The sequence below is a fragment of the Paenibacillus terrigena DSM 21567 genome (genome assembly GCF_000374845.1).
GTDB lineage: Bacteria > Bacillota > Bacilli > Paenibacillales > Paenibacillaceae > Paenibacillus_K > Paenibacillus_K terrigena.
The window spans coordinates 57,672-107,077 of the sequence record NZ_KB895423.1; the positions used below are offsets into that span (position 1 = coordinate 57,672).

Annotated in this window: 44 protein-coding genes and 1 pseudogene; 43 read left to right on the top strand and 2 right to left on the bottom strand. The window is 43.4% G+C overall.

Annotation, left to right across the window (positions count from 1 at the left end; genetic code table 11):
- Positions 1-82 precede the first annotated feature (82 nt).
- The 26 genes from C558_RS0124855 (at position 83) to C558_RS0124985 (ending at position 32,070) form a co-directional block, all read left to right on the top strand.
- A complete protein-coding gene (locus C558_RS0124855; protein ID WP_018759012.1) occupies positions 83-664 on the top strand; it encodes a YfjL-like protein in 582 nt (193 codons plus the stop codon).
- 297 nt (positions 665-961) lie between these two features.
- On the top strand, positions 962-1,498 hold the full coding sequence (locus C558_RS0124860; RefSeq protein WP_018759013.1) for a hypothetical protein: 537 nt from the start codon (positions 962-964) through the stop codon (positions 1,496-1,498).
- Positions 1,499-1,759: 261 nt separating this feature from the next.
- Positions 1,760-2,362 (top strand): hypothetical protein, encoded by a 603-nt coding sequence (locus C558_RS0124865; protein WP_018759014.1) that lies wholly within the window; start codon positions 1,760-1,762, stop codon positions 2,360-2,362.
- Positions 2,363-2,402: 40 nt separating this feature from the next.
- The gene (locus tag C558_RS0124870) at positions 2,403-2,981 is read left to right on the top strand and encodes a class I SAM-dependent methyltransferase (protein ID WP_018759015.1); all 579 of its coding nucleotides are present in this window, start codon (positions 2,403-2,405) and stop codon (positions 2,979-2,981) included.
- A gap of 114 nt (positions 2,982-3,095) precedes the next feature.
- Entirely contained in the window at positions 3,096-3,716 is a 621-nt protein-coding gene (locus tag C558_RS0124875; protein ID WP_018759016.1) for an alpha/beta hydrolase, read from the top strand.
- 130 nt (positions 3,717-3,846) lie between these two features.
- Positions 3,847-4,359 carry a GNAT family N-acetyltransferase gene (locus C558_RS0124880; protein ID WP_018759017.1) on the top strand — a complete coding sequence of 171 codons (513 nt, stop codon included), beginning with the start codon at positions 3,847-3,849 and terminating at the stop codon, positions 4,357-4,359.
- A 114-nt stretch (positions 4,360-4,473) separates the two neighbouring features.
- The gene (locus C558_RS0124885; protein WP_018759018.1) at positions 4,474-4,881 is read left to right on the top strand and encodes an ApeP family dehydratase; all 408 of its coding nucleotides are present in this window, start codon (positions 4,474-4,476) and stop codon (positions 4,879-4,881) included.
- Positions 4,882-5,611: 730 nt separating this feature from the next.
- Complete coding sequence (locus C558_RS32840) at positions 5,612-9,739, top strand: Ig-like domain-containing protein (protein WP_018759020.1); 4,128 nt, start codon at positions 5,612-5,614, stop codon at positions 9,737-9,739.
- A gap of 178 nt (positions 9,740-9,917) precedes the next feature.
- Positions 9,918-10,757 carry an amidohydrolase family protein gene (locus C558_RS0124900; protein WP_018759021.1) on the top strand — a complete coding sequence of 280 codons (840 nt, stop codon included), beginning with the start codon at positions 9,918-9,920 and terminating at the stop codon, positions 10,755-10,757.
- A gap of 9 nt (positions 10,758-10,766) precedes the next feature.
- A complete protein-coding gene (locus tag C558_RS0124905) occupies positions 10,767-13,079 on the top strand; it encodes a helix-turn-helix domain-containing protein (RefSeq protein ID WP_018759022.1) in 2,313 nt (770 codons plus the stop codon).
- Positions 13,080-13,299: 220 nt separating this feature from the next.
- Entirely contained in the window at positions 13,300-14,214 is a 915-nt protein-coding gene (locus C558_RS0124910; protein WP_018759023.1) for an ABC transporter permease, read from the top strand.
- A gap of 14 nt (positions 14,215-14,228) precedes the next feature.
- A complete protein-coding gene (locus tag C558_RS0124915) occupies positions 14,229-15,161 on the top strand; it encodes a carbohydrate ABC transporter permease (RefSeq protein ID WP_018759024.1) in 933 nt (310 codons plus the stop codon).
- A 102-nt stretch (positions 15,162-15,263) separates the two neighbouring features.
- Complete coding sequence (locus tag C558_RS0124920; protein WP_018759025.1) at positions 15,264-16,754, top strand: ABC transporter substrate-binding protein; 1,491 nt, start codon at positions 15,264-15,266, stop codon at positions 16,752-16,754.
- Positions 16,755-16,861: 107 nt separating this feature from the next.
- Entirely contained in the window at positions 16,862-18,718 is a 1,857-nt protein-coding gene (locus C558_RS0124925; RefSeq protein ID WP_018759026.1) for a heparinase II/III family protein, read from the top strand.
- A gap of 45 nt (positions 18,719-18,763) precedes the next feature.
- A complete protein-coding gene (locus C558_RS31825; protein ID WP_018759027.1) occupies positions 18,764-19,666 on the top strand; it encodes an aldo/keto reductase in 903 nt (300 codons plus the stop codon).
- Between the two features lie 28 nt (positions 19,667-19,694).
- The gene (locus tag C558_RS0124935; protein WP_018759028.1) at positions 19,695-19,955 is read left to right on the top strand and encodes a hypothetical protein; all 261 of its coding nucleotides are present in this window, start codon (positions 19,695-19,697) and stop codon (positions 19,953-19,955) included.
- Positions 19,956-20,001: 46 nt separating this feature from the next.
- Positions 20,002-22,041, top strand: a complete 2,040-nt coding sequence (locus C558_RS0124940) for a hypothetical protein (protein WP_156826255.1) — start codon at positions 20,002-20,004, stop codon at positions 22,039-22,041.
- A 28-nt stretch (positions 22,042-22,069) separates the two neighbouring features.
- Entirely contained in the window at positions 22,070-23,206 is a 1,137-nt protein-coding gene (locus C558_RS0124945) for a glycoside hydrolase family 88 protein (RefSeq protein ID WP_018759030.1), read from the top strand.
- Between the two features lie 15 nt (positions 23,207-23,221).
- Positions 23,222-23,896, top strand: a complete 675-nt coding sequence (locus C558_RS32845; RefSeq protein WP_018759031.1) for a hypothetical protein — start codon at positions 23,222-23,224, stop codon at positions 23,894-23,896.
- Positions 23,897-24,182: 286 nt separating this feature from the next.
- Entirely contained in the window at positions 24,183-25,778 is a 1,596-nt protein-coding gene (locus C558_RS0124955) for an FAD-dependent oxidoreductase (protein ID WP_018759032.1), read from the top strand.
- A 75-nt stretch (positions 25,779-25,853) separates the two neighbouring features.
- A complete protein-coding gene (locus C558_RS0124960) occupies positions 25,854-26,561 on the top strand; it encodes a hypothetical protein (RefSeq protein WP_018759033.1) in 708 nt (235 codons plus the stop codon).
- Between the two features lie 182 nt (positions 26,562-26,743).
- Positions 26,744-29,071: a xanthine dehydrogenase family protein molybdopterin-binding subunit gene (locus tag C558_RS0124965; RefSeq protein WP_018759034.1), complete on the top strand. Its 2,328-nt coding sequence runs from the start codon at positions 26,744-26,746 to the stop codon at positions 29,069-29,071.
- On the top strand, positions 29,058-29,891 hold the full coding sequence (locus C558_RS0124970) for an FAD binding domain-containing protein (protein ID WP_018759035.1): 834 nt from the start codon (positions 29,058-29,060) through the stop codon (positions 29,889-29,891). The genes C558_RS0124965 and C558_RS0124970 overlap by 14 nt, the downstream gene beginning before the upstream one ends.
- Positions 29,892-29,894: 3 nt before the next feature.
- Complete coding sequence (locus tag C558_RS0124975; RefSeq protein ID WP_018759036.1) at positions 29,895-30,395, top strand: (2Fe-2S)-binding protein; 501 nt, start codon at positions 29,895-29,897, stop codon at positions 30,393-30,395.
- A 15-nt stretch (positions 30,396-30,410) separates the two neighbouring features.
- The gene (locus tag C558_RS0124980) at positions 30,411-31,457 is read left to right on the top strand and encodes an XdhC family protein (protein ID WP_018759037.1); all 1,047 of its coding nucleotides are present in this window, start codon (positions 30,411-30,413) and stop codon (positions 31,455-31,457) included.
- The gene (locus tag C558_RS0124985) at positions 31,447-32,070 is read left to right on the top strand and encodes a nucleotidyltransferase family protein (RefSeq protein WP_018759038.1); all 624 of its coding nucleotides are present in this window, start codon (positions 31,447-31,449) and stop codon (positions 32,068-32,070) included. Before C558_RS0124980 ends, C558_RS0124985 begins: the two co-directional genes overlap by 11 nt.
- Here C558_RS0124985 and C558_RS0124990 read toward each other — a convergent pair.
- Positions 32,040-33,068: an FUSC family protein gene (locus C558_RS0124990; RefSeq protein ID WP_051106926.1), complete on the bottom strand. Its 1,029-nt coding sequence runs from the start codon at positions 33,066-33,068 to the stop codon at positions 32,040-32,042. The two genes, C558_RS0124985 and C558_RS0124990, sit on opposite strands and share 31 nt — an antisense overlap.
- A 286-nt stretch (positions 33,069-33,354) precedes the next feature.
- On the opposite strand from C558_RS0124990, the gene C558_RS0124995 reads away from it, so the two are divergent.
- The 6 genes and pseudogenes from C558_RS0124995 to C558_RS0125025 all read left to right on the top strand — a co-directional run.
- Positions 33,355-34,533: a NupC/NupG family nucleoside CNT transporter gene (locus C558_RS0124995; RefSeq protein WP_018759040.1), complete on the top strand. Its 1,179-nt coding sequence runs from the start codon at positions 33,355-33,357 to the stop codon at positions 34,531-34,533.
- Positions 34,534-34,884: 351 nt separating this feature from the next.
- Entirely contained in the window at positions 34,885-35,280 is a 396-nt protein-coding gene (locus C558_RS0125000; RefSeq protein WP_018759041.1) for a hypothetical protein, read from the top strand.
- Positions 35,281-35,420: 140 nt separating this feature from the next.
- Positions 35,421-36,782: a vWA domain-containing protein gene (locus tag C558_RS0125005; RefSeq protein WP_018759042.1), complete on the top strand. Its 1,362-nt coding sequence runs from the start codon at positions 35,421-35,423 to the stop codon at positions 36,780-36,782.
- 255 nt (positions 36,783-37,037) lie between these two features.
- Complete coding sequence (locus tag C558_RS33360) at positions 37,038-39,200, top strand: PrsW family glutamic-type intramembrane protease (RefSeq protein WP_018759044.1); 2,163 nt, start codon at positions 37,038-37,040, stop codon at positions 39,198-39,200.
- 17 nt (positions 39,201-39,217) lie between these two features.
- A complete protein-coding gene (locus C558_RS0125020) occupies positions 39,218-39,472 on the top strand; it encodes a CPCC family cysteine-rich protein (RefSeq protein ID WP_018759045.1) in 255 nt (84 codons plus the stop codon).
- Between the two features lie 53 nt (positions 39,473-39,525).
- Positions 39,526-39,828 (top strand): annotated as a pseudogene (locus C558_RS0125025) (SDR family oxidoreductase); the annotation flags it as partial.
- Between the two features lie 77 nt (positions 39,829-39,905).
- Here C558_RS0125025 and C558_RS0125030 read toward each other — a convergent pair.
- On the bottom strand, positions 39,906-40,418 hold the full coding sequence (locus C558_RS0125030; RefSeq protein ID WP_018759047.1) for a MepB family protein: 513 nt from the start codon (positions 40,416-40,418) through the stop codon (positions 39,906-39,908).
- Between the two features lie 137 nt (positions 40,419-40,555).
- Here C558_RS0125030 and C558_RS33990 point away from each other — a divergent pair, with 137 nt between their 5' ends.
- The 11 genes from C558_RS33990 (at position 40,556) to C558_RS0125085 (ending at position 49,149) form a co-directional block, all read left to right on the top strand.
- Positions 40,556-40,705, top strand: a complete 150-nt coding sequence (locus C558_RS33990) for a hypothetical protein (RefSeq protein WP_018759048.1) — start codon at positions 40,556-40,558, stop codon at positions 40,703-40,705.
- Between the two features lie 182 nt (positions 40,706-40,887).
- Positions 40,888-40,983, top strand: a complete 96-nt coding sequence (gene comI, locus C558_RS34825) for a competence inhibitor ComI (RefSeq protein WP_018759049.1) — start codon at positions 40,888-40,890, stop codon at positions 40,981-40,983.
- A gap of 430 nt (positions 40,984-41,413) precedes the next feature.
- Positions 41,414-42,208 (top strand): MerR family transcriptional regulator, encoded by a 795-nt coding sequence (locus tag C558_RS0125045; RefSeq protein WP_018759050.1) that lies wholly within the window; start codon positions 41,414-41,416, stop codon positions 42,206-42,208.
- 109 nt (positions 42,209-42,317) lie between these two features.
- Positions 42,318-43,115: a CPBP family intramembrane glutamic endopeptidase gene (locus C558_RS0125050; RefSeq protein ID WP_018759051.1), complete on the top strand. Its 798-nt coding sequence runs from the start codon at positions 42,318-42,320 to the stop codon at positions 43,113-43,115.
- 163 nt (positions 43,116-43,278) lie between these two features.
- Positions 43,279-43,818, top strand: coding sequence for a GNAT family N-acetyltransferase (locus tag C558_RS31845; RefSeq protein ID WP_018759052.1), 540 nt, complete (start codon positions 43,279-43,281; stop codon positions 43,816-43,818).
- A gap of 143 nt (positions 43,819-43,961) precedes the next feature.
- Positions 43,962-44,291: an ArsR/SmtB family transcription factor gene (locus tag C558_RS0125060; protein WP_018759053.1), complete on the top strand. Its 330-nt coding sequence runs from the start codon at positions 43,962-43,964 to the stop codon at positions 44,289-44,291.
- Positions 44,288-44,707, top strand: coding sequence for an SRPBCC family protein (locus C558_RS0125065; RefSeq protein WP_018759054.1), 420 nt, complete (start codon positions 44,288-44,290; stop codon positions 44,705-44,707). Before C558_RS0125060 ends, C558_RS0125065 begins: the two co-directional genes overlap by 4 nt.
- Positions 44,708-44,864: 157 nt before the next feature.
- Entirely contained in the window at positions 44,865-47,120 is a 2,256-nt protein-coding gene (locus C558_RS0125070; protein ID WP_018759055.1) for an ATP-binding cassette domain-containing protein, read from the top strand.
- A gap of 495 nt (positions 47,121-47,615) precedes the next feature.
- The gene (locus C558_RS31850; protein WP_018759056.1) at positions 47,616-47,822 is read left to right on the top strand and encodes a helix-turn-helix domain-containing protein; all 207 of its coding nucleotides are present in this window, start codon (positions 47,616-47,618) and stop codon (positions 47,820-47,822) included.
- Positions 47,823-47,855: 33 nt separating this feature from the next.
- Complete coding sequence (locus C558_RS0125080; protein ID WP_018759057.1) at positions 47,856-48,227, top strand: iron chaperone; 372 nt, start codon at positions 47,856-47,858, stop codon at positions 48,225-48,227.
- Positions 48,228-48,555: 328 nt separating this feature from the next.
- Positions 48,556-49,149, top strand: coding sequence for a YdeI/OmpD-associated family protein (locus tag C558_RS0125085; protein ID WP_018759058.1), 594 nt, complete (start codon positions 48,556-48,558; stop codon positions 49,147-49,149).
- Positions 49,150-49,406 lie beyond the last annotated feature (257 nt).

Here is a 49,406-nt window from a genome sequence, read left to right on the forward strand (position 1 = left end):
AGTCGCTTTGCTCCTTTAAGGTGGTGAGGGTTCGTAGATACAACAACGTTATACACAATGAACGAATGACAGGGGGCAAAACATGAGGAAAAGAAGTTGGTTTCTGATTTCTGTCCCAACTCTATTTATATTATCAATCGTATTCTTTGTTTATTCAGGATTAAACGGGAATCCAATAACGAAGTATTATTTTAAAAAAGAAGTAGAAAAATATTTGCACTTTGAGTACCCAAACAGTGAATTTACTATAAATTTAATTGGTTATGGATTTAAAGAAATGAATTACTATGGCGATGTTTCTCCTATGAAAAATAAAAATCTGCATTTTAAGGTAGAAGAAAATTATCAAGGCGAGCTATATGATACTTTACAGGAATCTACACAAGAGAATCAGGCAAATCAAAAGTGTAATAGTGAGTTAAATAAATACTTCAAAAATTCAACATGCAATGCAGATGTATTTGGTTCAAAAATGATAATACAAATTCATACAGAGGACAAAAAAGAAAATATTAAAGTATATGAAAACGAAATAATAAATTTTATACATTCTATATCTGATTTGGATCTTGATCTGTCCGTGCATTTTAATAATGAATGGATTTTTATTGATCAACATTCTTTTAACGATATTTATACAAATAAGAAACTCATATATGAATGACAAAGAGTATAAACTTGTAGGTTCGAAGAAGCGGTCACTGCGTATAAACCATATTCACGCATCGGGCATTCGCCCTAGGTCCGGCAGAAGTAAGATGAGGATTCGGGGTACAACTGGCAGCAGCAAGGAAACATATTCAGCCGGACACACCCGCACTACCTAACCGCATTGCGGCCGTCCCTCCGGGACTTAAGGTGGTGGGGCGTCGTGAATACATAACGTTATCTGAAATAACAAGCAAGAAATTAAATTAAATCGAAAACCCATATGAGGAAATCTATATGTGAGGTGGTCGTATTGAAGATAAAACTATGGATACCCATAGGAATTCTGCTGGTGGCAATAATTGCAGGGGCATTTATTTACACCTATCCGCATCATCTTACTTTCACCATGCAAGGAATCATGTATCAATTAGGTGAAGAAAATAAGGATTATGTAAAACCAGTTGCTGTATCTGTAAATGGTAAAATGAAAAAGAGCATACTGGGAGTAAGAACATTTACAGGGGTAATTGATATTGAAGGTGAAGATATACCTGTTCCCTCAGAAAATAGGAAATTAGAGCTTAGATTTAGCGAAAATGGTGAAGCACAACTATTGTATAGGTATATCATCAATGGTAATATTAAGCATTTTTCTTACGGTATTATATTTATTAATGACGATAGTAACAAGATTGCTATTATGAAATATCAAGCAACTCCTAATGGTAGGGGTTGGAACGGGGGTGATGGTTATATGATATCAACACCTGCACAAAATAGAGATGAGGCATTGGAAATATCAAATGAATTGTTAGATGATTTTTATACAAGGTTCACGCTAAAATGATTGGTGCATACTAACTAACGGAGAACATTTAATTAACTTTCGGTGAAGTGACCCCACAGAAATGTTTGATGGAGAATTGAAGGTAAGATCAAGGTATTAAGCAAATACATACAAGGAAACTATAAGGATTTTGTTGAAGGAGATAGAAAAGTACAAACCTTTGAAAGTGTCGCGGCCGATCGCTGTCGCTCTCTTAAGGCAGAGGGTTCGTAGATCCAACAACGTTATCAGAAATCAATTGCAGGACTATGAGGAGATTAAATGAAAAAAATTATTGCAATCATACTAATGGTTGGATTGATAATAAGTATGTACTTCAACTATCAAATGAAAGAGTACAAAGACTATCAAAAAGTTGATTATACTATTAAATTAAATCATGGAATTCAAATTGGTATAAAAGAATCAATTCAGAATTTAGATAATGTGATAAAAAGCTTAGAGGACAATTCTCCGAAGGAAACCGTCATAAACACATTAGGAAATTTGGCAGTATCATTGAAAGTTGGTGAAGAATCATTTGTCTTTCTTGATTCCGATTTCAAGGAAGATAAATTATCATCAACTTATTTAATCTATAGTGTATTTAGAGATATGTATTGGTATATAAAAGCAGATATCACAGACGGCATTTTATCGAATAAGGTGTCGCTAGAAAAAGAATCGAGAAAACAACTTATTAAGGATATAGGAGTTCTTAAACAAGATTTGGAGTATATTGATAGTCGATTTAACGAGGATATTTTGAAAGAACAAAGTCCTCAGTGGATTGAAAATAAATGGAAAGAGTTAATTGGAGAGATTGTAAGTAGAAATACGAATTTTAAGTTATATGAAAGAATTGGAATGAAGTACAATTTGTGAGTGGTTCGTGGAAGGCAATTGACATAAAGGAGCAAACTATATGGTCGATATTTCAAAGGTTGCAATAACTGAACCATTAAGGATCATTGTTGGAGCATCATCACAATCATATCCGGGGTGGATACAGACACAAGAAAATGAGCTAAATTTACTGAATAGAGATGATTGGTATAGGAGCTTTGGAGACAGGAAAATAGATATTATTTTGTGTGAGCACGTATGGGAACATTTAACTTATGAAGAAGGTATAGAAGCCGCTAGGATTTGTTATGACTTTTTAAATTCCGGAGGATATGTTCGTTGCGCTGTTCCTGATGCATTTTTTCGTAATGAATGGTATCAGAACATAGTTAAGGTTGGGGGACCGGGACCATTAGATCATCCTGCTGCTAGCCATAAGATTGTACATAATTATAAGACTTTACGCAGTGTGTTCGAAGAGGCGGGGTTTGAAGTTAAATTATTGGAGTATTGTGATGAGGAATGTAAGTTTCATTATAATGATTGGAATCCTGAAGGGGGATACATATACAGATCATTACGATATGATCATAGAAATAAAGAAGAAGAATTGGGTTTCGTTTCTCTAGTCATAGATGCAGTTAAAAACGTTTTGTAAGTAATCTGCGAGGCTAAGTCTAGCGACCTAGAGCTGAAGCTCCTTAAGCCTCTCGGATTCATGAATACTATAACGTTAGACGAAATCACCTGAAGAAAGAAAGGATGGGAGACAATGAAAAAATTAGAGATTCTAACCGTACCCTCGTTTTGGAAAACCGAAATGAAACAAAAATATTATCAACTTCATGAGGAAAACAGTAAGTTGGTTGTTCTGTTTCCAGGAAAAAACTATTCTTGTGAGAAGCCAAGTCTACATTTTGCTGGAACTTCCGCAATTCAAAGTGGTTTTGACTTATTGGTTCTTGAATATGGATATCAAGCTGCGAGAACGAATTTGGATATTAATGATCTGCCAAGAGTAATAGAAGATAGCCATGAATCTGTTCGACGAATAATTAACAAGTATAATGAAGTCATTTTTATTAGTAAGAGCATAGGCACAATAGTTGCGGGTGAAGTTCATGGAAAACTTGATATTCCAATAAGACATTTATTTTTGACACCAATTAAAGACACAGTACACTATATCAACAAGTATAATGGACTTGTGGTTTATGGGACAAAGGATGAAGTGTTTAATACTGAACTGGCAAACCAAATTAACATAGACAAAGTCAGAAGGGTAATAGAAATTCCTAATGCAAATCACTCTCTGGAAACCAACAATGTTGAGGAAAGTATCGAGATTCTAGGTAAACTTGTAAGGATATATATGGATTTTCTAAATAAGTAACGATTGTAGGTATAACAAGGTGACTTCGTATAACACATATTCACGCTTCGGCATTCGCCCCTCGCGAAATGACCGTAAGTCTGATAAAGATCTAAACTAATAAACCAAAAACAAAAGGTGGTAGCTTATAGTGATTTACCCGAATATTGAAACCGAAAGACTATTCATGAGAGAACTAACTCTGGATGATGTTGAAGCAGTATATAGACATTTTTCATACCCTGAGGTTACGAAGTTTATGGATATTGAGGTATGTAAAGATTTAAGAGAGGCAGAAGAAATTATTGCTTTTCATATAAACGATTCCGGTTGTAGATATGGATTATTTAATAAAGAGAATAATGAGCTTGTCGGGACATGTGGTTTTCATTGCTGGTCAACAGAGGATCAAGAGATAAAAGCTGAAATAGGTTTTGATTTGTCCCCGGATTACTGGGGGAGGGGTCTGATGCAGGAAGCTTTGATGAAGGTTTTACGAGTGGGATTTAACCTTATGAAGTTAGACTATATTGAAGCGTCAACAGAAGTAGATAATATCAAGTCGCAGAAGCTTTTAATAAAGATGGGATTCAATCAAGAGAATGAATTGAAGGACAACCTAGTGTATTTTACATTGAGAGATAAAGAAACAATTTGTGAGTAATTCAAGAAGACGGTAACTACGCAAAACAATATATTCACGCTACGGGGATTTCGACCCTTGGTTCGCCATATGAGGGTGGAGCTAAGGGAATAAATAATTTTGAGGAGCATATCAATGATTGATATTCCAAGCATAATTCCACATCGATATCCATTTTTAATGATTGATCGGATTATAGAGATAGATCAAGGAAAATGGGCTAAGGGATATAAGAATGTGACATGTAACGAATGGTTTATTACTGAAACAAGTCACAGTATGCCAAGTATGATGATTGTGGAGGCGTTAGCGCAATTAGGAGCATTCACAACATCAAGTAAAGAGAATAGTTTGGGCTTTCTTTCATCTTTAAATGGTCTTGAAATTATAGGCAATGCGTATCCAGGTGATCAAGTTGAATTATATTATGAAGTTATAAAGAATAGAAGAGGTTTTGTACTGGGCAAAGGAGTGGCCACTGTTGGAAACCGAGTAATTATTAGAGCAGAACAGATTATGATATATATACAAGGCTCCTCATGATTTGATTCACAAGTAATTATGTGTGAATATAAAAGAGGGCAATAACACGGTAACGCCGTGTCGCGTTCGCTCCTTGGTATGACGGAGAAATTAAAAGGAAGTCAGGTAAGGGCCTTTCGGCCCTTGGTTCGCCCGATGAGTGGAGAAAGTAAAAACCAACCCTAAGGTTGAGGCCAGAGATGGGTTTTGTTCCTATACGACTTAGAAGGGAATAAACCTCCCAAGCCAATTGTACTGACCAAGTGTTCGCAGCACTTGGTCTTTATTATCTATAAATTACACATGTAAAAACATGTATCAAAAACTACGCTCCTTTAAGCCATTCAAGTTGTGGATACAAAAAAGTTAAGTGAAACCTTTGCAAATGAAATGTTGCCAAAACTTTTGGGGGACTTCCTTTGTCGATACGGTAAGTTATTAGGAATAATTATGTTTTATTACACTAAATCTTTGATTGTACAGTATCAATGTACTGCTATTTTTGATTTTTACAGTTTCATATACGCATCCTTCTGTGCAATGGTAGGCATATAAGATGCGAAAGGAGGGATAGCGGTATCAGACATGGAAGCGCTTCAGATCTCCGTATTCGCATCAACTCAATAGGGAGGTGATAAGTCGCTTTTGAATGGGTTGATCGCAAGCGGTGAGAAAACGGACAAGAATCATGACGGGAAAGTTGACATGATAGACCTTGCAATTGTGGCCAAAGCGCGATAGGAGGATATGTATGAACTTATTAAGAAGAATTGCTAGTCCAATATTAGCATTTACTCTGGTATATAGCCCACTTTCAGATATGGGGTCCATATCCAAAGTACATGCTCTGGAAGCTACTTCCAAGGCATTCTATATAGCCAAAAACGGCAATGACGCAAATAGCGGTACAATGGATGCACCTTTTGCAACGTTGGAAAAAGCAAGAGATGCGATCCGCGAGTTAAAGAGTACTTCTGGATTACCAGATGGGGGAGTTACCGTTTATCTCAAAGAAGGTGTATATAACCGTACGGAATCATTTGCGTTAACAGACCAGGATTCGGGCACATCAAGTTCTCCAATAACCTATAGGGCATATGGAAATGATAAGGTTTCTATCATGGGCGGATACAGCATAGATACATCAGCTTTTTCACCTGTAACAGACCAAGCCATTTTGAACAGGCTTCCGCAAGAAGCTAAAGATAAAGTCAAACAGATTGATTTAAAAGCACAGGGCATTACGGAATTTGGTCAAATATCAAAGGCTGGATACGGTTGGCCTAAAGCTGCACCAGCGCCTGAACTCTTTGTAAATGGAAAGTCCATGACATTAGCGCGATATCCGAATACAGGCTTTTTAACGACAGGAACGGTAGTTCAGCAAGGATTTATTCCACGTGATCACATGGCGGATATGCCGGCAGGAAATCCGAGTCATCCTGACTATGTCCCAGCAGATCAATGGATTAACAAACCAGGGCCAATCTTTAAATACAGCGATTCTCATGTCGACAACTGGGCACAGGAAAGCGATCCATGGCTCTTTGGATACTGGAGATGGGACTGGGCAGATGATAATTTACATATTAAATCGATTGACACGGTCAATAAAACAATAGAGGCATCCCATCCAAGCATGTATGGTGCCATTAGCGGACAGCGATATTATGCCTATAATTTGTTAAGTGAAATAGACATGCCAGGTGAATGGTATCTGGATCGAACCAGCGGTATTCTCTATTTATATCCGGAAAAGGACGTAAACGATAGTGAAATGCAGCTTTCCGTTCTTGATAAGCCGTTAGTCGATATGAAAAAGACTGATTTTACAAACTTCATGGATATTACGTTTGAGGTTTCCCGCGGACACGGCATAAAGATGATTGATAGTTCCAACAATCGTATTGTGCATTGTACCTTTAGACGTCTTGGTCAAAAGGCGATCATGATTGGGGACGAGGAGGCTTTAGCTGATGACCCGGGCAATGTTAAATTTAACAGTGGCTATACAGGAGGAAGCAATAACGGGGTTATAAGCTGTGACATTTACGATACAGGGCAGGGCGGAATATACATGTTAGGAGGCAACAGAACAACACTTACGCCTGGAGGACACTATGCAGAAAATAACCATATTTATAGGTACGCTCGTATATTAAGAACATATACTCCGGCTATTTCCATAAATGGTGTAGGAAACAGGGCTACCAATAATCTGATCCATGACGCGCCCCATATGGCGATTCAATTTAAAGGAAATGACCATGTTATTGAATTCAATGAAATCTATGATGTATGTCAGGAAACCAGTGATGCCGGAGTAATCTACTCATTACGTGATTGGACCTACCGCGGCAATATGATTAAAAACAATTACATCCATGATATAACAAATCTTGGAGGGCTTGGTTCGTATGCTGTTTATCTAGACGATTTATTGAGCAGTGCAGAAATAACAGGAAATGTATTTTATAACGTTTCAAATAGCGCATTTTTGCTAGGCGGTGGCCGTGACAATACGGTTAAATACAATATTATGATTGACAGCGGCAAATTTATGAGCCTGGATAACCGTGGAGAAGGCTGGGCTGCTTACCATGCTGAAGCACCGAATGGAACAGCCTATAAAAATTTAATGAGTGTTCCCTATAAGCAGGAGCCGTGGGCGAGTAGATATCCGCAACTTGTAAATCTATGGGAAGATAGCCCTAAGATTCCTAAGGGGAATTTTGTAAAGGATAATGTGCTCTATAACACAGCAGAGGGGAGTATTGCAGACAGCGCAAAAACATATGGCACGATCGGAAATAATTTAAAACTGACAGCGAATGAAGATGCTGGGTTTGTAGATAAGGCAAATAGGAATTTTATGCTGAAAGATAGTTCCATCATTTATCAGCAAATTCCTGACTTCCCCAAGATTCCATTCGATAAGATGGGGCTCAAGCTGGATGAATACCGCACAAGTATCGATGCCAACATTGGGGACTTCCATTTAGTTGCCCCTGCAAACCGTTCAACGGATCTTGACCCCATGAATGTTGTCTTCGAGTGGCAGAAGGCTGATGGTGGAGAGAGTTATGAACTGATTGTCGCAGAAGACGAAGCATTTACCAAGATAATAAGTGATGTAAAATTGAATGGGACTCGTAAGGCAATTGATGGGTTAGAGGCAAATAAAACGTATTATTGGAAAGTAAAAGCATATGTACTTGCGAATTCTGTTACCGGAGGCAAGTGGAGTTCTGAGGTATATACATTTACGACAGGAACATCCAGTACTTTTACAGAAGACTTCGAGAATGGATTTGTAGGTTGGACGGTAGAGAAAGGAACAGCCAGTACAAGTAGTGCACAAGCACATAGCGGAACAAAGAGCTATGTAAAAGATGAAAATGTTGATGCTATTTCCAAAACATTTTCTAACTACTACAATGGTTACGTTACCGTCTGGTATTATGACAACATGTCTGGCGCTACGAAGCAACTGGTGAATGTTGAAGGTGGAAAGTGGATCGCTCTAGGTGTCGATACAACGAAAACGGCAAGCAGCGGCGGAGCAAAGTATCAGATCCGTATCGATGGTGATTTCACTTCTTCGGGTGTCGATCGAACAAAAGGTTGGCATAAGTTTACCTGGGATTATACATCTGGAGACCATGTTGATCTGTATATTGACGACCAGAAAGTCGCAACAGCAGATTCCAAATCATTTAATAAAATTGCCATGGGAGACTTCTGGGGAGCGGCTGGCATTGGATACTTTGACGATATTAAAATAGAGAATTTAAGAGTAGCCGTGAAGAGTGTAGCGTTAAGCAAGCCAAGTATGGAATTGGAAGCAGGAGGCACGGAATCGATAACAGCAACGGTAACGCCTAATGCTGCTGCGAACAAAAATGTGACCTGGAAGTCTAGCAACGATGCCATCGTATCCGTAGATCAGAATGGCGTTGTGACAGCCCATACGGAAGGAACAGCTACCATTACGGTAACGACGGCTGACGGGGGATACACGGCAGATTGCACGGTTACAGTGAAAAAATCGATGCCGAGAGCGGCATTAACCGGTCCTAAGACGGTGAACTCCGGCCAAACATTGGATGTCACGATGGGATTGAGCGGCGTTACCCAAAATGTATACCAGCAAATGTATGGCCAAGATTTGACGCTTACCTATGATCCGGTGAATTTGCATCTCGATTCCATAACCTCGGTTAAAGACGGTTTTCAAGTCATCGATCACAAGGAGTCGGTGCCGGGACAAATCCGAATTGTGGCTGCCAGCGTGGGTACGAACGTGTCGGCTCAAGGCGATTTGTTGCTAATGAGGTTTAAGACAAATTCTGTAACCCAGGCAACCTATACGACAATTTCAATAGACCGTGCAGTGATTGCTAATGGACAGGGGGATGAACTGCAGGTCGGTGGAGCATCCCATGAGGTACAAATACAGATATCTAATTTACCAGTAGATAAGTCGCTGTTGAATGCGCTGATCGCAAGCGCTCAGGCGAAACATGCTGCAGCAGTGGAAGGCAGCGAGGACGGTCAGTATATAACAGGATCCAAAGCGCAATTGCAGTCGGCGATCGATATAGCCCGTGGGACAGCAAACGATCCGAACGCCACGCAGCAGCAGGTGGATCGTGCGAAAGAAGCATTGGAAGCAGCCATTCACGTGTTTGACACCAAGCGGATAACCGCAGATATCAATGGTGATGGAATTATCTCGATTGGTGACTTGGCTATCGTTGCAGGGGCCTATGGCAAACAACAAGGCCAGGCGGGTTGGAATGAGAAAACGGATGTGAATCATGACGGGAAAGTTGACATTCTAGACCTTGCCATTGTGGCCAAGGCGATCTTGAAATAGAATAGCTTTGCAAAATGCTTGCGGGGAAGAAGAAAAGGGGAGAATCATTCTCCCCTTTTCCATTTTTACAGGCTTTTTGTCATGTCCATTACTTTTTGCTTGAAAAATAGTACGAGTCAGCATATTGTAATCAATAATGATTTATATATGCTAAAATTTAGAAATGAGGTTGTAGTTCATGATGATTGATGCACATCAGCACTACTGGAGACTAGATCGGGGAGATTATGGCTGGTTGACACCATCTTCTGGTTCCGTACTATTTCAGGACTATATGCCGGACTTGTTAAAAGATGAATTACACCATAACGGGTTTCAGGGGACCATTGTTGTACAAGCGGCGCCGACGATGGAAGAGACGACATTTCTTCTTCAATTGTGTGATAAAGAAGAAACCTTGATGGGTGTCGTGGGCTGGCTTGATATCAATGCTTCAGATTTTGAACAGCACTATCTTCGTTTTCGTAGCCATCCGCGTTTTGTAGGAATTCGTCCAACTTTCCCAGATATTTCGGATGGAGAGTGGGGGCATCACAAGCAGCTTATACATAATTTATCCATACTTGCTGAGGACGATTGTCCTGTTGATTTGTTGGTTCGTCCACCTGGTTTGGCAAAAATGGCAAAGCTACTCTCGTATGTGCCTAACCTGCCTGCCATTGTCGATCACCTAGGTAAGCCGGATTTGTCAGGGAAAAGTGATCAACTATGGGCGGACGGATTACGCGCCATTGCGAAATTCGAACGTACCTCCTGTAAGTTGTCTGGACTCGCGACAGAAGGGGAGTTTGGTAATCGCAGGTCAGCCCAAGTGATACAGCCTTATATTCAGCATGCCATTCAGGTGTTCGGTTCTTCAAGGCTAATGTTTGGCAGCGACTGGCCGATTTGTCTGCAAGCAGGCCGGTTTACGGAGATGAGGTCTATGATTGAGGAGGCGTTGTCCCATTATTTATCCACTGAAGAGATCGATCATGTATTTGGCCATAATGCCGTTAGGATATACGGTTTACAATAGGAGGGAACCATGAAGATTCTTCCGAAGTATAGATCAAGAAAATATCTTTTCCGATTGCTCCTCTCCATTTCGATCGTTACGGTAATTTTTCTGACGATCAGTTCGTCACTCCTGTACTACATATCCGAGAATAAGATGCTCCAAATGCAGCAGCAAGCAGATTTGAAAGTGCTTTCACAAATTAAATATAACATCGATAACTTGAATGAAACGGTCAAAAATATTACAGTTTCCACTTCTATGGATTCGGATGTTGTCTATTTATTGAATACGTCCGTGATGGATAAAGGTGAACTCGCACAAAAGCTGAACAGACTGGAAAAAATGGTCTCAGGGTCTATGTTCCTGCAAAGCGTTACGATTTATAACGCCAATACGGGATGCTACTATTCAACCCAGAGCAGCATAAATTGCGCGGACGATGGCATGAACGGTTCACTGTCCAAGTATATAAAGTCGCATAAAGATATCCCAAGGCTGAAGTTCATCCCTATTTCGGGCGTACAAGAAAAGTCACCGGTGTTCTCGATGTTTATCTATGACGAAGTAACTGACAGCAAGCTGATTGTAACATTAAAGCCGTCCTGGCTTTTTGATAATATCAGTAACTTGAATCATGTGGACAGTGAACAGCAGGGCACGATTTTTGTTACAGACAAGTCTGGTACGCCGCTTCTGGAAACTACGATGAATACTCAGGTTCCTTTGGATGAATACCGAGAGGTGATTCGAAATCGTGCCGAGGCCGGTGTCGATCAGGATTATCTCGTCTACGAGAGCGGCAGCAACAAGTTTATACTTAGCTTCATGTCATCGAGTCAGAGTGACTGGATCATCGCGAGCGTACAGCCTTATCAAGTTGTTCTCGGAAAGCTCCAAGAGATGCGCAAGATTTCTTTGATCATTATCAGCGTAGTTCTCGTGTTGTCCATAGCGGTTTCCTTTATTATTGCCTATCGACTCTATCGTCCGATTGAAAATATGCTGCAGCAGATGTTGGGGAAGCGGACCAGCAGTGGAACGGAAAAACGTTCGGATCTCGATGAGCTTAAACTTATTACCAACGAATATCAAGACGCAATGCACAAGTTAGTTAACCTGGAAAAGGAAGAATATTCCCAGAGGGATCAACTCAAAACCTTTGCACTACGTAGACTCATCTCCGACGCCAGCCTGTTAACGCCACAGGAGATCCAGCAAATTCAGTGGGATATCGATCTTCATCAAAAGCTGCGCCTTTGCGTGCTTCTCATTGATGATATAGAGGAATTCGAAGGGCAATCCAGCGATTCCGATAAACGTCTCTATAAATTTGCGATTGCCAATATTACGAAGGAAATATTAGCAAGAGATTTGCACTGTGAAATTGTACCGATGCAAAACGATCATTTCGTGCTGCTGCTTGGGGAAGCCCAGGAAGGTTCCAGCATGCGCTTGGAAAACCTGAAAGGAATCTTACAAGAGCTGCAGCAAACGATCATTGCCTACTATCGAATTTCGCTATCCATTGCAATCGGAGATGAAACGCAGGAATACAGCCAGCTTTCTCGCCAATATGGTCAGGTTCTGGAAAATGCATCCTACCGCATCGTCCATGGGAAGTCTTGTATCATTACATCTGAGATTGTCGAACGGAATAAAGAAAATAATGGTCCCTTTCAGTTCCCAACAGAAGTGGAGAAAAAAATATTGGAATCCATCAAGTCTGGTCAAAGCACGAAATTCCGTGAACAGCTCGAAGGTTTATTTCATCAATTGGAAAGCTTACATTTCAACAACATCATGTATTCCGTGTTTCATCTGCTCGCCATTCTGAATCAAGCAGTGGGGGAAATGAACAGTAACTCCGTTAGACAGGTGAATCTCGATTTCAAATATCAATACCAGCAGCTACTCAAACAAGAATCACTGCATGCCATGTTCAACATGTTCTTGACTATTTTTGAAGAAATTCATGGGCAGCGCTCACAGGACTTCAAAACGCAATCCAATCGGATATTGATTGACACGATCAAGGAAATCATAGAGGAGCAGTATGAAGATGCCAATCTAAGTCTGTCGAGTATAGCGAGCACCATGAAATTATCATCCGCCCATGTCAGCAAGCAATTCAGGCAGCAGGAATCGATGTCGGTCAGTGAATACATCAATGAAGTCCGTCTGCGAAATGCACTCGCTCTTCTTGAGAATAATGACTACAGTATCTCACGTATTATGGACTTGGTAGGCTACAGTAACGAGAGTTATTTTTTCAAGCTCTTCAAGAAGAAGTTTGGCACTACGCCCAAAGAATATCGTTTTAAAAAAGTTCTTGATGAATAATTTACATGGTCAGCCGCTCCGCAAGCCGTTTCAAAGTTAACACGCTGAAACGATGCTACCGGGGCGGTTTTTTGTGTTATGGACGTAAACTACAGTATTTTAGCGTTTTTACCTGCAAAAAGTAGAGTGTTTTTTATTAATTACAGTATTCCTTTTCCTTGTTTTCACGGGATAATAGGGGCACAGCAGTCGCTTGCGGCAATGAAAAGGAGGAGCAGAAATGATTAAAAAAGAGTGGAGGCACTTTAAGCGAAACCGGGAATTGTTCATCATGTCACTACCGGCGATCGTGTATAAGTTATTGCTTAGCTATCTGCCGATGCTCGGTTTGGTTATCGCATTCAAACAGTATCGATACGATCTTGGTGTATTTGGAAGCGAATGGGTGGGATTTAAGAACTTCAAGTTTTTCTTCAATTCGGATACAGCACTCATCGTTACTCGCAACACCATACTGTATAATCTTGCTTTTATTGTACTCACCATCTTGATAGCGCTTACATTAGCTATTTTATTGAATGAACTCTCAAGAAAGTGGATCAAGGTGCATCAAACGGTCCTATTTTTGCCTTATTTCCTATCTTGGGTTGTCGTCGGATATGTGGTACTGGCATTCCTTGATCATAAAAACGGCTTTTTAAATGTCATTTTAGGACTGTTCGGTCAAGATGCGATCAAATGGTATGAGCAGGCAAAGTATTGGCCGGTGATCATTGTCATTACTCAGCTCTGGAAGTCTGTAGGCTTTTCAACACTCATCTATTATGCAGGAATGCTGTCCATAGACTCCAGTTATTATGAAGCGGCAAAAATTGATGGCGCTAACCGATGGCAAATGATTCGTAAAATTACGATTCCGACTTTAATGCCATTGATCGTGATTCTGTTCATTATCGATGTAGGGAAAATATTCAGGGCGGACTTTGGATTGTTCTATTTTATTCCGAATGACTCGAGCTTTCTCTACAGTACGACAGATGTTATTGATACCTATGTATACCGGTCACTTCGGGTTGTCGGGGATATTGGAATGTCCACTGCGATTGGATTATACCAGTCCGTCGTAGGGTTTATTCTGGTACTTCTGGCCAACTGGGTTGTTAAAAAAATAAACTCGGATAACGCGCTCTGGTAAGGAGGGGATGCAGAATGTCTACGATACAAGTTACGATAAACAAGAAAGCTGCAAAAAGCTCTTTGGCAAGTAAAAAATCTAGCTGGAGTTCCCGGATTATTAATCTTTTCTTCTGTGCGCTATCCATCTTGTTAATCATTCCTTTGATTCTGGTCATATCCATCTCGTTCACTGATGAGAAAACACTTCTACAACACGGTTACCATTTACTCCCGGAGAAGTTTAGTCTTGAAGCATATTCCTTAATTTTTAAATCCCCAGGCGTATTATTGAATGCCTACGGTATTACCATTCTGGTGACCGTGATTGGGACGGTTATTGGATTATTTCTAACTAGTTTGACCGCATACACGATCTCACGCAAAGATTATCGGTATCGTAAACCGATGACCTTATATGTATTCTTTACCACCTTATTTAGTGGCGGGCTCGTTCCGTTCTATATTATGGTCACCCAGTATTTGCATCTAAAAGATACGATGTGGGCATTGATTGTCCCGTATTTGCTAAGTCCATTTTACATCCTGGTGATGAAAGGTTTTCTGGATAAAATTCCGTTAGAAGTCATTGAATCCGGCAAGATCGATGGGGCAAGCGAATGGCGTATTTTCTTTACCATCGTGCTGCCGCTCTCCTTGCCAGCGCTAGTTACCATCGGGCTGTTCATCTCGTTCCAGTATTGGAATGATTGGTGGCTGGGCTTACTGTTCATCGACGACCAGAAGTTGGTTCCACTTCAATTAATGTTGTATCGCGTAATGAGCACCATCGAATATTTGTCCAACAATATGTCAACCGTTAACGTGAGTATCGACATGACGCAATTTCCGAGCTTGTCAGCAAGAATGGCTATGGCGGTGCTTGCAGCGGGACCGATGATGATCGTTTTCCCGATGCTGCAACGATTTTTCATTAGCGGCCTAACCGTAGGTTCTGTCAAAGGCTAGTCGAATGAACGGGTATCAAATTGCTTGGTACGACGGGTTCGTCTTCCCGTTCGTACGAGCAGTTGATATAAATATCATAATATACTTAGGGGGAAAGATGGGATGAAGAAGCAATGGCTCAAATTGTTTGCAGGTGTGATCAGTTTCGTATTGGTATTGACGGCATGTGGAGGTGCCAAGGAAGAGCAGAAAGCCGCAGATGGTAAGCAGAATGAAGAATTGCCTCCCGTAGAGTTGGTATGGAATTTCCCATTAAGCGCAATTCCGCAAGACTTAGCAACCGTTCAGGAAGCGGTGAACAAGATTACCAAAGAGAAAATCAATGCAACGGTAAAGCTGCAAGCGCACACATTTGCCGATTACAATCAAAAAATGAACACGATCGTTGCATCCGGTGAAAAGTATGATGTTGCTTGGGTGGCCAACTGGAACTGGGACTATCTGCAAAACCAATCGAAAGGTGCTTTTCTGGAGCTGGATGATTTGATTCAACAGAACGCGCCGGATTTACTGAAATCTATGCCTGATTTCGTCTGGGATGCTGCCAAAATCCAAGGTAAAATCTATGCCATTCCCAACTATCAGACGGTAACGAAAAAAGAAGGTTTTGTCATTCAAAAGCGTTTTGCAGACATATACAACTTGGATGTCAGCTCCATTAAGAAGTTCGAAGATATCGAACCGTTTCTGAAGCAAATTAAAGAAGGCGAATCACCGGACGTGGTTCCATTTCTGAATGATAAGAGTGGAAGATTCAGTCTAATGTACCAAAGTCAAGGGTTAGAAGCGATTAACAATGTCGTGGGTGTGGAGCTTCAGAATCCTGACAAACCTATTAATTTGTTCGAGACACCACAATATAAGCATTACCTGGATGTGATGAGAGACTGGTATACCAAAGGCTATATTAACGAAAATGCGGCAACGCTCAAGAACAAAAACGATATTATCAAAACAGGCAACGCAGCTGTTCAATTCCATAATGTGCTGAAGCCGGGCGGTGAAGTGGAAGCCAAAGCAGCCAACGGCGGAAATGATGTCATTTACGTGCCAATTACGGATGCGTACGCTTCCACAGGCACGGTTATTACAACGATGCAATCCATCAGCAAAAACTCCAAAAATCCTGAACGCGCAATGATGTTTATCAATCTGTTGAACACAGATAAAGAACTTTATAATGCCATCAGTTACGGCGTAGAAGGTAAGCATTACAAGAAAGTGTCTGACAACGTCGTTCAAATCAATAAAGATGGCGGTTATGCACCTAACGCGAACTGGGTATTCGGAAACACATTTAACGCTTATTTGGTTGAAGGGATGGATCCTTCCGTCATGGAGCAGACCAAGAAAGAGAATGAAACGGCGCAAAAATCCCCATTAATGGGTTTCAAGTTCGATAACACGCCAGTTATGGCGGAAATAGCCAACTTGGCTACGGTGATCGATGAACATCTGCCGGGACTCGATACAGGTACGGTTGATCCAAATACGAATCTGAAAGTTTTCCAGGATAAGTTGAAGCAAGCTGGCATCGATAAGGTCATTGAAGAAATGGCAAAACAAATTGAGGCCTGGAAGCAGACGAAGTAATTGGTAGATACGTACCGTGACGCCTTGGAGTGGCTCACGGTACGTATCTTTCCTATGGCGTTAAACGGCTATCATTTCACTAAGTCTTCACGATGGAGGTAACCACATTGATCAATCAACTGACACTCAAGCAGTTTAAACAGGCTTTGGAGGAGACGGACTGTCCCTCACAGATTCTTTTCGCAGAAGCAGTCTCCCCCGAGCATTGGCATAGGATCAGAGAAGGGACAAAATACGCAGAAATTTGGGAGCAGCTTGAGGCAAAAGCGGAAGAACTGCTCGCGATGCCGCCGGCGCCCCCCTCATTCTCGGACTTTATTTTATTTGGCAGCACCGGTGACCGGATCATTTATCAGAGCAAGCGGGATCAGCTCTACTCAGGGTTGCATACATTCAGTCTACTTGCCATGGCAGACATCCGCCCGGAATGGATCACAGGGTTGGAAAATGCAATTTGGAACATTTGTAATGAGTTTACGTGGGTACTGCCTGCGCATGTGGGGCTCTACCATAACCAATATCCGAATCAAATTTGGGACCAGACGAAGATGCCTCGCGAAACGGTTGATTTAGCGGCTGCACACATCGGATTTACGCTGGCTGAAATCATTCATTTGGTGGGGGATCGCATGCATCCGTGGGTTGTCGAACGCGTCAAGGCAGAGATACATCGGCGAATTTTTGAGGTGTATTTCCATAATCCAGTCCCTCAGAACTGGGAGCTCAAAACGAACAATTGGCCCGCCGTCTGCGCTTCTTCCATTGGTGCGGCAGCGATCTATCTGGAACAGGACAGTGAAAAGCTGAGCGGCATGCTGTGGCGAGTCATCAATGTTCTCCGCGCTTACCTATCCGGCTTTGATGAGCAAGGGGCCACGCCGGAGGGACCGGCCTACTGGCAGTATGGATTTTCGCATTTTGTTTTTTTTGCGGAGTTGTTAAAGGAGCGAACGCAAGGGCGAATCTCCCTTCTGGAAGACAAGAAAATCGAGCAAATTTCCCTGTTTCCGCAATTTTGCATGCTGGGCGGTGGGAAAGTTGTCAATTTCTCCGATTCCGCCGAGCAGGTGAAATGGAATACGGGCGTGATTCATCGCTTGCAGAGCTATGCACCGGCCCTTCAAATGCCGGAATCAACGACCTGGCTGATGCCGACTTCGAACAGCTGGTTGGACAATTCTAGACTTATGCTGTGGTCTCCTGATCGGACTGAATCCCAGACAGAGGAGGCCTGGCGAGATTCGGGACGGGTTGAAGAGAGGATTTTCGAAGGGAATCAGTGGGCCATTTCGAAGGTCACCGATGTTAAGGGTCGCATGATCGCTTTTGCAGCCAAGGGCGGGTATAACGAAGAGCCGCACAATCACAATGATTTAGGGCATTTTATTCTCCATGTCGATGGTAGAAGTGTGCTGGCAGATATGGGACTCGGCGTATATTCCAGACAGTATTTTCAGCCGGAGTATCGTTATAAGCAAGTAAACGCCGGATCGCATGGCCACTCCGTGCCTATTGTTAACGGTTGTACACAGGGCTTCGGTAGACAGTTTTACACGGAAATGACCGGGCATCATCAAACGAATGAGGAAATGGCTGTATCCCTGGATCTGACTAATGCGTATGCATGTTCTGATTTGAGACATCTTACACGCCAATTTGTATGGAAACGCACTTTGAACGAAACGCCGTATCTCGTCATTCGTGATCGGGTTTCTTTTTCCAATCAACCGACTTCCTTTCAAGAGGTATTCATCAGCAGTGTTCAGCCAGTGAAGACGGTTCCAGGTCAATTAGAATTGAGCGATGTTACACTTTTCTACGAAGAGAGTGAGTGGTCTGCTGAAATAGAGCCCGTGACGCTAGATTCCGAAACGGAGAAGGGAAAGAGATTTTATCGGATCATCCTTCATCATCAACATCCGATATCCGACATGGAGATCGCGTTTCGGTTCGTGATTAGCTAAGGATAGCAGCATTGTGCTCGAAAAAGAATAAAGGAGCGGGCCACGATGGAATATGCCACATTAGGAAAAACAGGGTTTAAAGTATCCAAAATCGGTCTTGGCGGAGCACCGCTTGGCGGCGATTACGGCGGGACAACGGATGAAATTGTAACTCGAGTCATTGATCACGCACTGGATTTAGGCATGAACTTTATTGATACAGCCCCCTTGTACGGGCGAGGGGAAAGCGAACGGAGAATCGGGAAAGCACTGCGAGGTAAACGTAGCAATGTGATTATCGCCTCCAAAGCAGTTATGCGAGGAGATCCTTACACGTACGAGAATACGATAAAGTCAGTTGAAGACAGCTTGAGCAGACTGCAAACAGATTATATTGATTTGATTCAACTCCATGAATTGGAGCAGACCACCTATGAACAGGCGATAAACGAAACGCTGCCCGCTTTCCGTAAGCTGAAGGAGCAGGGAAAAGTAAGAGCGATTGGTGTGAATGCAGGTCGTCTTGATTTGTTGATGCCATTCCTTCAGGAGGAATTGGTCGATACGATTCAGACTTATGCGAAATATACCTTGATAGACTATTCGGCAAAAGATGAGCTCTTGCCCCTAGCAAAGGAGAAACAGATCGGCGTGATTCATGGCAGTCCGCTTGCGATGGGAATTTTGGCGGATCATCCGGCTCCTTTTTTGCAGAACAATGAGTTCTTGCTTGAAGAAGCCGCTCGAAGAATGACACAGCTTGATTTTCTAAGGAATACTGAACCGAAAGGTCTTGTTGAGCCGGCGCTTCGTTTCAGTCTGACTTGCCCGGATATCGCTATAACACTCGTGGGAACAACCTCGATTCAATCACTAACGTTAAATGCTAGCTTTTGTGATGGTAGAGGCTTATCTGATGATGAGATGACAAAAGTGTTTAGCTTATTCCAAGGGCAGCGATTGTTATAAATGGTTCTGACGAACAGGAGGTTTCAAGATGGCCATCACAGAAAACCCGATACCCATTCCGGTTATTCATGCAAAGCGTCAAGCGGTTTCGCCGCAGTGGGCTGTTATGCAGCGCCGACTATTTGATCAACTGAACAATGTCCATAATAAGTGGCTAAACGTAGCTTTAGCTGGAGGGACGACGGTGACTTTGCGGATCAGCATGGATCGATATGTGAACGCTCCTTCTTATGATATGCCATGGGCAGACCCAGAGAAACAAGATTTGCTAGTCGGTAGAACGCTATAGTCACAACAAAGGAGTGAAGCAGCGGATGGACGCTCATGCCTCATATTTGAATAAACTCGCAACAGCTGACCCTATTTCCGATCTGATAAATATTTTTACATCTCGTAAAACACAGGTTTCAATTCAGCAAACCAAGGTAGGAAGAGAGCATTATCTGGATTTTGCCGAAGGTCAGATACGTGCCTTTTTACCCTATATGAATGAGCAAGGGGCTATTCTCGATCCGACAGACGGTAAGGAACATGAATATGCAACGGCATCCTTTGTCAAGGCAGGCGCAGTACTTCTTCAATCAGGACGATGCTGGGATATGCAAGAAATCATTCTGAAGGCGATGGATTGGGCCAGTTATTGTCTGGGCGCAAATCAGGTGCCGGACGATCATGCTGACTTTACATCTCATATGCTGGTACTGGGGTATGAGCAGTTGTCCAGCTATGCTGACCCTGACAGAGTAGATTGCTGGCGTTCGAATTTGCAGCGAGTTGAACCGGAGCTTACCTATTCGCAAACCGAGCAGAATTTCCCGGATATTCGACAAATTCGCAATTGGGCTACGTATGCGATGCACGGAGAGATGATGAGGTTTCGCGCCGGGCTGACGGATTCCACTGCTTTTATCGATAAGTACCTGCCGTATCAGCTGACCCGATTTACGCCGGAGGGGCTCTATCGAGACCCGAATTTGCCGGCCGCCTACGATTTGGCCGCAAGAGACCAGTTAAGCGGTGTGCTAGAAGCACGCTACGAGGGAGCAGCCGCTGAACTGCTCAAGGTTCTTCTCCACCGGGGCGCTAAAACCATGCTGTTCACCCAATCGACAACCGGCGCCACAAGTTGCGGCGGTCGCAGTAATCAGCTGCTGTGGAATGAGCTCTCCTTCGTGCATATTTGTGAGAGAGAAGCTGCATATTACCTGCGGCACGGGGAATTGTTGTGGGCAGGAACGTTCAAACGTGCCGCGCATCTAGCCTATCAATCGATTCTTCGATGGGTGGAGGATTCCGCTGAATTTCGATTATTCAAAAACCGCTTTCCGATCGCGGATCGTGTGGGTTACGAGTTTTATGCCTATCATTCAACGTACAGCTTGTATGCCGCACAGATCGCCGTTTCATGTTATTTGGATGCAGATGATTCGATTGAAGAAACAGCTGCCCCCGCCGATGTTGGGGGATTTGTGCTGCATTTGCCTTCATTCCACCGCATTTATGCAACAACTGCTTTGATGCGGGGCGGATATCATATGACAATCGATACCGCTGCCCAGATGGGTCAGGATGCAACCGGATTTGTTCGATTGCACCGGGCAGGTATCCCAGAAGAAACGGCGCTGTCGACCGGAATCGCTGGGCTGGAGGGAGAGATTCCCTGGATATTTTATCGCCCGAAGCAGACAATTCCCGCACCGCTCTTTCCGGCAGCCATTGGTCCAATATGGCGGGATGAACATGGAACTTGGCATAGGCTGGCAAATTACGGTCGAAGACAGCATGAAGTTTTTCATGCATTGGATGCGGAGGGACAACCGCTGAATGCCGAACAGCTGTCGTGTTTATGTGAATTATTGGTATCGGAGCCTGAAGGTCAAGAGAACAATCTATGTTTTGCCTTAACCTATGATGCAAATCCGCAACCGAAGGCTTACCTTCTGGATCCGAAAACGCCCGGCGCCAACGTGAATGAAGTATACCGCAGGGCAGTAAGCGATGTTTTGCCGAGACCGGGGATTGGCAGTGCGGAGCGTATTAAGGAACATTACCGAATAGGCGTGGATGGAGTAACGGTTACCTGGAAGTTTGATGCGGCTGAAGCAGCTGAGTTGACTGCAGTTGGCGTGACGGTTCCGCTGCTGGTGACGAATGGGACGGATCAATCGTCGATCTCCTGTGAGGGGAATAAAGTTACGGTGAAATACGGTCATGCTACATATACCGTGTGGGCGGATGAAGCAGAGACAAATATTGAACTAGAATTGCTGCCGGGAAGAATGCCGAACCGGAATGGTCATTACCAGCTAGCACAATGGACGCGGAAGGATAAACAGGAAGTCAGACTGTACTTTTCACTGACGAATGAACAATAAGGCTTCGGACCAGAAGGGGGTAGAGATGATGAACATTGAGTCGCAGACTGAGTCGTCTAGTCTTCTTTGGTTAGATCAGACTTGGAGCAAGATTCAGAGAAAGGTCGAGAACATGTGTGAGTCGATCGGTGCTGACTTCCCATACGCCTCATATCATGGCAAATATAATCGGGAGGAGGCGGATTGGTGGACCAACGGTTTCTGGCCCGGACTTCTATGGCTGGTTTATCGTGAGACCAAGAATGATCGTTTAAGAGAAATTGCCGTGCTTACGGAATCGAAAATGGATCTGGTTCTACATGGCTTTTACCCGCTCCATCACGACGTAGGCTTTATGTGGAGCCCGTCTTCTGTTGCGCAATATAAACTGATTGGCAGCGATGATTCCAGGAGGAGGGCTTTGACTGCAGCGAGTCACTTGGCAGGACGGTTCAACCCAATGGGCCAGTTCATTCGGGCTTGGAATCAGCCGGAGCGCGTCGGTTGGGCGATTATCGATTGCATGATGAATTTGCCTTTATTGTACTGGGCCAGTGAGGAAACAAATGATCCGCGTTTTCGCCATATCGCCAAACTGCACGCAGATACCACGTTGCGCGAATTTCTTCGTGCTGACGGGTCGGCTCACCATATTGTCTGCTTTGATCCAGAGACGGGAGAACGACAGGAAGCACTTGGCGGACAGGGCTATTCACCAGATTCCGCCTGGTCACGGGGCACTGCGTGGACCATTTATGGTATGGCTTTGAGCGCTCGGTATACTGGTGATATACGATATATCGATGCGGCAAAGCGTTCAGTCCAGTTCTTCCTGGCAAATCTACCTGAGGATGGGCTGCCCCCTTGGGATTTCCGTGCGCCCTGGGAAGAAGGAATGGCCATGGATTCCACGGCCTCAGCTTGTGCGGCAAGCGGCATGCTGGAGCTTAGTTTGCTAGTGCCGCCAAGTGAAGCTCCCTTGTACCGAAATGCGGCTGAGAAGCTGCTTCAGAAGCTGGACGAAAAATGCTCAGCCTGGAATGACCCTCATGAAGAAGCGATTCTTCGGTTCGGTACAGCCAATAGTCCACGAAAAACGCATGTTAACGTGCCAATTATTTATGGAGATTATTTCTTTGCGGAAGCCATTGTCAAGCTGCGCGGGATGAAAGATACGTTCTGGTAAGAGGGGATGTTTCCAATGAGACGTTTAATGTATTACTCCCAGCTTCGGCGGGACTCCGAAAGCGAGTTCCGCCGCACGGTGAATGCAGAAATTGAATCACTTCGAAGCGATTGGGCTGATCAGGGACTATCAGATGTATCTATCTTTGTATCACAACTATATGTGTTTATTTATGCGGAATCCGCTCATTCTTCGGCACAAATAGAGTGGCGCTGGCCTATTCACTACAGCCGATTGTTGGAGTCATGGCCAGTGGATCCACTAAGCTCGTTTCAGCTTGAGAACATGTCCAGGTTGGCGGTACCATTAATTGATATCTTTCATGATGGAATTCCTGAGCGTTATGACTCGTGGAGAGAACATCGTCAAGTTGATGAGCGAATCGGCTCGATTGCTTGTTTACGACCGGAAATGACAGCAAGTTATATCTATTACCACTTTCAAAAGCAAGAAGAAGCAGCGTCAAGCTTCAACGAGACCTATATTATCGGATTGTTCGGTACGCTGATCTTCTCATATCATGAATTGCCAAGCTTTATTAGCGAACACAAACGTCAGGGATGTCTGAATTCGCGGCAAACACCAGCAAATTGGTATGAAGTGATGCAGCCGCATTTTAGGGCTTGGAAAGATGAAGCGGGCAGAGATTTACTATGGATGCGGATGGAGAGAATTAATGGAAGCATATGAAGGTATTTCTTACAATTGAGCACTGGGGTCTGACGACAAGAACATATAGACATTGAAAGCCGCATAATTGCGGTTTTTTGTTTTACTTGAACGATTAGATAAGACGCAAGTTTCAACTCTAATTTATTCTAAATTTTTCCTTAATTATTAACGATTCACTCAACTTTTCTCTTCTTTTATGAGTTTATAAAGTATAGAACGATCGAAAGGAGGGGTTGATTGGAAGATAGGATTTCTTAGCCGGGCGTGATCAAAATATACATTAATCATGAAAGGATGTTCACCAATGAAAAATAAAAACGTGCAAAAAGCAGATTTTGTTGTTCTCGGTGGAGGTTTAGGGGGTTGTATGGCAGCCCTGGCAGCAGCGAAATCAGGATTAAGTGTCATCATGACGGAGGAAACTGATTGGATTGGCGGTCAGCTAACCAGTCAAGCGATTCCGCCGGATGAGCATCGTTGGATTGAGAAATTTGGCTGTACACGGACCTATCAAGAATTCCGCAACCGGGTAAGGGCTTATTATAGAATGAATTATCCCCTGACGGACGAAGCGTTCCAGAACGAAGTGTTAAATCCGGGCAATGGATGGGTTAGCCGACTCTGCCATGAGCCTAAGGTAGCACTGCGTGTCATTGAGGATATGCTTGCTCCTTATACGAGCAGCGGCCGCATTACGATTTTATATCAATATCGCGTCGTCGATGTTGTAATAGATGGCGATCTCGTAACATGTGTAAAGGTTCGGCAAGAACATAGCTGTGAGGAAGCTACGCTCCAAGGCATATTTTTTGCGGATGCTACCGAATGCGGAGATTTGCTGCCTTTGGCTGGTATTGAGCATGTGATGGGAGCCGAATCGAAAGAACAGACAGGAGAGCCGCATGCTGCAGAGGTGGCGGATCCATTAGATATGCAGTCGATTACACACGTATTTGCCGTGGATTACGTGGAAGGCGGCAACTTTACGATAGACAAGCCCAAACAATATGATTATTGGCGTCAATATGTACCGCATAACTATGAGCATTTGCCGCTGCTCGGCTGGCTCGTCCCTGAGATCAGCAAGAACGGTACTATCAAAGAGTACGCACTTTTTAAAGGCAAACTAGGTCAGTGGTGGGAGTCCTTATTCAATTATCGCCGTATTATCGATAAATCCCTATTTAAGAATCAATTATTTCCAAGTGACGTTTCCTTGATTAATTGGCCGCAGAACGATTATCATCTGGGCGCCATTTACGGTGTGTCCGAGCATGAACGCAGCAAACATTTGGAAGGGGCGCGTCAATTAAGCTTATCTTTACTGTACTGGCTGCAGACCGAGGCGCCACGCTTAGATGAAGGAAAGGGATATCCCGGGCTTCGTTTGCGTAAGGACGTGCTCGGAACGGAGGATGGATTCGCCAAACATCCATACATTCGTGAATCGAGACGTATCAAGGCTTTATATACGATATCGGAGCATGATGTGAGCAAGGAAATTCGTGGACAGCAAGGCATTCGCAAGTATGACGATAGTGTAGGCGTCGGACACTATTATCTGGATTTGCATATGACAACAGCATCCCATCGCAGTCTATATATACCATCTTATCCCTATGAAATTCCGCTGGCTGCGCTGCTTCCGATTCGTGTGAAAAATGTGCTGCCCGCTTGCAAAAATATTGGAACAACTCAAATTGCGAACGGTTGTTATCGACTTCATCCGACGGAATGGAATATTGGCGAAAGTGTCGGTTATTTAGTTTCTTATGCATTCAAAAATCAAATTCAACCGCATGATATACGAAAAGACTCCAAGCACATGCAAGCATTTCAAAGGATGATCCAGGAACAGGGCATACAAATCCATTGGCCCAATGATATAGAACTGCCTTAATGATAGATTCACGCCGATATTCACGTAGGGAAGCTGCCTCCGTTCGTACCAATTTTTGGGTAGAGGTGATGGACAATGAATTGCGTTAAACGAATGGGTCAGGCTTTGTTCGTACTTCTTATTATGCTGACTGCGGCCGGCTGTACAAAGGCACCATGCGCGGAGATAATCGAGTGGGTTGATTTTCTGATGATTAACAACATTAAATATTATTACAACGACGATGGAATTAGGGAAGTAACAGTTGAGCAACGCGGAGACAAGATAGGTGAAGTCTCCTATATGTTAAATGAACACGCTTGTACGGGCCATATGAACAAGAACGGGGATGCGGCCTTCCTTCCGATCGGTACTGGTATTTACGCCATGAAGGGTTACAAGTCGGGGTTCCGTGTCATAGCCGACAACAAGATTTATCAAGTAAATGATAATCCGAATGCGGCAACAATGGGAGATTTATTGGATATCAACGGAAGAGTGGAGAAAGTGAGTCTAGAAAGCGCTGAGGACGGCAGTCCAATTGGCGATTTCAGTGCGAAAGCGGCATCAGAATTTATTCAAGAGTTGCTGCCTTTGTCTCATATCGGTTTCGATGCGGTCTATAAGAAAACAAAGCATGAAACTGGCATTTTCCTGCGCGTGCACCTTCAGGATGGAACATCCTTCCGGATGGTCTATTATCCGAAAGCGAACGCCTTTACAGAAGGTGCATTCGGAACAGAAAGATTGAAAGAGTTAATCATGACTCAAAGACAGCAAATTAAAGCAGCGGCAGGATTGTAAAGGCGCAGTTCTCTCGGGAGATGGGTTAACATTGCAAATTAGAGTTTGAAGTCGCGGAAATCGCGGCTTTTTTGTTTTAACGAAACACTTTTCGGACCGTCATCATAAGAGTTTATATAAGACTAATTTCGTTAATACGGACAATCCATTTTCCATATATATCTATGGAAAGGAGGGGGATTATGAACGGTCAGGCGGTTGGTAAAAGTGTTCCGAGAAAGGAAACGTGGGAGAAGGTAACAGGGAGAGCTAAATATGTGGATGATGCCTCTAACCTAGGGCTTTTACATGCCAAAATTGCCATCAGCCCCCATGCTCACGCAATCATCAAATCGATTGATTTGTCAGAGGCCTGGAAATTGCCTGGCGTACGAGCGATCATCACCGGACAGTATTATCCGGTCTTGACGGGTTCTCCACTTGAAGACCGACCGCCAATTGCCATCGATAAAGTGAGGTACTATGGAGAGCCGATCGCCCTCGTTGTCGCGGAACAGGAACACATAGCAGAGATGGCAGCTCTAAGCATCAAAGTAGAATATGATCCTCTGCCTGTCGTAAACTCTCCAACTGAAGCCTATCAGAAAAATGCGCCCATCATTCATGAACACCTTGCTATGTATAAACGGACCGAAGAGGCCATTCCAGAAGCGGGAACGAACGTCGCGAACCGAACCAAAATACGTAAAGGAAATATGGAGGAAGGTTGGAAGCGCAGCGACCATACGATTGAAGTTCATGTTACCATACCTCAATCGGATCATGCCGCGATGGAATTAAGGAGCAGCAGAGCAGAGATTGTACCCGATGGCAAAGTAATCATCCATTCCACTTCGCAATCACCTTATGTCATCCGAAGAGCGATCAGTTCCTTTCTTCATATCCCGCTTCATCAAGTCATCGTTCATACGCCTCTCGTCGGAGGAAGCTTCGGGGGCAAATCCGCGATCCAGATGGAATTCCTGGCTGTATTGGCTTCGAGAGCTGTTGGAGGAAGAGCTGTAAACATCGTAAATTCCAGGGAGCTGGATATGATCTCTTCGCCAGTACATATCGGGTTAGATGCAAGAGTCAAGCTAGGCTGTACCCAGGAAGGGAAAATTGAAGCCGCGGACATTTTATTTCTATATGATGGTGGAGCCTATTCAGATCGTGGAGCCATTATGAGCCGAGCAGGAGCTACCGATTGCACGGGTCCTTATCGCATCGATAACGTTCATTGCGACTCTTTATGCATGTATACGAATCATCCTTATTCTACGTCATTCCGGGGGTTCGGCCACCCGGAGATGACGCTAGCAATTGAACGAGCAATGGATATCTTAGCGAAAAAAGTGCAAATGGATCCCCTCGCGTTTCGTATCCTGAATGCGATTCAACCAGGGGATACAAGTCCGACGCAAACGCAGCTGAATCGTAGCAATCTAGGTGATCTGTCCATGTGTATAACGAAGCTGAAAACATTAATCCGTTGGGACGAACCATCAAAGGCAGAAATCCATGGCTATCTCATCAGGGCAAAAGGCGTATGCTGTTTCTGGAAAAATTCGAATACGCCAACAAATGCCGGGGCGGGAGCCATTGTGATGTACAATGCCGACGGGAGCGTTACCTTGCTCTGCGGTGCAGTGGAGATCGGTCAAGGAACGAGGACAGCCCTTACGCAAATGCTAGCCGAACGATTGCGTATGGATGAGCAGATGGTCCAAATTTCTACAGACGTGAATACCGAATCGGATCCTCAGCATTGGAAAACCGTGGCGAGCCGCAGCACCTTCTTAGTGGGGAATGCCGTTCTGAGGGCGGCCGATGATGCGATAAAGCAGCTGAAAGAGATTGCTTCGATTGTGCTCGGTTACCCACCAACCGAGCTGGATGTCGGTGGGGGGAGGATTTACTTTATTCACCGTCCCGATATCGGGATCGAAATTATCAAAATCGCTAATGGATACATGTATCCGAACGGCAACACCATCGGTGGTCAGGTGATCGGTCGCGGGAACTACTCGATGCAACATTTAACGCAGCTGGATCCTGAAACCGGCAAAGGAACACCAGGTCCCGATTGGACCGTAGGCGCACAAGCGGTAGAAGTTGAAATAAATACAAGAGAGTACACGTATAGAATCGTCAAAGCAGCGTCGGTGATTGATGCCGGCAAAGTGATTAATCCAGAATTCGCTCGGGGCCAGATTACAGGTGCTATGAGTATGGGGCTGAGTTTCGCCAGCAGGGAAGCGTTTCAGTTCGATCCTAACGGAAAAATATTAAATCCTCAGCTTCGTACCTATAAGCTAATTCGATATGGGGGGCAGCCGGAGTATTTGGTTGAATTTGTCGAAACGCCAAATCTCGAAGCTCCTTATGGATTGCGCGGTCTCGGTGAGCATGGATTGATTGGTATGCCTGCGGCACTGGCGAATAGCTTAACGAATGCGATCGGTGTGGAACTGAATCAACTGCCATTAACGCCGGAAATGATTTGGGGGATGGTTCATGATTCCGTTTAATTTTGAATATTATAAACCTTCTTCCATTCCTGAGGCTGTGGAATTATTCCGGCAATTGTATGCGCAAGGGAAAAACCCGATGTATTATTCCGGTGGGACAGAGATCATAACATGGGCCCGAATGAACGCCATTCGTCCGGGAGCCGTGATTGATTTGAAGTCCATATCGGAGTGCAACATCATTCAATACCAGTACAATCATCTCGTTATTGGATCTTGCGTACCGTTATCGATGTTAACCGCAGTAAATCTGTTTCCACTGCTCAGTGAAACTGCACAAGGCGTCGCCGACCAAACGGCACGTAATAAAATTACGTTCGGGGGGAACATTTGCGGCAGAATTTACTATAGGGAGGCCGTACTCCCGCTGCTGCTCTCGAACAGTCGAATGCTCATAGCGGGTCTAAAAGGGATGAGAGAGGTTTCGATTCATCACGTATTCGTACAACAAATGAGATTGGAAAGTGGAGAATTTATTGTCCAAATGATTACAGACCGCGAATACTTAGCGTTGCCTTACGTTCATGTTAAAAAACGTCAGATCGGCAACGTTGGCTATCCGCTCGTCACATTGGCAGCGCTTAAGAAAGATCATCAGATACGAACAGCGTACAGCGGTGTTTGCGCGTTTCCTTTCCGCTCCATTGAGATGGAGCAAGTGTTGAACGATCCCATGTTATCTATAGAAGCTAAAGTAGATCAGGCAATCGATAAGCTTCCTGCTCCGGTACTGACGAATACGGAAGCGTCAGCCGCTTATCGGAAATTTGTGCTGAAACATACGCTGATTGAGACCTTATCCCTGTTGGAAGGAAAGTGAAGCATGCCATCCTACAATATCTCTCAATATTCGATCGGATTGCAAGTGAACGGCGAATGGAGAACGATTCAAGTTCGGACTGCGGATACCCTATTATATGTTCTTCGCGAAAGTCTCGGACTGACAGGAAGTAAAAACGGCTGCGACAATGGCGATTGCGGAACTTGTACGATATTAGTCAATGGGGTGCCGATCAAATCGTGTATCATGCTCACTGTGGAAGCCAATGGACAGCATATAACAACGATCGAAGGTTTGACCCATTCGCCTATCATGCAAGCCTTCGTTCAACAACAAGCGTTCCAATGCGGTTATTGCACACCCGGATTTATTGTGAATTGTCATGGTTTGTTGAATGCACATCCTGATGCGAATGAAGAAACCATCGGGATATGGCTAGAATCCAATATTTGCAGGTGCACATCGTACGAGGAAATTCATAAAGCCGTGATGTCCGTTTTTACGTCGAATAACGCTGCGAAACCTACATCCCAAGGGAGTTGAAGGAGGAGGGCATGGTTGGAAGAAATTCATCGTATCCTAGAAGCTATTCGATGTAATAGCCAACGAAGCGTGCTTGCAACGATTACGCATGTAGAAGGGAGTGCCTACCTTAAAGAAGGAGCTTCCATGCTGTTTCTAGAAGACGGCTCACAAATTGGGCTGCTGAGTGCAGGTTGCTTGGAGACGGATCTAGCAGCACGCATACCGGAAATATTGGAATCAGGCAGATCTTGCGGATTTGTGTACGACATGCAATCCTCGGACCTACTGTCCTGGGGAGAAGAATCAGGGTGTGGCGGCGTTATTCATGTGACGATAGAACCCATAGATAACGTATTAATGGATCATTTATGTTCGTTAAAGGATGATCTGGATCGGCAAATGGAGGTCAAGATCATCAAAAATATCAGCTCAGAGGGATCGGTAGCCGAATATGCCTTCGTAACCGGGGATCGCCAGGTATATGGAGAATGGAAGGGAGGATTTCCAGAGGCTCTATTGGATTTAACTTCGTCCGGCGAATCTCGAAAAAGCGGTATGAAAACCGTCCCCTCTATGCAAGCGAATGTTTTCGTTCATACGTATTACCCTAAACCGCGATTGTTGATTTTTGGAGCGGGTCAAGATGCTAGACCGCTGGCCACATTTGCGAATGCTGCCGGGTTCTCCGTGATCGTCTCCGATTGGAGACCTGTGCTTTGCGATCGACGTTATTTTCCTGATGCAGATACGCTATTGATAGGCTTTCCTGAGGAGACGGTAGGCTTGATCCATTGTACTTCTTACGATTATGCCGTTGTGATGACGCATCATTTTCGAAGGGATCAACAGTTGATTCGTTTACTTTCAGAGCGGCAGCTTTGTTATATTGGCGTCCTGGGTTCGAAGCGTCGAACGCAACGCTTATTCGAAGAGGGGCCGATACCGGAGAATTTGCATGCACCCGTAGGCATCGCGATTGGCGCGGAAGGACCCGTGGAAATCGCAGTGAGCATTCTCGCAGAGTTAATCGATACGTATCGCAAAAATAGGAAGAGAGAAGCGATTGCCTATGAGCCATAGTCGCATCCATGGGATCTATTTAGCAGCTGGTCAGAGCACCCGAATGGGCTCGGATAAACTTCGACTACCGCTGGGTTCGATGTGCTTGGGAAATTATGCGTTGGCTGCGGCTTTGAATTCTTGTTTGGATTACATTTGGATCATATCCAGTGATGCTCCGGATTGGATGGATCGTTCATTCTTCGAAGATCCAATCCATCGTAAATGGTCCGTTATATCCTGCCCTGAAGCTCATTTGGGGCAAGCAGCCTCCCTTCGGTGCGGAATCCAGGCTGCTAATTCGATGAAAGCGACGGCTGTCATGATTTTACTCGCAGACCAACCTTTAATCACGAAGGAGCTGATCAATGAACTGCTTGGACATTATGAAACAGGTCTACAACATAACATTCATTACGCAGCCGCAAGTTTCGAAGGTTTGGCGAGACCACCTGTACTATTTGATCATCGATTGTTTGCGGATCTCATGCAATTACGAGGCGATCAGGGCGCCAGAAGTCTGATTCGTAAGGATCCATCGGGTATATGCATTGATTGCAAGATGCCGGACTTGTTCATGGATGTGGATACACCGAAAGATTATCAGTTGTTACTGGACAAAATGGGATTATAGAAATCTTGAATGATTTGTTCGGCGTTCACATATAAAGCAAGCGGGTACTGATCATTCGCTAATTGAGAAGGTGTTTTTAATTGTAGAGCATTCGCGTTTGGTTTAAAGGTGCTTTTACCCACGTTATTCAATATGGGTTCCCATTCCTTTACAAGCAACCCTAACGTGTTCAAATGATCAGACCAAATTTGCTGATTCTCTGTTGACAAAGAGCCGCTTTCGGACCATTTCATAAAAACTCGTATCATATCTGAAAGATTTGCATAGCCTAGCCGAAGTTGATTCATATGTTGGGTCAATTTATTCAACGTGTTACGTTTATTGTGAGCAAGCGGGTTGAGACGTAAACTTTGATTCGCCTTATCCAATTCGGTTGTCGATTGATGAAGCTCTTGGAATAAGGTTTGCAATGCTTGTTTTAAGGTCTGAGCCTCACTTGAGGAGCACCCATGTTCGACCCATTGTGCAGCAATATAGAAATGCTTAGTTAAATGATCCGCGAAATGAATCATCTTTTGCGTGGCCTTATTGATGGAATTAGGAGGGAATATTAGCAAGTGAATCAGAATGGCAACAGCAGCACCGATGATGGTATCGCGAATGCGGTCTAGCGGATAGCTGGGCATTTTGCTTTGAAAGTACATCACCAATAAAACGCTGAGAGCCACCTGGACTATCACGACATGCTCCCATTTGAACAGCACCACAATCACGGACCCAAGCAACAGCATAAGACCGATGGTCCACCCGTTTAAGCCGATATAAGGCATTATACTTGCAGCAAGTAATACGCCCACAAGCGTGCCGACAATGCGCTGCCATGCATATTGGATGGATTTGCTGACGGTAACCTGAATGGTCAGGATGACGGTCAGAGGCGCTAAATAGGGATGACTGGATCCTGCCCATTTGGCAATCTCCCATGACAATGCTGAAGCGAATGGGATTTTCCATATCGCTCCATGATTATTGATGAAATCCATAATCTTATTATTCAACTTACTTAACCCCGCTTTATCATCGTTCTCGTTAATTACCATGGATTCGTTGACGTATCCGACTTGGTATATATTGCCCCAAACCTGAAGAATATATGGCATTAAGAAAAGCAGCAGGTCTAAGTCCAAAGGAAGTTGAGCTTATATCCCGGAGAATCCGGAAAAAATACCAGGAAAACCATTGAAGTAATTCCGATGGTTTTTTATTTTTTTCTTTTAAGTGAGTTGTAAGTGCTTAAAAAAGGAATACTTACAATACATTCACAGTGGAGGAATACACATCATCATGAGATATTTAATCGCTATTCTAGGAGTGCTAGTCGTGTTCGGCCTGACGTATGCGGTAAGCAGCCATCGCCGGAATATCCGTTACAGGCCGCTTTTCTTCATGTTCGTCCTGCAGGTGCTGCTTGCATTTGCCTTACTGCATACCGTCGTCGGCGAACTCCTCATCGGAGGTTTCGCTTCGATATTCGAGAAGCTGCTATCCTATGCAGGAGAAGGCGTTAACTTTGTGTTCGGGGGTCTTGTCAATCAAGGTCAAATGACTTTCTTTCTGTCGGTTCTGCTCCCGATCATATTTATATCCGCTCTCATCGGGATTCTGCAGTATACGATGATCTTGCCTTTCATTATTAAATATATCGGTCTGGTCCTCAGCAAAATCAACGGAATGGGCAAGCTGGAGTCCTATAACGCGGTCGCATCCGCAATTCTGGGGCAATCGGAAGTATTCATTTCCGTCAAAAAGCAAATCGGCTTACTGCCAAAGCATCGTCTTTATACGCTCTGTGCTTCCGCCATGTCCACGGTTTCAATGTCGATTGTCGGCGCATACATGCAAATGATTAATCCAAAGTTTGTTGTTACCGCGCTTGTACTTAACTTATTCGGGGGCTTTATAATCGCTTCGATCATTAACCCGTATACAGTTTCGAGAGAAGAGGATATTCTGGTAGTACAGGATGAAGAGAAGCAGTCGTTCTTTGAGATGCTGGGCGAATACATTTTGGATGGGTTCAAGGTAGCCGTCATCGTCGCAGCAATGCTGGTCGGCTTCGTTGCGCTGATCGCGCTGATTAACGGCATCTTTACCGGCATTTTCGGCATATCCTTCCAGGGCTTTCTCGGTTATCTCTGTGCGCCATTCGCTTTCGTCATGGGGGTACCATGGAGGGAAGCGGTGGAGGCGGGAAGCATCATGGCGACGAAAATGGTATCCAATGAATTCGTGGCGATGCTAGATCTCGGCAAGCATACTGCGTTCTCCGCACGTACGATTGGAATCGTATCGGTGTTCCTTGTGTCGTTCGCCAACTTCTCGTCCATCGGCATTATTGCCGGCGCTGTGAAGGGACTACATGAGAAGCAGGGAAATGTGGTGGCCCGTTTTGGTCTCAAACTACTTTACGGAGCAACGATGGTCAGTGTATTGTCCGCTACAATAGCGGGATTGTTCCTGTAAATGGGAACATGTTTACTCCGTATGCTTAAGGCTGCCAAATGGCAGCCTTTTCACATGCCCAGAAGTACTGGTCGGAGACTAGGCGTGCGACATACCAGACCGTATCATAAAGCAGTAAAGATGAATCCACCGGCGTGTGGGGATCGGCATAGCATGAAAGAGGAAGCAGTGAACTGGGGAGAACCGCCCTTGCACTGCTTTTTTTTTTTGAAAACTGTAAGTAGGCACTCTATAAGCACAAAGGTGAAGGATTTCTATAATTAAACCAGTTTAAGATACTGCCATCAGTTAAATCTTGACATATAATTACATTAATGCTCAATGGGATTGTAATGAAGAGGAGGGTTATTGATGAAAAGTACAGTAGTAGGAACGATCGCTGCATTATTTGCCGTTTCCTTGCTGGTTGGTTGTAATCATGCCAAAAAAACGGAAGCCGCGGAGCAAAAAATAGAGGGGTACTGGAAGCTTGCCGCCGGATCCCAATCGTCAGCTTGCTTTACCGAGATGAAATTTCTTGAAAATCCTACTTCCGATAGGGATCCTTTATCCGTTCATGAAACGACGGGCAACTTTACCCAAATATGGATCGGGGAATACGAGAAGAATGGAAGCGAAATTCGGGTTATTTTGCACGAGCCGAAAGCGGAGCCTTTTATTATGACCGCCGAGCGAAGCGGAAACGAATTAAAGCTTCGATACGAATGGAAATCGGCTGATTTAGTCTGCTCGTATCAGCCTGATTAACAGCTATATCCTCGGAAAAGCTTGATGCCCTATTCGGTCAATCTACGTATTAATGGGTTCATACCTGCACCCATTGTTTCATACCTTAGAGATGGCAGTGGCGAACCGTCACCAGAAGATTATAAATTGGAGGTAAGTTGATGATTCGAAGGTCTATCTTCATATTTGTAACGTTAATCGTATTCCTTGCTGGTTGTAGTAATGAACCGGAAAAGAATACCTCAAAAGTTCAGAACCCAACAAATTCAAATCAAAGCAATGAACCTGAAAAGAATACCTCAAACATTCAGAACCCATCCGATTCAATTCGAACGAATCCTCAGACTCCCTTAACAGATGAACAAATATTAATGAAACCTCCAGGACGTTTTGCTGGCTCTAACTTTGATGAACAGAAAGTTCAAGAGGCTCTGGACCAATTACCAAGCGATTTGACAGCTGATCAATATGAGGAAGAACTACTCCTCTTATTGGCTGAAGACTATCGCTTTTATATGACCACTTTCAATAATTTTGAAACAGAAGTTAAAGTGAATAATGAGCGACCTAATGGTAACATCACATTACCCACAAGTAAGAAGTTACACATTTCGATCCTACTTGATGCCAGTGGCAGCATGAAAGCGCAGATCAATGGCAAATCAAAAATGGACTCTGCCAAAGAGGCTATTCAGATCTTCGCAGATAAATTACCCGAAAATGCAGAGGTATCTTTACGGGTTTATGGACATAAAGGAACAAGTAGTCAGAAAGATAAAAAAGCATCCTGTAACAGTACAGAAGAAATCTTTCATGGTCAAGGTGTGGAGACCAATCAAATAAAAACAGTACTTCAAGATATAGAACCAGCTGGATGGACACCCATTGCAAATGCTCTGAAATCTGTAAAACAAGATATTAATCCTGAGACAACCGATTCGGTCGTATATGTAGTTAGTGATGGAATTGAAACATGTGGAGGTAATCCAGTACAGATTGCCAAAGAACTCAACCAATCCAAAGTGAAGACAGTTGTAAATATTATTGGCTTTAATGTGGATAACGAAGGACAGAAATTGCTTCGACAAGTTGCTACATCTGGTGGTGGAGAGTTCACTTCTGTAGATAATGACGAATCACTAAAAAAATATCTCAATAAAGCCTATGCCAAATTACAAGGCGAGTGGACGACATGGAAAGAAAAAGGAGAAGGACAGGCAAATACACAAAAAGAACAGAAGCAGGGAGTTATCAATATTACAGAAATGGATATGCAAATTCTAGCGAACAAAGAATATGATAATCTGCTAGCAGCCCTTAAGTATCTAGAATCTAAAAACGGAAATGCTATCCCTCAAGTGAGGACACAGATTACAGAACGTAAGAATTTCGCATGGACTTATGCTCGTGATACCGGGAGGCGTTTGTATAACGAAGTCACTAAAAGTGGAAATCAGGTTTATGACGATATCAAGGATGAAGGCGATAAGAATATCGATGATTTGAAGAATAAGAAAAAATAATTAGCGGCAGAGGCTCTGCAAGCAGTAGAGGCTGCTGATATTTTGGCGTTAACGCATTACGGATATGTCTTTCTAAGCGGAGACAACCTCGATTTGTTGTTGGGGTTTGTCTCCTTTTTCGTATTCATTCTCGCTCATAGTTCCGAAGTTTCCCGGTTTTTTATCGACAAAATCATCAAGATTTGAGACCATAGACTTTTTCCACATATTGTAAGAACGTCTATAATACTAATATCCCGCGAGAAGTAGGTTGCGTTGCGGGTTGTTACTGGATCGATCGGTAACCATGGTTTTCTGATCGGAGTCAAGGGAGACGTCCCGCTAGAACAAGATCGGCTTTCAAAGGAGGCGACCGTCATAAATACGATCTGGTCCATTCGAACCGGAATTCGGGATTTTCTTGAGTCCATCCACCGAACTTGCCAAGCATGGATTAAGAAATATCCGTTTATTAAAACGATGTATACGATTTATTCCTGGTTGTCGCTAATCATGTTTGTTTTAAGCTTGTTTTTCGTTAAAGAATCGCGTACCATGGTGGTTCAATATTTATGGTCGTTTTATGTGCTGCTTCAATTTTGGTTTCTATGCCGCAGCAAAACGATGCCGTGGAAGCCAATCGTTCTGTTCGTATTGGCTGGTGTTTTTCTAGTCGTACCGTTCACGACGCTTACGGTCAATGCTCTGCACGTGCTTTTCGGCGGAAAAACATCCGACACTTGGTCCATTGCCGTGATCACGCCAATTTTCGAAGAATTATGGAAGCTACTTCCGCTAGGCATATTCCTGTTGTTCTCGCGTCGAGCGTCCGCTTTGAGCTTGAGTGATTACACGCTTATCGGCGCGGCAACGGGCGTAGGCTTCCAACTGATGGAGGAGTTGTCTCGAAGGTGGATGAGTTCCGGCGCTCTTGCGGAAAAGTTCGGCTACAGCTATACATGGCTGGGCGGCGAAACGATCCATTGGGATTTTTTCTCGCTGTTTCCCGGGCGTTTCGAAGAAAGTTTGTTTCCGACGCTAATGGCCGTAGGTCATCCCGTACATACCGCTATGATCGCGCTTGCGTGCGGAATAGCCTGCCGGCTGCGAAGAAGACTGACGAAATGGGTTTTTCTGTTCCCGGTAATCATTTTGTTGTGGTCCATCCTAGATCACGCGGCATATAACGGCCAACACCAGTTGCCGGGTTGGGTGTTCCGGCTTCATGAGTGGACCGGCAGTGGTTATAAAACTCAACCAGTCTTCCTATTGATGCTGGCCGTATCGATTTTTGCCGACTACTGGTCGTTGAACAAAATACGAATCCGCCTTCCGTCACTGCCGAATGAGCCGTTTCTTAATCCATTTACCGAGCTGTGGAATATGACCCGCTCTTTTTGTCAGGACCGGGGGAAATTCATCTATTGGCTCGGATTTTACCGGGAGCGCAGGGAGCTTGGATTTCATTTGCTTTATGGAAATGACGAAGCGGCCAGCAGACAGGAGCCTATCGATGCTCGGGTAAAAGTTCTTTGCCAGGCGTTAACTGGACTCGCTATAATTCTTCTCGTGGCCGGTCTGTTCGCAGGCATAGGGGCACATACGAGCGGAGGAGAACCGTCATGTTTCGCTTGCATGTTCGACTCGTTGCAAGATTGGTGGGATCGGCTGGATTGGTATGAACAGGGTGCGATCCTGCTTGGAGCCCTTGCCTTGTCACTGCTGTTCGTCGGATTCTGGCCGGCTTTTGGTATCGTAACGACGGGGATGGGAATCGCCGGGAGCGGGCATGAGATTGCCGGCTATATCCGTGATCCGAAGAAGCTGCTGACTCCCGAAAATGTGCTTTCCGTCGCTATAAACATTGCTCTTAACCGAATCCCGTTTGGTAAAGTGCTAACATGGCTGGGGAGTAAAGGGCGTCACTATGTGCGCAAGATTCTGGATAAGCTAGGTTCCCGGAAGCCGGATATCGACGTTCCGGATAAACCGAAACCTCCGAAGAATGACGTCAAAGGGCCGGGTAATCATCCGGATGATCCCAATAAACCGGATGACGATACGCCGAATAAGGATAAAGCCGATGCGGGGACGGATTATCCTGGTAAGCCTTATGCAGGTACAAGGAATGCCGATTCTGATTTTACTAGAGGCCAAGGTAGGAGTACTCTGACAACACACTTTAACGATCATAAAGATGACTTTGGTTATACGACTGAAACTCAATATCTAAATGGTGCAAGAAATTTTCTTGAAAAGCCCCCGACTTCAACAACAAAATCTTTTGATTCAAAACAAGGCACATATTTTAGATATGATACAGCTACTAACGAATTTGGAATAATAAACAAATATGGTGGGATTTCAACTTATTATAAACCAACAAATGGGCTTGAATATTGGGAAGAACAAATAAAACTATATGCCCCCCCTAAGTGAGGGAGGAAGAGGAAAAAATGAAGAGATTACAATGTCCTTGTTGTGATAATTTCACTATAGAAAGCGAAGATGAGGTTGTTGTAGAAATTTGTGATGTATGTTTTTGGCAGTTTGATGCTGTGGCTCATGCTAAGCCCGATATAAGCATAGGAGCAAACCATATCTCATTGAATCAAGCAAGGGAGAATTACAAACAATTCGGTGTTTGCAAGCCCCAATACAAAAGTATGGTAAGAGAACCGCTAGAAGAAGAATTGCCGGAAAATAATTAAGAATAGATGTCCTCTTGAATCTTATACCCTAAGTATCGCTATTCCGTTACATTGAACAGGTCGATTATTCCTCCACAAAGGGCGCGATTGTATCCTTCACTCGTTCATTGTCACTTCAACTTGTTAGCAAAGGCATTAGAGTCAACGCTGTGGCACCAGGCCCGATTTGGACCCCGCTTATCGTATCAAGTTATTCTGCCGAATATGTAAAAACATTTGGTTTGGAAACACCTATGCAACGCGCCGGACAGCCATTCGAGCTTGCACCCACCTACATTTATTTGGCCTCGGATGATGCTTCCTTTGTAACGGGGCAAGTATTACATGTTAATGGCGGTATCATGACGGAAACGTGAAGACTAGGATATTTACTTAACGACGGAGAGGGGGGCATCTCCTTTACTCAAAGTGGGAATTAATAAAGCCCCTCTCTTTAGTTGAAATATAGTTTTAATAGTTCTTGTCTTTGTAAGCTATTTTTACTGTTCATAGTAACGAAATATGGTAATTGCCATTTTTGTGTTGCTATAGCTTGTTTACTAGTCGGTGTATCCCAACTAGGATAAACTCTTATTGCCATTTTCCCTTTTGAAGTAGCTGTTTTAAGAATATTATGGTTTACAAGAAGTTCTTTTGGGAAAACGAATTGTCCAAGATCATGATTGTTATTAGTAAAGGTATTAATAACCAATAAATCAGGAGCGTTTTCATATGAAAATGCTTGGTTCTTATTATCAAAATCTTTTTCCCAGAAGGCAACAAACTGTCCAGTCTTAGTAGGTGTTATTTTTGCAACTCTAAATCTTACCGATTTAGAATCTAGCTGAAATATCCCGGCTCCATATTCTGAATTTTGAGTTTCTTCTCGTATGGAGTTTATTTTTAAGTGATTAGGTTCATAAAAAATTTCATTTACATATGTTAACGCGCTATAAAAATTATTCATTGTTGTACTCCTCATTTTTATACTACGAAATAATGCTTCTTAAATAGAATAGGCTAATCTTAAAATGTCGTCAAAACTCATTGTACAACCGAAATATGATTGTTCTTAAGTAGACAGTTGAAAGTTTTAACGGAGTAGTGGCAGACTATGCAGCAAGTCGTGTTGCAGGCATGATCGAACAAGGGCTAATCCAAGGAGATAGCGGCTTGATCAACCCAAGCGGCCATACGACGAGTGCGGCAACCGCTGTGTTCTTGAGCAGATTGTTGAAAGTGCTAGCGGAGTAAAGTAGCTGAGTAATAAGACATCTCGATTGCCTAAGAAAAGGACACCCCGAGGGATGTCCTTTTTGAATCTAATATAAACATATGAGAACGCTTGTGCGTAGGTGGGGAAAAAGGTAAAATATAGATAACAATTGAATCTTGGGTGGGCATGGTTTCCCTTCGAAGGGAGGTGAGGTGAAGCCATGGAAGTAAAAGATGCAATAACGATTATGTTCCTATTTGGAATGTTTATCCTTGCTCTTTTAACCTATATAAATAATAACAACAAGAGAAAGTAAAAACCCACCCAAAGATTAGAAGCCAAAGGTGGGTTTTCGTTCCTGAATGACTTAGAAGGGAATATACCATCCAAGCCAATTGTACCGACCAAGTGTTCGACGCACTTGGTCTTTTATTAAATATATAATATCACACTGGAAAACATGTATCAAAACAGAAATTGAATAAAAGTAAATTAATATTAAAGTGCACTGTTTATGTAACAAAAAATAACAACCTATTTGTTAAATTATAAAAAATAGAGGGAATCATGAAATTCAGTGGAATATGCTTGATAACTGAAGATGTATCTCATCTGATAGCATTCTACGCTCATTTTGGTTTAGAGACTCAGATGGAAACATTATAAATTTCTATTCAAGCGTAAGTAAAGAATCATGAATGATCTCGAATCATAAAGAACATGCAGCAATGATAAAGGAGAGTATTATGTACACCATTGGACAAGTAGCTAAATTTTTAGGTGTATCTAGAGATACCTTAAAATTTTATGAAGAAAAGGAATTAGTAAGGCCTAAGCAAAATATTGTGAATGGGTATAGAAAATATAATCATTTTGATATATATGATATAACAACCGTAAATTTCTATAGAGAATTGGATATTGAAATCAAAAAAATTCAGGAATTAAGAAAAAGTAAGAGTATAGAGGGAATAAAATCATTATTAGAAGAAAAAGAACAAGAGGTTTTAGAGGAAATAGAATATAAAAAGCTCCTTTTAAAAAAGCTTCAAATCGTAAAAGAAGATTGCGAAAAAATTAAACAATTTTTAGGAGAATACACAGTAAAAGAAATGAAGCCTTTAGAAATAAAAGGTGAACTAGAACATTTTACTGCGTATGATGAATATGAAGCTCTACTTGAGAACACAGACAGCTTGAAAAGAGCAGTTACTCTAACATCTTTAAGAAGAGTCATATGTTTCAACGAAAAAGGGATTATTGAAGATAAGTTTATCGTTGTAAGAAAAGTAGAAGACGTTGTTAAAGAAATAGAAGGTGAAATTCTATCTCATCCAAAATGTATTTATACCGTTATTGAAGATGGAAGATGGTCAACGGGTGGAAAAAGTATTGATCATAACGTGGAGGCTAGTTTAAGAAAAGTAGCATTAGAAAAAGGATATGAACTTTTGGGGCTCGTTTATATCAATATCTTACTTACCACTTATGAAGAGGGGCTTGAACGTATATTTCTAGAAATTTATGCACCTATCAAATAAAGCAGATATGTATTGACCTGTGAGTTACCCCTAGGTTTAAGCTGAAGGTATCAGTAAATATGGCCGTTATTATATTTACGAAATACTTAGTTTGAAGCGGGGATTATGCATGAAAAGAGAAAAGAAACTAAAAAAACCAGTAGCAAGTTATATTGTACTAACCAACATCATTTTTTGGCCACTTTTTTGTCTTGTAGGAGCCATAAGCATGTTAGGATTTCCTGCATGGGTCTTTGATGTCATGTTCTGTATATCATCTTGGTCCTCAACCATTGCTTTTGCAGCGCTGTTTAAAAAAATCTATCCTGGGCAGCGTTTTATACCATTTGTAAAAGATAAATTCAAGCATAAACTTAAATTTTCTGTGATTCTTACTGTGAGTATGATTCAAGTCTTCATATTTCTTATGATTTTGTTTCTCGTATCTAATAATAGTGAAGTAGACTCTATTTTTACAATATCTTCATGGGGAATGCTGATCTATTTCTTTTTTAAAAGCTTTCTTGCAGGGCCACTAGGAGAAGAATTAGGGTGGAGAGGTTTCGCTCAAATTGAGCTCCAAAAGAAGCATTCGCCATTAAAAGCTTCGATAATCATAGGGTTTTGGTGGGGGTTGTGGCATCTACCCATATGGTTTACTACAGGGTTTGTGGGTATTGATTTAATCAAATATATTCTATTTTTTATGATTGCAATCATATCCATAAAGATCGTCATGACAGCATTTTATAACTTAAATCAGAATTTAATTATCCCAATCATCATCCACCAATTCTTTAATTTTTTTATTGGCATTATAAACGGGAAATTAATTGATTTAATCATGTATAACGCAATTTTTTATTTCGTAACAGCAGTTGTAATCATCATTATAAATCCTAAGAAAGTATTGTATGGAAATCGATAACATTATATAAGAGCATGTTTTGATCAATCTTTTTTTCAAAACATGCTCTTTATTGCGATGAATTTTACACAATGATTACGTAGCGTTCATATAACTCCCGAAGTCCTTTTATATACTTAAATTGTTTGATATAGCGAATCAAAAGGACTAGGTGATAGATGAAATGTTAAAAAAACGAGATTTGCATGAATGCCATTCACTGTATAACTTAATGATGGATCCTGTCGTTTTTCCTTATGTTCGTTATAAATGCCAATCGTATGAAGAGTATTTATTCATAACCAAACAGTTGATCGTCGAAGAAGAACAGAGGACATGTATTTCTAGTACGATTCTTAACGAGATGGGACATCCCATTGGTACCATTGATCTATATAATATTGTTAATAAAACAGGCTTCTTGGCCACATGGATTGGAACGCCTTATTTTGGAAAAGGATATAACCAACGAGCGAAGGAATCCTTTTTTGCAGAACTGTTTCTTGAGCATGATATAGATACGGTATTCTTGAAAATCCGTAAACAAAATATTCGATCGAAAAAAGCAGTAGAAAAACTACAGTATGTCAAATTAGCCAATGATACCAACCATGAAGTATATCAATCGATAAATCTTACGGAACAGATCTATGATTTGTATCATGTGGAACGGGTAGGCTTTTTAGAAAGCAATGAAGACATGCAACATGTAGTTGCTACGTAACAAACGATGAAAAAAACTTTTTTCTCAGTTCGGAACACAGTTGACACGACACCAAATGGTGTCTTATAATCAAAGCGTCACTAAAAGGTGTCTAATTAGCTTATAGCAGTCTACTACAGAATTAAGATATTGGAGAGGGTGTTGTGACCGAGAACAATCAGATGCGGGATGTGTTTGATGCAATTGCAGATCCAACGAGGCGCCGACTGATTCAGCTATTAGCAGAGGCAGAGGAGCTACCGCTTCATGAGTTAACGACACAGTTTCAAATGGGCCGCACAGCGGTATCCAAGCATTTGACAATCCTGAAAGAAGCCGGATTAGTGCTTGACCGTAAAGTCGGCAGAGAAACACGATTTAGGCTAAACGCCGAACCTCTCAAAGAAGTTCAAGATTGGGTGGGTTTCTACAGAAAATTCTGGCTTACGAATATGATGCGCTTGAACCAACTATTAGAGGAGGAAGAAGAATGAGTTTAACATTATCATTAGATTTTCAGTATACGTCATCAATCGAGAAGGTGTGGGCCGCTTTAACCGATTCCAATAAGCTTGCGAAGTGGGTAGTCAACAATCAAACCGGTCAGCCGATGGAGAATGACTTCAAGCCCGTTGTAGGATATCGTTTTCAATTCCGCACGCAGCCAAGCGAATGGTGGAATGGCATTATTGAAGGCGAAGTGCTTACCGTGGAAGAACCACACCAGTTGTCTTATACGTGGGAAAGCGGGGAGAAGCACACGGTTACCTGGACGCTGCAGGATTTAGGAGACGGTAAGGTGAATCTTCATCTCGAACAAACCGGTATCTCCAATGAGCAAGCCCTTGGAGGCGCTAAGTATGGCTGGAGTAATTGGTTCAAAGGGTTTGAGCAAGCGTTGGAGGACTAATCGCATTCGGTAGGTAGATCTTAAAACCTGCTTTACCCGAAACAACATAAACCGGCTGCATGTCGTTTGCAGCCGGTTTGTGTCTACTTCGGACATTTCTAAGAATGCTAACCATGTAATATGAGTAAAAAATAACACGATCGGAAGGATGTTATGCATGAGTGACTCTAATCAGGAGCATATCGTCATCTCGGGTGCGAGGGAAAACAATCTCAAGAACGTATCCTTGCGCATTCCAAAGCGGAAGATTACAATCTTCACCGGCGTATCCGGGTCCGGCAAGTCATCGATCGTCTTCGATACGATCGCTGCAGAATCCACGAGATTGCTGAATGAGAACTTCAGCATGTTCGTGCGCACTTTCCTGCCCAAATATCCGCAGCCGGATGCGGACGCGATCGAGAACCTGAGCATGGCTGTTATTGTCGATCAGAAGCGGTTGGGCGGGGGTTCCCATTCCACAATGGGCACCATTACCGATATTTCTCCCATTCTCCGACTTCTTTTCTCACGAGTAGGACAGCCCTATGTTGGAGGAGCGAACATGTTCTCGTTTAACGATCCGCAAGGCATGTGTCTCGAATGCAACGGGATCGGCCGCAGTCTTTGCGTCGTCATGGACAAAGCGGTAGACATGTCCAAGTCGTTAAATGAAGGGGCAATTATGCTGCCGGGCTATACGGTGAACGGCTGGGAATGGAACATGCTTGTACAGTCGGGTTCCTACGATCCCGATAAGAAGCTCAGCGATTACTCGGATGAAGACATAGAGCAGCTGCTGTACGGCAAGGCAAGGAAAGTGAAGATGGATTTCGCCGGGAAGGCAACGAATATTACCGTGGAAGGCGTCATCGAGAAGTTCACCAACAAATACATCAAGCAGGACGTAAAGACGAAGTCCGAACGCACGCAACAAACCGTTGCGCCGTATATCTCCGAGGGTCCCTGCTCCAGCTGTCACGGTGCGAGACTCAGTCAAGCCGCACTAGGCTGCAGGATCCATGGACACAACATTGCGGAGCTGTCCTCCATGGAGGTCGGACAACTCATCCACGCCATTCGGGAGATTGACGATGCTGCCGCCGCGCCGATGGTCAAGTCTCTGAAGGAGCGGCTGCAGCATCTGGTGGATATCGGACTTGACTACTTGACGCTGGACCGCGAGACGGATACCTTATCCGGCGGCGAGTCGCAGCGCGTCAAAATGGTGAAGCATCTGAGTGGGAGTCTGGTGGATGTCACTTACATTTTCGATGAGCCCAGCGTTGGCCTCCACCCCCGCGATGTACATCGGCTAAATGAATTCCTTCAGAAGCTGCGCGACAAAGGCAATACCGTGCTTGTCGTCGAGCATGATCCCGATGTCATCAAGGTGGCGGATCATATCATTGACGTTGGGCCTTATGCCGGCAGCCGAGGAGGTAACATTGTGTATGAAGGAAGCTACCCAGGTCTGCTGGAGTCAGGTACATTGACAGGCACTCATATGAAACGGCCGCTACAACTAAAGAATGATTGCAGGCACCCATCCGGCAAGCTGTCCATCAAGAACGCCAAGCTGCACAACTTGCAGAACGTGAGCGTAGATATTCCAACCGGAGTGCTGACAGTCGTTACCGGCGTCGCCGGCTCGGGTAAGAGCACCCTAATTAACGACGTATTCCTGAGCCAGCATCCAGATGCGATCGTCATCGACCAATCAGCGATTGGCGTGTCGACACGCTCGAATCCCGCAACCTACACGGGCATACTGGATGATGTCCGCAAAGCGTTTGCTTCCGCGAACAAGGTGAGCCCAAGCTTGTTCAGCTTCAACTCCAAGGGGGCTTGCGAAAACTGTCAAGGGCTGGGCGTAGTGTACTTGGACCTTTCATTCTTCGAAAGCGTGAAGCTGCCATGCGAAGTATGCGGAGGGAAGAGATTTAAGGAAGAGGTACTCGCATACAAACTGAACGGTAAGTCTATCGCAGATGTGCTTGAGATGACGGTGGAGCAGGCATTGGAATTTTTCCAGCTAAAAGAGGTTGTACGCAAGCTCCAGGCGATGAGCGATGTGGGGCTGAACTATATTACGCTCGGCCAGCCACTCAGTACACTATCAGGTGGAGAGTGCCAACGTATCAAGCTGGCAAGCGAGCTTCACAAAAAAGGCAGCATCTACGTGATGGACGAGCCGACGACCGGCCTGCATATGTCAGATATCGGTCACCTTCTGGAAATCATGAACCGCCTTGTCGATGCTGGCAATACGGTGATCGTCATCGAGCACAACATCGGTGTGATCAGCCATGCGGATTGGATCATCGATATGGGACCGGACGGAGGTAGCAGGGGCGGCCAGGTGGTGTTCGAGGGCACACCTCCACAGATCATCCATGCTGAGCAGTCGATTACGGGACTATACTTGAAGTAAACGTTAAATCCGCTTAGACTAATAATTCCTTTAAAGAAGTCGCCAAAATGGCGGCTTCTTAGTTTGTTATGTGCTACTAGCCGATAAATATTATTTTCCACCCCCTTGCACCTAACGTAATATTGAAGATAGGAGTAAAGAATTCGAACGCGGACTGCAAATGTCCAAAGAGAAAGCATTGGAACTGTCAAATTGAAAGCAAAACCTGAAAAGTCACTCGAACAACCTTATCTAAATTTTCCAGACTTTAACGGCGCATTAGACAATCAAGCCTCCATTTTAGAAATTCTTCTGCATCAATTCAGACATTTGCCCAGTCACACGGGACAAATCATGTACATTGCAAAGATGAGGAAGGGGCAGCTACAATGGTGTTAAGAAGAACTTAAGGGGGATTTCAGGTTACCAGCCTGAACTGTCTATTCATACGATGACGAGAGACCCCATGGTATCACAATTGTATTACAAGTTCATCTATATTTGGGGGGAGAAAAAATGACATTCGGGCAGACGATTGAACAATTACGTAAGCAGCAGAATATGACGCTTCGCAAGCTGGCAGAAAAAAGCGGAATCAGCTATTCGCTCATCCAGTCCATGGTGAATGATGAGAGGGTACCCACCAAGGAGGCGATTGGTTCTTTGGCTAGAGTTCTGCAGTATGATGACATAGAGGATTTGCTAAGGCTTGCTGGCTATTGATCTGAACGATTTCATTTTTTGGGAGGGAACAACATGGAAGTTTTCGCAGAGTATTTAGCACATATTGATCATCCACAACATAGGGCCCGAACGGAAGAAGTTTTGACATGGGTACATATAAATTTTCCGAATTTAATGCCAAAAATTGCCTGGAATCAGCCTATGTTTACTGATCACGACACATTTATCATTGGCTTTAGTGTAGCCAAACCTCATTTGGCTGTTGCCCCTGAGAGGGCGGGGATTACTCATTTTTCTGATGAAATTGTGCAGGCTGGATATGATCACACCAAGGAGTTAGTGCGTATTCGGTGGGATCGTCCAGTTGATTTCACATTACTTGAGAAAATGATCGAGTTTAATATTTTGGATAAGGCAGACTGTTCAACATTTTGGCGGAAATAAAAAAACCATCCTTAATGGACGTACGAGAAGCAGACCTTCCTGTTATCTCACTTATTCATGAAATTGATCAGTAGATGTACCGTAGCTCAAAACAACGAAACCTGCTTCGTGGGCGCTACGTCCGAAGAGCCGCAAACTTTAAGGAGATGCCTATATGGTGAGCGAGCTTGAAAGGCATTGGAATAATAACCGCATAACGATGATGATATCTAACCTTGCTTGAGTCGAAGCACCTCATGGAAAACGAGAAAGTATTTTCTGTTTATAACAAGACGATTATAATGAGATACAATTGAATGATAGAAAAATAACAGAGGGGTGTTCCTTGATGATAAAAGGTGAAAGGAATTCTAAGATTGATCCCTATTTTAACAAGCTTAAGAAGTGGAAGGAAGAATTCGAGCTGCTCCGAGAAATCGTTCTTGACTGCGGGCTGACCGAGGATTTTAAGTGGATGCATCCTTGTTACACGTTTGACGATAAAAATATCGTTCTGATCCATGGGTTTAAGGACTATTGCGCGCTATTGTTTCACAAAGGCGTGTTGTTAAAAGATCCCCATGGGATCCTCATCCAACAAACGGAGAATGTGCAAGCGGCGCGCCAGATTCGGTTCACCAACGTTCAAGAAATAGATGAGATGCAGCTTATCTTGACTGAATATATTGATGAAGCCATTGAAGTTGAGAAAGCCGGTTTGCAAGTGAACTTAAAAAAGAATACGGAATACGTCATGCCTGAAGAATTACAAAATAAATTCGTTGAAATCCCCGAATTGAAATCGGCTTTCGAAGCCTTGACGCCGGGACGGCAAAGAGCGTACATTCTGCATTTTTCAGCACCCAAACAATTCAAAACGCGAGAGTCACGGGTTGAAAAATATATCCCGCAAATCCTCGACGGAAAGGGATTAAATGATTAGTATATGCTATGGAGCCGCGGAAATGATATTATCCCCTTATGGTTGACAGTGAAGAAAAGTCCACTGGTACAATGGACTTGAAAGCTGCAACCGGAGGGGATTTTTCATGGCAAAAAAGGGACAAGTATTCATCCAATACACGGAACAATTAAAAAACGAAGCCATTCGACTTTATGAGTCAGGGGTAAGTTCTCGAGAAGTAGCGAAGCAATTGAATATACGTAGTAAATGTCAGGTGCTCGTTTGGGTTAAGAAGT

Bases quoted from the DNA above. Each gene is read 5' to 3' on its own strand.
- C558_RS32845 (WP_018759031.1), top strand. From the start codon at position 23,222: ATGAGACGTTTAATGTATTACTCCCAGCTTCGGCGGGACTCCGAAAGC.
- C558_RS0124855 (WP_018759012.1), top strand. From the start codon at position 83: ATGAGGAAAAGAAGTTGGTTTCTGATTTCTGTCCCAACTCTATTTATA.
- C558_RS0124915 (WP_018759024.1), top strand. From the start codon at position 14,229: ATGTCTACGATACAAGTTACGATAAACAAGAAAGCTGCAAAAAGCTCT.
- C558_RS0124875 (WP_018759016.1), top strand. From the start codon at position 3,096: ATGAAAAAATTAGAGATTCTAACCGTACCCTCGTTTTGGAAAACCGAA.
- C558_RS0124910 (WP_018759023.1), top strand. From the start codon at position 13,300: ATGATTAAAAAAGAGTGGAGGCACTTTAAGCGAAACCGGGAATTGTTC.
- C558_RS0124995 (WP_018759040.1), top strand. From the start codon at position 33,355: ATGAGATATTTAATCGCTATTCTAGGAGTGCTAGTCGTGTTCGGCCTG.
- C558_RS0124945 (WP_018759030.1), top strand. From the start codon at position 22,070: ATGAACATTGAGTCGCAGACTGAGTCGTCTAGTCTTCTTTGGTTAGAT.
- C558_RS0125050 (WP_018759051.1), top strand. From the start codon at position 42,318: ATGAAAAGAGAAAAGAAACTAAAAAAACCAGTAGCAAGTTATATTGTA.
- C558_RS0124905 (WP_018759022.1), top strand. From the start codon at position 10,767: ATGAAGATTCTTCCGAAGTATAGATCAAGAAAATATCTTTTCCGATTG.
- C558_RS0124965 (WP_018759034.1), top strand. From the start codon at position 26,744: ATGAACGGTCAGGCGGTTGGTAAAAGTGTTCCGAGAAAGGAAACGTGG.
- C558_RS0125005 (WP_018759042.1), top strand. From the start codon at position 35,421: ATGATTCGAAGGTCTATCTTCATATTTGTAACGTTAATCGTATTCCTT.
- C558_RS0125080 (WP_018759057.1), top strand. From the start codon at position 47,856: ATGGAAGTTTTCGCAGAGTATTTAGCACATATTGATCATCCACAACAT.
- C558_RS0125000 (WP_018759041.1), top strand. From the start codon at position 34,885: ATGAAAAGTACAGTAGTAGGAACGATCGCTGCATTATTTGCCGTTTCC.
- C558_RS0124870 (WP_018759015.1), top strand. From the start codon at position 2,403: ATGGTCGATATTTCAAAGGTTGCAATAACTGAACCATTAAGGATCATT.
- C558_RS0125030 (WP_018759047.1), bottom strand. From the start codon at position 40,418: ATGAATAATTTTTATAGCGCGTTAACATATGTAAATGAAATTTTTTAT.
- comI (WP_018759049.1), top strand. From the start codon at position 40,888: ATGGAAGTAAAAGATGCAATAACGATTATGTTCCTATTTGGAATGTTT.
- C558_RS0124885 (WP_018759018.1), top strand. From the start codon at position 4,474: ATGATTGATATTCCAAGCATAATTCCACATCGATATCCATTTTTAATG.
- C558_RS0125085 (WP_018759058.1), top strand. From the start codon at position 48,556: ATGATAAAAGGTGAAAGGAATTCTAAGATTGATCCCTATTTTAACAAG.
- C558_RS0124920 (WP_018759025.1), top strand. From the start codon at position 15,264: ATGAAGAAGCAATGGCTCAAATTGTTTGCAGGTGTGATCAGTTTCGTA.
- C558_RS0125065 (WP_018759054.1), top strand. From the start codon at position 44,288: ATGAGTTTAACATTATCATTAGATTTTCAGTATACGTCATCAATCGAG.
- C558_RS0124900 (WP_018759021.1), top strand. From the start codon at position 9,918: ATGATGATTGATGCACATCAGCACTACTGGAGACTAGATCGGGGAGAT.
- C558_RS0125045 (WP_018759050.1), top strand. From the start codon at position 41,414: ATGTACACCATTGGACAAGTAGCTAAATTTTTAGGTGTATCTAGAGAT.
- C558_RS0124865 (WP_018759014.1), top strand. From the start codon at position 1,760: ATGAAAAAAATTATTGCAATCATACTAATGGTTGGATTGATAATAAGT.
- C558_RS0125070 (WP_018759055.1), top strand. From the start codon at position 44,865: ATGAGTGACTCTAATCAGGAGCATATCGTCATCTCGGGTGCGAGGGAA.
- C558_RS0124955 (WP_018759032.1), top strand. From the start codon at position 24,183: ATGAAAAATAAAAACGTGCAAAAAGCAGATTTTGTTGTTCTCGGTGGA.
- C558_RS0125020 (WP_018759045.1), top strand. From the start codon at position 39,218: ATGAAGAGATTACAATGTCCTTGTTGTGATAATTTCACTATAGAAAGC.
- C558_RS31825 (WP_018759027.1), top strand. From the start codon at position 18,764: ATGGAATATGCCACATTAGGAAAAACAGGGTTTAAAGTATCCAAAATC.
- C558_RS32840 (WP_018759020.1), top strand. From the start codon at position 5,612: ATGAACTTATTAAGAAGAATTGCTAGTCCAATATTAGCATTTACTCTG.
- C558_RS31845 (WP_018759052.1), top strand. From the start codon at position 43,279: ATGTTAAAAAAACGAGATTTGCATGAATGCCATTCACTGTATAACTTA.
- C558_RS0124970 (WP_018759035.1), top strand. From the start codon at position 29,058: ATGATTCCGTTTAATTTTGAATATTATAAACCTTCTTCCATTCCTGAG.
- C558_RS0124960 (WP_018759033.1), top strand. From the start codon at position 25,854: ATGAATTGCGTTAAACGAATGGGTCAGGCTTTGTTCGTACTTCTTATT.
- C558_RS0124985 (WP_018759038.1), top strand. From the start codon at position 31,447: ATGAGCCATAGTCGCATCCATGGGATCTATTTAGCAGCTGGTCAGAGC.
- C558_RS0124935 (WP_018759028.1), top strand. From the start codon at position 19,695: ATGGCCATCACAGAAAACCCGATACCCATTCCGGTTATTCATGCAAAG.
- C558_RS31850 (WP_018759056.1), top strand. From the start codon at position 47,616: ATGACATTCGGGCAGACGATTGAACAATTACGTAAGCAGCAGAATATG.
- C558_RS0124975 (WP_018759036.1), top strand. From the start codon at position 29,895: ATGCCATCCTACAATATCTCTCAATATTCGATCGGATTGCAAGTGAAC.